Origin of the sequence: Photorhabdus khanii NC19, from assembly GCF_000517265.1 — a bacterium.
GTDB lineage: Bacteria > Pseudomonadota > Gammaproteobacteria > Enterobacterales > Enterobacteriaceae > Photorhabdus > Photorhabdus khanii.
Genome location: NZ_AYSJ01000002.1, coordinates 117,507 through 175,177 on the forward strand (window position 1 = coordinate 117,507; position 57,671 = coordinate 175,177).

At 45.0% G+C, this 57,671-nt stretch carries 56 protein-coding genes, 1 tRNA gene, 6 pseudogenes and 1 riboswitch (1 of these 64 only partly in view); of the genes and pseudogenes, 44 read left to right on the forward strand and 19 right to left on the reverse strand.

The features are described 5' to 3' along the window. The 4 genes and pseudogenes from PTE_RS26100 to PTE_RS00570 form a co-directional block, all read left to right on the forward strand. Window positions 1-330 (forward strand): annotated as a pseudogene (locus tag PTE_RS26100) (hypothetical protein); the annotation flags it as partial. A 4-nt stretch (window positions 331-334) separates the two neighbouring features. Next, on the forward strand, window positions 335-640 hold the full coding sequence (locus tag PTE_RS26105; RefSeq protein ID WP_051477047.1) for an SAVED domain-containing protein: 306 nt from the start codon (window positions 335-337) through the stop codon (window positions 638-640). Between the two features lie 2 nt (window positions 641-642). Further along, on the forward strand, window positions 643-1,857 hold the full coding sequence (locus PTE_RS00560) for a nucleotidyltransferase domain-containing protein (RefSeq protein WP_051477049.1): 1,215 nt from the start codon (window positions 643-645) through the stop codon (window positions 1,855-1,857). 79 nt (window positions 1,858-1,936) lie between these two features. Then, window positions 1,937-2,971 (forward strand): IS4 family transposase, encoded by a 1,035-nt coding sequence (locus PTE_RS00570; RefSeq protein ID WP_131601381.1) that lies wholly within the window; start codon window positions 1,937-1,939, stop codon window positions 2,969-2,971. Between the two features lie 141 nt (window positions 2,972-3,112). Here the strand turns inward: PTE_RS00570 and PTE_RS00575 are convergent, their stop codons facing one another. Next, window positions 3,113-4,813, reverse strand: coding sequence for a terminase large subunit domain-containing protein (locus PTE_RS00575; protein ID WP_051477151.1), 1,701 nt, complete (start codon window positions 4,811-4,813; stop codon window positions 3,113-3,115). 158 nt (window positions 4,814-4,971) lie between these two features. On the opposite strand from PTE_RS00575, the gene PTE_RS00580 reads away from it, so the two are divergent. The 20 genes and pseudogenes from PTE_RS00580 (at window position 4,972) to dinQ (ending at window position 19,734) form a co-directional block, all read left to right on the forward strand. Beyond that, on the forward strand, window positions 4,972-5,802 hold the full coding sequence (locus PTE_RS00580; protein WP_036842223.1) for a GPO family capsid scaffolding protein: 831 nt from the start codon (window positions 4,972-4,974) through the stop codon (window positions 5,800-5,802). Between the two features lie 32 nt (window positions 5,803-5,834). After that, a complete protein-coding gene (locus PTE_RS00585; RefSeq protein ID WP_036842226.1) occupies window positions 5,835-6,866 on the forward strand; it encodes a phage major capsid protein, P2 family in 1,032 nt (343 codons plus the stop codon). Further along, entirely contained in the window at window positions 6,866-7,570 is a 705-nt protein-coding gene (gpM, locus tag PTE_RS00590) for a phage terminase small subunit (protein ID WP_081738126.1), read from the forward strand. Before PTE_RS00585 ends, gpM begins: the two co-directional genes overlap by 1 nt. Before the next feature lie 104 nt (window positions 7,571-7,674). Then, complete coding sequence (locus tag PTE_RS00595) at window positions 7,675-8,127, forward strand: head completion/stabilization protein (RefSeq protein WP_036842228.1); 453 nt, start codon at window positions 7,675-7,677, stop codon at window positions 8,125-8,127. Continuing rightward, window positions 8,124-8,621, forward strand: coding sequence for a phage tail protein (locus tag PTE_RS00600; RefSeq protein WP_036842230.1), 498 nt, complete (start codon window positions 8,124-8,126; stop codon window positions 8,619-8,621). The genes PTE_RS00595 and PTE_RS00600 overlap by 4 nt, the downstream gene beginning before the upstream one ends. Beyond that, a pseudogene (locus PTE_RS24755) lies at window positions 8,621-8,857 on the forward strand (phage virion morphogenesis protein); the annotation flags it as partial. The gene PTE_RS00600 and the pseudogene PTE_RS24755, both read left to right, overlap by 1 nt. 23 nt (window positions 8,858-8,880) lie before the next feature. After that, window positions 8,881-9,396 (forward strand): phage tail tape measure protein, encoded by a 516-nt coding sequence (locus PTE_RS24760; protein ID WP_157890162.1) that lies wholly within the window; start codon window positions 8,881-8,883, stop codon window positions 9,394-9,396. Then, entirely contained in the window at window positions 9,359-10,147 is a 789-nt protein-coding gene (locus PTE_RS24765; protein WP_071992914.1) for a phage tail tape measure protein, read from the forward strand. The genes PTE_RS24760 and PTE_RS24765 overlap by 38 nt, the downstream gene beginning before the upstream one ends. Continuing rightward, window positions 10,116-10,667 carry a hypothetical protein gene (locus PTE_RS24770; RefSeq protein ID WP_071992915.1) on the forward strand — a complete coding sequence of 184 codons (552 nt, stop codon included), beginning with the start codon at window positions 10,116-10,118 and terminating at the stop codon, window positions 10,665-10,667. Before PTE_RS24765 ends, PTE_RS24770 begins: the two co-directional genes overlap by 32 nt. Continuing rightward, entirely contained in the window at window positions 10,660-10,995 is a 336-nt protein-coding gene (locus tag PTE_RS00610; RefSeq protein ID WP_036842233.1) for a DUF2590 family protein, read from the forward strand. The genes PTE_RS24770 and PTE_RS00610 overlap by 8 nt, the downstream gene beginning before the upstream one ends. Then, window positions 10,985-12,028, forward strand: coding sequence for a baseplate J/gp47 family protein (locus tag PTE_RS00615; RefSeq protein WP_036843429.1), 1,044 nt, complete (start codon window positions 10,985-10,987; stop codon window positions 12,026-12,028). The genes PTE_RS00610 and PTE_RS00615 overlap by 11 nt, the downstream gene beginning before the upstream one ends. 79 nt (window positions 12,029-12,107) lie before the next feature. After that, a pseudogene (locus PTE_RS00620) lies at window positions 12,108-13,414 on the forward strand (IS4 family transposase). A gap of 24 nt (window positions 13,415-13,438) precedes the next feature. Continuing rightward, window positions 13,439-13,591: pseudogene (locus PTE_RS27095) on the forward strand (baseplate J/gp47 family protein); the annotation flags it as partial. Next, complete coding sequence (locus PTE_RS00625; protein ID WP_036842236.1) at window positions 13,584-14,240, forward strand: phage tail protein; 657 nt, start codon at window positions 13,584-13,586, stop codon at window positions 14,238-14,240. The pseudogene PTE_RS27095 and the gene PTE_RS00625, both read left to right, overlap by 8 nt. Before the next feature lie 9 nt (window positions 14,241-14,249). Next, window positions 14,250-15,695, forward strand: coding sequence for a phage tail-collar fiber domain-containing protein (locus PTE_RS26905; protein WP_051477051.1), 1,446 nt, complete (start codon window positions 14,250-14,252; stop codon window positions 15,693-15,695). Then, window positions 15,695-16,315, forward strand: coding sequence for a tail fiber assembly protein (locus PTE_RS00635; protein WP_036842237.1), 621 nt, complete (start codon window positions 15,695-15,697; stop codon window positions 16,313-16,315). The genes PTE_RS26905 and PTE_RS00635 overlap by 1 nt, the downstream gene beginning before the upstream one ends. Window positions 16,316-16,332: 17 nt before the next feature. After that, window positions 16,333-17,043 carry a hypothetical protein gene (locus PTE_RS00640; RefSeq protein WP_036843431.1) on the forward strand — a complete coding sequence of 237 codons (711 nt, stop codon included), beginning with the start codon at window positions 16,333-16,335 and terminating at the stop codon, window positions 17,041-17,043. Beyond that, window positions 17,015-17,551, forward strand: coding sequence for a baseplate complex protein (locus tag PTE_RS00645; RefSeq protein WP_036842238.1), 537 nt, complete (start codon window positions 17,015-17,017; stop codon window positions 17,549-17,551). The genes PTE_RS00640 and PTE_RS00645 overlap by 29 nt, the downstream gene beginning before the upstream one ends. After that, window positions 17,551-19,200: pseudogene (locus PTE_RS00650) on the forward strand (hypothetical protein). The gene PTE_RS00645 and the pseudogene PTE_RS00650 overlap by 1 nt, the downstream one beginning before the upstream one ends. Before the next feature lie 462 nt (window positions 19,201-19,662). Further along, complete coding sequence (gene dinQ, locus PTE_RS27100; RefSeq protein WP_376744740.1) at window positions 19,663-19,734, forward strand: damage-inducible type I toxin DinQ; 72 nt, start codon at window positions 19,663-19,665, stop codon at window positions 19,732-19,734. A gap of 483 nt (window positions 19,735-20,217) precedes the next feature. On the opposite strand, the gene PTE_RS00660 is transcribed toward dinQ, so the two are convergent. The 5 genes from PTE_RS00660 to rpsU form a co-directional block, all read right to left on the reverse strand. Continuing rightward, window positions 20,218-20,487 (reverse strand): helix-turn-helix domain-containing protein, encoded by a 270-nt coding sequence (locus PTE_RS00660; protein ID WP_036842245.1) that lies wholly within the window; start codon window positions 20,485-20,487, stop codon window positions 20,218-20,220. A gap of 691 nt (window positions 20,488-21,178) precedes the next feature. Next, window positions 21,179-21,255: transfer RNA gene (locus PTE_RS00665), tRNA-Ile, on the reverse strand. A 325-nt stretch (window positions 21,256-21,580) separates the two neighbouring features. Next, window positions 21,581-23,431 (reverse strand): RNA polymerase sigma factor RpoD, encoded by a 1,851-nt coding sequence (gene rpoD, locus PTE_RS00670; RefSeq protein WP_036842247.1) that lies wholly within the window; start codon window positions 23,429-23,431, stop codon window positions 21,581-21,583. 170 nt (window positions 23,432-23,601) lie between these two features. Further along, on the reverse strand, window positions 23,602-25,347 hold the full coding sequence (gene dnaG, locus PTE_RS00675; RefSeq protein ID WP_036842248.1) for a DNA primase: 1,746 nt from the start codon (window positions 25,345-25,347) through the stop codon (window positions 23,602-23,604). A 121-nt stretch (window positions 25,348-25,468) separates the two neighbouring features. Continuing rightward, window positions 25,469-25,684 (reverse strand): 30S ribosomal protein S21, encoded by a 216-nt coding sequence (rpsU, locus tag PTE_RS00680; protein WP_001144069.1) that lies wholly within the window; start codon window positions 25,682-25,684, stop codon window positions 25,469-25,471. Between the two features lie 306 nt (window positions 25,685-25,990). Between rpsU and tsaD the strand changes: the two genes are divergently transcribed. Continuing rightward, window positions 25,991-27,004 (forward strand): tRNA (adenosine(37)-N6)-threonylcarbamoyltransferase complex transferase subunit TsaD, encoded by a 1,014-nt coding sequence (gene tsaD, locus PTE_RS00685; protein ID WP_036842249.1) that lies wholly within the window; start codon window positions 25,991-25,993, stop codon window positions 27,002-27,004. A 72-nt stretch (window positions 27,005-27,076) separates the two neighbouring features. On the opposite strand, the gene plsY is transcribed toward tsaD, so the two are convergent. Next, on the reverse strand, window positions 27,077-27,733 hold the full coding sequence (gene plsY / locus PTE_RS00690) for a glycerol-3-phosphate 1-O-acyltransferase PlsY (RefSeq protein WP_036842251.1): 657 nt from the start codon (window positions 27,731-27,733) through the stop codon (window positions 27,077-27,079). A 106-nt stretch (window positions 27,734-27,839) separates the two neighbouring features. On the opposite strand from plsY, the gene folB reads away from it, so the two are divergent. Further along, window positions 27,840-28,190 (forward strand): bifunctional dihydroneopterin aldolase/7,8-dihydroneopterin epimerase, encoded by a 351-nt coding sequence (gene folB, locus PTE_RS00695; protein ID WP_036842252.1) that lies wholly within the window; start codon window positions 27,840-27,842, stop codon window positions 28,188-28,190. Window positions 28,191-28,368: 178 nt separating this feature from the next. After that, window positions 28,369-29,187 (forward strand): undecaprenyl-diphosphate phosphatase, encoded by an 819-nt coding sequence (bacA, locus tag PTE_RS00700; protein ID WP_036843432.1) that lies wholly within the window; start codon window positions 28,369-28,371, stop codon window positions 29,185-29,187. A 93-nt stretch (window positions 29,188-29,280) separates the two neighbouring features. On the opposite strand, the gene PTE_RS00705 is transcribed toward bacA, so the two are convergent. Next, complete coding sequence (locus tag PTE_RS00705; RefSeq protein ID WP_036842255.1) at window positions 29,281-30,507, reverse strand: multifunctional CCA addition/repair protein; 1,227 nt, start codon at window positions 30,505-30,507, stop codon at window positions 29,281-29,283. Window positions 30,508-30,521: 14 nt separating this feature from the next. Then, a complete protein-coding gene (locus PTE_RS00710; RefSeq protein ID WP_036842256.1) occupies window positions 30,522-31,142 on the reverse strand; it encodes a TIGR04211 family SH3 domain-containing protein in 621 nt (206 codons plus the stop codon). Window positions 31,143-31,408: 266 nt separating this feature from the next. Between PTE_RS00710 and PTE_RS00715 the strand changes: the two genes are divergently transcribed. The 4 genes from PTE_RS00715 to PTE_RS25520 all read left to right on the forward strand — a co-directional run bounded on the left by PTE_RS00715 (window position 31,409) and on the right by PTE_RS25520 (window position 37,133). Continuing rightward, complete coding sequence (locus tag PTE_RS00715; RefSeq protein ID WP_036842257.1) at window positions 31,409-32,359, forward strand: CYTH domain-containing protein; 951 nt, start codon at window positions 31,409-31,411, stop codon at window positions 32,357-32,359. A 16-nt stretch (window positions 32,360-32,375) separates the two neighbouring features. Continuing rightward, complete coding sequence (gene glnE, locus PTE_RS00720) at window positions 32,376-35,219, forward strand: bifunctional [glutamate--ammonia ligase]-adenylyl-L-tyrosine phosphorylase/[glutamate--ammonia-ligase] adenylyltransferase (protein WP_036842258.1); 2,844 nt, start codon at window positions 32,376-32,378, stop codon at window positions 35,217-35,219. An 84-nt stretch (window positions 35,220-35,303) separates the two neighbouring features. Further along, on the forward strand, window positions 35,304-36,728 hold the full coding sequence (hldE, locus tag PTE_RS00725; RefSeq protein ID WP_036842259.1) for a bifunctional D-glycero-beta-D-manno-heptose-7-phosphate kinase/D-glycero-beta-D-manno-heptose 1-phosphate adenylyltransferase HldE: 1,425 nt from the start codon (window positions 35,304-35,306) through the stop codon (window positions 36,726-36,728). 264 nt (window positions 36,729-36,992) lie between these two features. Beyond that, window positions 36,993-37,133 (forward strand): hypothetical protein, encoded by a 141-nt coding sequence (locus PTE_RS25520; RefSeq protein WP_157890161.1) that lies wholly within the window; start codon window positions 36,993-36,995, stop codon window positions 37,131-37,133. Between the two features lie 998 nt (window positions 37,134-38,131). Here the strand turns inward: PTE_RS25520 and PTE_RS00730 are convergent. From PTE_RS00730 to ubiK, 5 genes and pseudogenes are all read right to left on the reverse strand, one after another. Continuing rightward, window positions 38,132-38,403, reverse strand: a pseudogene (locus PTE_RS00730) (PAAR domain-containing protein). Window positions 38,404-38,406: 3 nt separating this feature from the next. After that, the gene (locus PTE_RS00735) at window positions 38,407-39,375 is read right to left on the reverse strand and encodes a DUF3396 domain-containing protein (protein WP_036842264.1); all 969 of its coding nucleotides are present in this window, start codon (window positions 39,373-39,375) and stop codon (window positions 38,407-38,409) included. Beyond that, window positions 39,260-39,628 (reverse strand): hypothetical protein, encoded by a 369-nt coding sequence (locus PTE_RS26115; protein ID WP_241826121.1) that lies wholly within the window; start codon window positions 39,626-39,628, stop codon window positions 39,260-39,262. Before PTE_RS26115 ends, PTE_RS00735 begins: the two co-directional genes overlap by 116 nt. 2 nt (window positions 39,629-39,630) lie before the next feature. Beyond that, complete coding sequence (locus PTE_RS00745) at window positions 39,631-39,816, reverse strand: hypothetical protein (protein WP_036842267.1); 186 nt, start codon at window positions 39,814-39,816, stop codon at window positions 39,631-39,633. Between the two features lie 483 nt (window positions 39,817-40,299). Then, window positions 40,300-40,587 carry a ubiquinone biosynthesis accessory factor UbiK gene (ubiK, locus tag PTE_RS00750; protein WP_036842269.1) on the reverse strand — a complete coding sequence of 96 codons (288 nt, stop codon included), beginning with the start codon at window positions 40,585-40,587 and terminating at the stop codon, window positions 40,300-40,302. A gap of 135 nt (window positions 40,588-40,722) precedes the next feature. After that, window positions 40,723-40,900: riboswitch (FMN riboswitch) on the forward strand. Between the two features lie 153 nt (window positions 40,901-41,053). Between ubiK and ribB the strand changes: the two genes are divergently transcribed. The 3 genes from ribB (at window position 41,054) to PTE_RS00770 (ending at window position 43,154) form a co-directional block, all read left to right on the forward strand. Further along, the gene (gene ribB, locus PTE_RS00760; protein ID WP_036842270.1) at window positions 41,054-41,707 is read left to right on the forward strand and encodes a 3,4-dihydroxy-2-butanone-4-phosphate synthase; all 654 of its coding nucleotides are present in this window, start codon (window positions 41,054-41,056) and stop codon (window positions 41,705-41,707) included. Between the two features lie 194 nt (window positions 41,708-41,901). Next, the gene (gene ygiD, locus PTE_RS00765) at window positions 41,902-42,687 is read left to right on the forward strand and encodes a 4,5-DOPA-extradiol-dioxygenase (protein ID WP_036842272.1); all 786 of its coding nucleotides are present in this window, start codon (window positions 41,902-41,904) and stop codon (window positions 42,685-42,687) included. Window positions 42,688-42,920: 233 nt separating this feature from the next. Further along, a complete protein-coding gene (locus PTE_RS00770; protein ID WP_131601384.1) occupies window positions 42,921-43,154 on the forward strand; it encodes a hypothetical protein in 234 nt (77 codons plus the stop codon). Window positions 43,155-43,260: 106 nt separating this feature from the next. Here the strand turns inward: PTE_RS00770 and PTE_RS00775 are convergent, their stop codons facing one another. Then, the gene (locus PTE_RS00775) at window positions 43,261-43,506 is read right to left on the reverse strand and encodes a CopG family ribbon-helix-helix protein (RefSeq protein ID WP_036842277.1); all 246 of its coding nucleotides are present in this window, start codon (window positions 43,504-43,506) and stop codon (window positions 43,261-43,263) included. A 319-nt stretch (window positions 43,507-43,825) separates the two neighbouring features. On the opposite strand from PTE_RS00775, the gene PTE_RS00780 reads away from it, so the two are divergent. From PTE_RS00780 to PTE_RS22575, 3 genes are all read left to right on the forward strand, one after another. Next, the gene (locus PTE_RS00780) at window positions 43,826-44,491 is read left to right on the forward strand and encodes a hypothetical protein (RefSeq protein ID WP_036842281.1); all 666 of its coding nucleotides are present in this window, start codon (window positions 43,826-43,828) and stop codon (window positions 44,489-44,491) included. Between the two features lie 65 nt (window positions 44,492-44,556). Continuing rightward, window positions 44,557-44,904 carry a hypothetical protein gene (locus PTE_RS00785; protein WP_051477055.1) on the forward strand — a complete coding sequence of 116 codons (348 nt, stop codon included), beginning with the start codon at window positions 44,557-44,559 and terminating at the stop codon, window positions 44,902-44,904. Window positions 44,905-45,051: 147 nt separating this feature from the next. Continuing rightward, window positions 45,052-45,486 carry a hypothetical protein gene (locus PTE_RS22575; RefSeq protein WP_131601387.1) on the forward strand — a complete coding sequence of 145 codons (435 nt, stop codon included), beginning with the start codon at window positions 45,052-45,054 and terminating at the stop codon, window positions 45,484-45,486. A gap of 134 nt (window positions 45,487-45,620) precedes the next feature. Here the strand turns inward: PTE_RS22575 and PTE_RS00795 are convergent, their stop codons facing one another. The 3 genes from PTE_RS00795 to PTE_RS00805 all read right to left on the reverse strand — a co-directional run bounded on the left by PTE_RS00795 (window position 45,621) and on the right by PTE_RS00805 (window position 48,094). After that, entirely contained in the window at window positions 45,621-46,100 is a 480-nt protein-coding gene (locus PTE_RS00795) for an Hcp family type VI secretion system effector (RefSeq protein ID WP_021324148.1), read from the reverse strand. A gap of 113 nt (window positions 46,101-46,213) precedes the next feature. Further along, window positions 46,214-47,374 carry a glutathionylspermidine synthase family protein gene (locus tag PTE_RS00800; protein ID WP_036842284.1) on the reverse strand — a complete coding sequence of 387 codons (1,161 nt, stop codon included), beginning with the start codon at window positions 47,372-47,374 and terminating at the stop codon, window positions 46,214-46,216. Between the two features lie 6 nt (window positions 47,375-47,380). Further along, window positions 47,381-48,094: a DUF1190 family protein gene (locus tag PTE_RS00805; RefSeq protein WP_036842287.1), complete on the reverse strand. Its 714-nt coding sequence runs from the start codon at window positions 48,092-48,094 to the stop codon at window positions 47,381-47,383. A gap of 431 nt (window positions 48,095-48,525) precedes the next feature. Between PTE_RS00805 and PTE_RS00810 the strand changes: the two genes are divergently transcribed. Then, window positions 48,526-48,927 carry a DUF2628 domain-containing protein gene (locus PTE_RS00810; protein ID WP_036842289.1) on the forward strand — a complete coding sequence of 134 codons (402 nt, stop codon included), beginning with the start codon at window positions 48,526-48,528 and terminating at the stop codon, window positions 48,925-48,927. A 121-nt stretch (window positions 48,928-49,048) separates the two neighbouring features. Here the strand turns inward: PTE_RS00810 and tolC are convergent, their stop codons facing one another. Beyond that, entirely contained in the window at window positions 49,049-50,440 is a 1,392-nt protein-coding gene (tolC, locus tag PTE_RS00815; protein WP_036842290.1) for an outer membrane channel protein TolC, read from the reverse strand. 217 nt (window positions 50,441-50,657) lie between these two features. Between tolC and nudF the strand changes: the two genes are divergently transcribed. The 6 genes from nudF to PTE_RS00845 form a co-directional block, all read left to right on the forward strand. Further along, window positions 50,658-51,299, forward strand: a complete 642-nt coding sequence (gene nudF / locus PTE_RS00820) for an ADP-ribose diphosphatase (protein ID WP_036842291.1) — start codon at window positions 50,658-50,660, stop codon at window positions 51,297-51,299. 99 nt (window positions 51,300-51,398) lie between these two features. Beyond that, window positions 51,399-52,238, forward strand: a complete 840-nt coding sequence (gene cpdA, locus PTE_RS00825; protein ID WP_036842292.1) for a 3',5'-cyclic-AMP phosphodiesterase — start codon at window positions 51,399-51,401, stop codon at window positions 52,236-52,238. Between the two features lie 131 nt (window positions 52,239-52,369). Continuing rightward, entirely contained in the window at window positions 52,370-52,978 is a 609-nt protein-coding gene (yqiA, locus tag PTE_RS00830; RefSeq protein ID WP_036842294.1) for an esterase YqiA, read from the forward strand. A gap of 72 nt (window positions 52,979-53,050) precedes the next feature. After that, a complete protein-coding gene (gene parE / locus PTE_RS00835; protein ID WP_036842295.1) occupies window positions 53,051-54,946 on the forward strand; it encodes a DNA topoisomerase IV subunit B in 1,896 nt (631 codons plus the stop codon). A 43-nt stretch (window positions 54,947-54,989) separates the two neighbouring features. Further along, window positions 54,990-57,251: a DNA topoisomerase IV subunit A gene (parC, locus tag PTE_RS00840; RefSeq protein ID WP_036842296.1), complete on the forward strand. Its 2,262-nt coding sequence runs from the start codon at window positions 54,990-54,992 to the stop codon at window positions 57,249-57,251. A 55-nt stretch (window positions 57,252-57,306) separates the two neighbouring features. After that, window positions 57,307-57,671 carry the start of a 1-acylglycerol-3-phosphate O-acyltransferase gene (locus PTE_RS00845; RefSeq protein WP_036842298.1) on the forward strand. The gene runs 379 nt beyond the window's last position, so the window shows 365 of its 744 coding nt (coding positions 1-365); it begins with the start codon at window positions 57,307-57,309; the stop codon falls past the right edge of the window.

The following is a 57,671-nucleotide window of genomic DNA, read 5'->3' on the forward strand; positions in this document are numbered from 1 at the left end:
GGCCCCAGGGGCTGGGATTTGTACTATTGGCAGAATGTGAAAGATAACATTCACTATAAACTAGCTGGTGAGTTGGCACGCCGTGGCGGGATGTATGGAGATTTACCGGCATTAGCGGTTATTGGCGTCGCTGATAGTCATGCATTAATGTTACTCGGGCAAGCCATGGCAATCGAACGAAACGTTTTCTTTATCCAAGCAGCCGTTCGCAGGGTCTACGCTGCCCGGATAAATCTGCTGACCCTCCTGATTTCATGTTTTCTTCGGCTCCTGAAGGGAAAGGCCCATTGGCTCTTTTATTTATATTTCTGCCAAGATCCCGCTGAGTGATGTTATGACCGCTTTACCTGATGCCCGCATTGCTGAGTTCACAATCCCTGAACCGGGGTATGCGATAGTCAGCAGTCGTGAGGTGATCCATGCCTTTCGGGATGAGCTACAGAAACGCTTAAGCCAGCTTGAAGCAAGCACTGATGAAGCAATCTATGTTTTTGCAGCTCTTCCAGCAGCTTTAGCCATCGAGTTCGGTGCTTTGTTAACAACACAGCATCAACATTCGTATGTCATATTCGACCGTGAAAACATCAGTCAGAACCAGTTCAGGCCAATGCTGACTATTGGTCATTCTCAGGAGCTATAGTGATGAACAATGAACAAACGAAACGTAGCAGCTGGGAGTATTTTCTCCTTCGCGCAGCAAGAAAAATCTCACTATCAGAACCTCAGTACGAGAAGATCAATGATCGTTATGACCAATTGCAGAGCATCCTTTCTGCATCTGACGATCCTCTTCTTGCTGAAGCGCATATTTTTCCTCAGGGATCTATGCGGCTAAAAACAACCATAAATCCGGTACCCGATGCTCCAGCTGACCTAGGGACTATCGATGCGGATGCTATTGTCTGGTTGCCACATGCAAAAGGCGTGGATGCAGGAAGAGTATTAAACGCGATCGAAAAGCGTTTTAAAGAGGGAAGTCGGGTGCAGGGAGATATCCAACAACTTCGTCGCGGTGTAAGAATCGTTTACGCCGATCAAAACCCCGGTTTTCATATTGATGTCACTCCTGCACGTGCCTGCTTCTGGAATGAACAGGATAATGGGCTTGGCATGCTTGAAGTTCCCGATCGTGAGCTCGGATGGAAGGCAAGTAGCCCCATTCCTTATTCCGGCTGGCTCCATCATGCTTCCAGCCTGGAAGTTATGCTCGAAAGTTATGTTGCTCTTAACAAAAGTTTTGCGACAGCGGATTCTGCCACCCAGGATCCTTTGCCCGAGTATGAAGATTATCAGAAGGAGGATCCGCTGCGTGCCAGTATTAAACTGCTGAAACGCCATCGTGATGAATGGGCTATCCGGACGAAAAATGAAAAGAATCACCCAATATCTGCAGTAATCACAACGCTGGCAACTCACGCCTATCTGGACGTGGTGAAACAATCTCAGCAGCGGCCTTTTACGCCTCTGGGGGCTATCATTGAGATTGTCCGCATAATGCCGACGTTTATTCGATCCAACGGTCACGAATACCTAGTTTGTAATCCGCAAGATAGTGGTGAGAATTTTGCTGAGAAGTGGAATCGTCCGGGGGAGGGCCAATCTTATCGTCGGGCTTTCTATGACTGGCATGAAAACGCCTGTCAAGCCGTGAATCTTGGGCTCCAGAATTATTCTTCCACGGACTCCTTTGCCCTTGCAGTTAAGGAAAGTTTTGGCATCGGGCGTGCATTTGTTGATGAGATTAATTCGCAGGTCCCAGCCAGTTGGACCATGCCGGGTCGAGCTGCGGGGGTAACCCGGAATGCCAATGGCATTCGGTTAAGGAAACAACGATGTGATAAAATAAGATTTAAATGAGCAAGGGGGAATGGATCATGGATTTATATCAACGCCTAAACAAAACCTTTTTTAATTCATGTTCGACGATTGATAAATCGTGGCAAAAAATAAAAAGAACAATAGATACAAAATTGATTGTCTTATTCCTCATGAAAATTATTTCAGGAAAAATAATCATGGATATGCTTATATCATCAATGAAATATGGGATGACTGCGTTCATGAAAATATACCTCTACCTCAGTGCAGTCCTATTTCAGCCTCATCAATGTGCGAAGCCAGAATGAAATTACCTGATGATGCCATCAAAACCATTAATAAAGATATTGTGGTTGTCTGGGAGAAAAACACTCTCCCGACAACATGGAAAGGACACCGAATTTTTGCCATTGATGGATCAAAGCTCAATGTCCCCAGAAAATTTATCAATAATGGCTATCGTGTCACACAACGTACGTCCAGACATTATCCCTATGCCATGATGAGCTGTCTCTATGATGTTATGAATGGTTTGATATATGACATTGATCTTGTTGAACATAATAATGAAAGAGCTTGTGCATTGAAGCATTTTTCAAGATTAAAAAATAATGATGTCATTATTTTTGATAGAGGGTATTTTAGTTATTACATGTTACATCAAATCACAAATAATGACTTAAATGCGGTTTTTAGAATTCAAGAAGGCAATAGAAATAAAATTATCAAAAAATTTTCCGAAAGCGCCGAAAGTGATCTGATATTTGAATATACCCCCTCCGAAGCTGTTAAGTCAGATCTCAGAAAAAGAGGGTTGCTTTCAGATTTTCCATCAATTAAGTTACGTTTAATTAAATTCACCAATAAAAACAAACAAATTATTTTCGCCACGACTCTCCTTGAAGAGGATAATTATGAATCAGAAAGTATTTATGAACTATATCACGAGCGGTGGAGTATCGAAGAGTTATATAAAATTTCAAAATCAATTCTTTGCATTGAAGATTTTCACTCACATAACGAGTATGGTGTCAGGCAAGAAATCCACGCACATGTGTTATTATTGAATCTGGCAAGAATATCAGAAGGCGATCTTGATAAGGATATAACTCTCGCTCAAAACACTAACGGTAAAAAAAAACGTGAAGTATAACTTTAAAAATTGTTTATTTTGGGTTGTAGAAAACCTCACTCTTCTAATCTTTGGGGTAAAGAAAACACATCTAAAATCATACTGTTACTCATTACACATGCGAATTGGCAGAATGACTCAACGGTTAAGACCAGGAAGGCACTATCCAAGAAAATCTATGCAGCCCCGAACTCGCTGGAACTGTTTTGGCGCACAGGCATAGAAGCTTAACCGAATGCCATTGGTGTGCCGAATAGCCAGAAATGAGGCCAGAATTTCTTTTTGTTCCACATCCCATTCGATACGCTCCTCACTGACCACATCAATCATTTTCATGACCAGTTGGTTTTTGCTTTGCGGATTGTAGTGGATAGCGTGGGTTTGTCGGGGGGCGAAGTTTTGCACCATCTCATAAACACCATGACCAATCCCCGTGGTATCAATGCCGATGTGGGTGAATCTGTAGCGCTTGAAGAGATCTTCGATCAGTTTCGCCTGATGTTTCCAGTTCATGCCTTGCCAGTAGAACGTTGCCAATACCCGAAAAACTTCGGGCGCCATCATGGGCGGGGCAACAATGACAAAGGTTGAGGTATCGCCAGAACGGGCCGGGTCGAAGCCGCCCCAGACTTCGCGATCCCCGAAGGGACGTAGTGCGTTGGGATCATGGTCTTCCCAGAGATGGATATTAGCGCCGCATTTTTCCAGTTGGTGATATTTGAAAACAGAGGCGCCACTATCAACAAACACACACATATACAACATGTTAAAGGTGTCTGGGTTATAGCGGTTCCGCAGTTTTTCAATGGATGCCAGGTTGAATCCGCCCTTAATGGCATCTTCCAGCGTGATGACGTAGCGCCATTGACCATCCGGGCAATCACGACCCCCGTCACGCAGTTCATTAAAAGAGGGAAATTCAATGTTCTTACGTTTGGGATCATTGCCGCGCCATTCGTCACCCATCCAAAATGGATAGGCGGGATGGGTTTTGGCGCTGGGGGTTGAAAAATAGGTGGTACGCCATTTGTCATGGGTTGCCATTGCGGAGGCAACTTCATTGAGGCGTTTAAAATCAGGCACCCAAAAATATTCGTCACAATACAAATGACCGGAATAGGATTGTGCCGTGTTTTTATTGGTTGATAAAAAACGCAGTTCGGCGCCGTTGCTAAGTCGAATAGGGTTGCCTGTCAGCGTTACACCGAAGAAGTGTTCAGCGATATTGACGATATACGAGCGAAAAACTTCTGCTTGTGGTTTTGAGGCGGATAAGAATATTTGAGGATCGCCGGTTAACACGGCATTTTCGAATGCTTCAAAGGCGAAATACCAGGTCGCGCCAATTTGCCGACTCTTGAGGATATTTCTAATCTGTTTTGCCAGATTATTGCGCAAATGTTTTTGATAGCCGAAAAGCGTCTCATCGACAAATTTCTGGAAATCTTCTTTAGTCAGTGTCGAAATATCATTTTTACGATAGCGTTTCTTTTTCTTGGGTTCACCATCACTGGATGGGATATAATCACCGCCTGATTTTTCTTGCACCTTAATTTCGGCCAGCTTTTCTTTATGCTTATTTTCCTGTGTCATCAGTTTTATATGATGGGCAATTAATCGGTCGAGTTCGTCTAATTCCAGTGTGGTTTTATTATTGCGTTCACTGAGCACGGCAATCCGGCGGTTAATGGCTTCGATAACACTTTCATAGCTGAGCATATCCGCCCAATGCCATTTTTCCGCCCAATAATAAATGATCCGCCGATTCGGCAGATTTAATTCATGGGCAATTTCTGCCGGAGTATATCGCCGCAGGTATAAAGAACGGGCGACACTTATGAGTTCATCAGAGTATTTAGCCATAGTAATCATATTATGCAGGGCTAAATTTATCCTGACGCTAATTCAATTTCGACCTGAATCGGTTATGGCGTTATATCCGAATTCATCAGAATTAAACTATTCGTAACATTTTATTGAATCCGCAATACTGTATTTGATTCAAATGGAAGGAATTAAATATGTCTCAGTTAATGACTAACTGGATATGTATTGCCATGGAAGGCGATACGGTTGATGGCCGAGTGATGGAACCTCAATGGATTTTAGATGCGGCCGAACTCTATAACCCAGCGTTGTACACCGCTCGCATTTGGCCGGAACATGAACGTGGGTTCGGGGCAATGGGTGAAGTGTTAGCCGTTAAAGCCGGGCGAGATGACGACGGGGTTTTACGCTTATATGCGCAACTGCGACCCAATCATCATTTGTTACAGGCCAATCGAGAGGGACAATTACTGTTTACCTCTGTTGAACTTACACCTGATGGTGATTTTCGCGGAACCGGCAAAACCTATCTGGAAGGACTGGCCGTGACTGACTCACCCGCCAGTGTGGGCACAACGCGTCTGCAATTTAAAAAAAGGAACCAACATCGTCGATTCGGTGCGTATAAGCCACTGGTTATTGATGAGGTTAAACACATTAAGGATAACGACATGGCAAGGTCCAAAAAAGGATGGAAAAGCTTTTTTAACATTGAAGAACCAGAAGAAACTAAGTCAGAACCATCAAGCGATGATGCGTTGCAGGCGTTGGCCCAGGCTGTAGCCGATTTGGAAGCGCGAATTACCGCGCTTGAGGGTAAGCAGGAGTCCACCGAGCAAGCAGTCGCTGACGTTCAGGAAGATGTCGAGACAATGAAAGCGGTTGTCGATACCAAAGAATTTGCGCGTTTACGTGACAGTTTGCCCGATATTCTAAAAAAGTTTAACAAATTGGACGGTATTGCTACCCGCTTACCATCGCGTAACCCAAAAGGCGACAAAAACGAGCCTTTTAAATTTCTGTAATTCCATGATGGAAAAAGGCAAAGGGAAGAGCTATGCAACTGAATCATCGGGCACGGACATTTTTGCAGAAATATACGGCGGGGTTAGCCCAAGCCTATGGGGTTGAAGACACATCACGTTACTTTGCGCTGACTGACCCAAAAGAAACCGTCTTGCGCAGTGCGTTGTTGGAATCCGTGGAATTTCTCAGCATGATCACCTGTGCGGATGTGGATCACCTTTCCGGCCAGGTAGTGTCAGTCGGCAATCCTGGGTTATTCACAGGGCGTAAAAAAGATGGCCGCTTTATGCGTAAAACGGGTGTTGACGGTAATAAATACCACTTGGTTGAAACTGATTCCGGTGCCGCCTTGCCTTGGGATTTGTTATCTGTCTGGGCGAACTCTGGTTCAGAAAGTGAATTTTTCCAACGTATGCAGGAATTCACTCATGAATCCTTTGCACTGGACATGATCCGTATTGGTTTTAACGGCCAGCGAGTGGCGGAGACCACTGACCCGGAAGCCAATCCTAATGGTGAAGATGTGAACATGGGTTGGCATCAAATCGCTAAAGAATGGAATAACGGCAAGCAGGTGATTACGACACCGGTGAAACTGGATGAGCACGGTGATTTTACCTCACTGGATGCGATGGCGTCAGACCTGATTAACGCCTGTATTCTGCAACAATTCAGGCATGATCCGCGCTTGATGGTACTGGTCGGTGCTGACTTAGTGGCAGCGGAACAATATCGACTGTATCAGGCGGCAGATAAACCGACTGAAAAAATCGCGGCGCAAATGTTGGGGAGTTCCATCGCTGGCCGTCCGGCCATGATCCCGCCATTTATGCCGGGTAAACGTATGTCAGTCACCCTACTGTCTAACCTACAAATTCTGACACAGCGCAATACTCGCCAACGTAAGGCGGAATTTGTGGATGACCGTAAACAGTTTGAAAATAAATACCTGCGCAATGAAGGTTATGCGCTTGAAACCCCGGAATTGTATGCCGCCTATGATGAAGGTGCCGTCACTATCGGTACTGTGGCTGAACTTGCTGAAAAACTGGATACAGAATAATGCTGTCGCCTGCTCAACGACACCGGGCTGCGGTTGAACTTCGCCAGAAACTGGCGCGGCAACAAGCGGTTGCCATTGCAGAGGGGGCGAGTATGTACCTGCAAGCCCTCGCCATTGAGCAGGATATTAAGCGGTTACGCCAGCTGGCGTTAACGGAGGAACGGGTGGAGATGAAAAAGCGGGAATTGTTGCCTAATTATCTGCCCACGGCGGAACGCTACTTAGCCGAGGGGGAAATTTACCGTAACCCGATTTTTGCTTACTGCGTGATCTGGTTATTTGATATTGGGGATTTTGCCAAAGGATTGGATTGGGCGGATATCGCTATTGAGCAAGGACAGCTCACCCCCGACAATTTTCGCAGTGGCTTTCCGGCCTTTGTTGCTGACACTGTTTTACTCTGGGCACAGGTGGAAGCCGACTCCGGGAATAGTGTTGAACCCTATTTTTCAAGGACATTTCAGAATGTCACTGGCAAATGGAAAGTACACGAAAAAATTAAGGCCAAATACTACAAATTTGCTGCCTTGAACCTGCTAAAAGGGGATAACGCTGACATTAAGGCGAGTTCGGTTGATAGGTTGGATGTGCTGGAGCAGGCGGATATCTGGTTATCAAAAGCTCATCAGTGTAACCCTAAATCAGGAGTAAAAACCTATCGGCAGCGGATTGCCGCCCGTTTACGGGCATTAACAACCAAATAAAAAAAGACTACCGCAAGCCGGAGCGGGCGCGGTGGAGGTATAGCAGCAATGTTTATGGCCGTGGAAACCGGACTGCCCGCTTTTTTATGGATGAGAGAGGCGAGATGTTTAATGGCAACACCGTAGATTATCGGAATGAGCCGTTGACCAATGACGGATTTTGGCCGGATTTGAACTTACGGGAATTTCAGGTGAACCGCAATATTCCGGCTGACTTAGATAATGACCTGTTAGCCAATGCACTGCTGGCAAGTGCCGCTGAAATCAATCTTGACTTACAGCGTCTGAAAGTCCGATTGCAGACAAAAGGCTATCAGAAAGCCGCAGATGTGCCAGGCATTGCTATCAATGGCGTTAATATGTTAGTTGGTCAGTATAAAAAGGCTGTTTATGCCAGGGCAAAAGCGGATCTGTTGGGGGAATACACTTCTATTGTTAGTCGTGCCCCTAATCCGCCACAGGAAAGTCCTGAACTACGTCCCCGTTTATTAGCGGAAGCGGCTTTTGTTATCCGTAATATGAAGGGATACCGGCGCACAACGGTACGCATGATATGAGCAAATTACATCATTTAACGGCATTTTTGCGGGAAAACCTGCCAGAACGTTTCTGTAAGACGGAATTTACCAGTGAAATAGATGAAATCCGCTTTATTCCTGCGCAACGGGATTTAGGTCTGGGGCAATACCAGATGTTTATCCTGCAGTATGAGGCAGTGATTGCCTGGGGGCGTTTCCCGTACCGAGAGTTTGATCCGCGATATGTCCCATTGTTAATAGAGGTGTGGCTGACTGGGCAGGGCAATGATTTAGGGGATTCCAATCTGGAGCATGAACGGCCAGCGATGACCGTTGACGTGGATGAGGAAACCGCTGTGGTTGTGGTGTCGTTGTCACTGTCAGAGCCTGTTGTCATGCGTGAAGATAAAAACGGCATCGTCCCCTTTGAGGGTAAGCGCTGGAGGCTGGCTGATACTGAAATCTGGTTTGCTGAAAATGGGGTTGTGCATTGTGTGAATGAGTCAGACGCACCCGTTGGACAAATCCAATAATGATGAATGGGCAGTTAAACCGAAATCAGCTTAAGGCACTGCAAAACGCACTGAGTGACCTTGAGCTACCCCCGAAAAAGCGCCAACGTCTGTTATGGCGGATGGCGAAATACGGGGTGATTCAGGCGGCAAGACACCATGTGCGTCATCAGCAATCCCCGGATGGCGGGCGATGGGCTGACAGAAAAAGTCCGTGGCGCAAGAAGATGCTCAGGAATATACCGAAGTTGCTGCATAGATTGAATTTGTGCAATCAACGGTGGAAATCAGTAAGAAGATTAGCGAACTGTCACAAAATGACTTACCGCAGCTGACCCATATCGCCAATATCACCGCCGCCGCCCTGAAATCCAGCGCGGCAGATACTACTAAATATATGGGGCAGATGTTTTCGAATTTTTCCAGCCATGCTAAAGCCGTAGGGAATATTCAGTTTGCTGAGGAACTGGCGGGAAAAGCTATCATCATGTCGAAAACATTTGGCACCAGTATGGAGGAAATTGCGGATTTGATGGAGGGGGTCCGCGCAGCAGGAACGCATTTCGGGGTAGGTATTGATGAACAATTGGCGGTATTGGGGGAATTGCACCGTTCATTGGGTACAGAGTCCAGTAGTGTTTATGAATCGTTTTTGACCGATGCCGCTGAGGGCGCGAAAAAACTTAGCATCAGTTTTGTTAATGCGTCTGGTCATATGCTAACCCTGCCGGAAATGTTGGAAAAGCTACAGGCCAAATATGGCAAAAGTATTGAGGGCAACCTTAAGGCACAATAAGGAAATTGAGGAGGCATTTGGCGATTCTGCCATTGTCGTAAAACAATTGTATGGCAATGTGGATATACTGCGTAAGAATATTTCGGCATTAGGGGCCAATGATGGCCTGAAACGTGCTCGCGAAATGGCCGAGCGGATGGCGAACCCGTGGGAACGGTTACACGCCATTTGGCAGAATATCCGCATCGCCGTAGGTTCAACATTGCTCCCGGTTATCTCTTCACTGGTCAATAGGCTTGCCAATGCCGGTCAATTACTGGTGCGCTGGCTGAAATTGTTTCCGAATATCGCCCGTTGGGTCGGTTATATCACCATCGGTATTCTGAGTTTTGCCGCTGCGGGGGCTGTCGCCAATATCGTCATGGGCGTATCTAAATTTATTTGGATTGGCCTTAAGGGGATTTGGGTAGCCTGTACTTTGAGTCTGAAATTGGGCGCGGCGGCAGTATGGCTCTATAACGCTGCCATTATTGCATGGAGTACTACATTACGTGTGTTACACGGGGTATTGTTGGCTGTCAGGATTGCGGCAATGTCGGCGGGTGTCTCTTTCACCTTTATGAGCTGGCCGATACTGCTGATTATTGCCGTTATCGCTTTGCTCGCTTACGGCATTTATAAGCTGATCCAGCATTGGGACGAAATTAAAGCCACCATGATGAACACCACGGCATTTAAGATGGTGGCGGCTTATGTGAAATGGGTCGGCGGGATATTTAGTGCGGTCTGGGATCGCGGATGGCTGGAATAATCTGTGTAACGGGTTTAGCCGTTTTTCACTGGCGGATACTTTTTCCGGCATTGTGGATAGCATCGGCAATATTTTCGGCGGTTTATGGGATTGGCTGATGAAATCCTTTTCCGACAGCTACCATTGGATTGTCGATAAATTAAATGATATTCCCGGTATTAATATTGAAACCCAGGCCATTGAAAAAACCGTCGCTGAACCAATGGGAAAAGCGACGATTCCCAATATGGGCCTGGGGGAAAATCCCCCCAAATTGATGACCCAATCCAAGGGTATTTTTCAGGGGCAACCTAAAGCCATGATCCAGCCTGTGCAAGCGATTGAACCGCCAGAAAACGAGCGTGTATTAACGGGCGGGAAAAAGCAGGGTATCGGTAAGAATGGCCTGATAAAAGGGATAACAACCCATTCACAGACCATCAATGATAACAGTCGCCGAATTGAAAATGTGACGTTGAATATTTCCAACGGGATGACACCGGAGCAATTAACGGAATGGGAACAAGTGGCACATGGATGAGCCGAAATACATTGATTTATTCATTAGTGAGCGCAATTTCACACTTAATTCAGGGAATGAACCGCATTTCTGTCATAACCGTGTTTCTATCTGTCAGGATTGTGTACACGCTATTATTGAAAGTGGTCTGGCAACTGAACTTATCGCCGAACGCAGCCCAACATTACGGGCAGACATTCACACACAGATAGGAATACTGGTCGAAGACGATGAACGGATTATTCCGGGAACGGTCATCATTAATGAAGAATCACGGATTAAGTTATGGATAACCGCCGAAACTTATGATTTTGGCCGTATTAACGTGAGTGTGAGCAGTGGAAACTAAACCGACGATTGATTACGAAAAGGTGTTACATGATGGTGGGATGCCGACCACCGAGGCCGAAATCAGCGCCGCCTTTGCTAAAGTTGTGGATGAGGCGGGGCTTGTCACCAACACGTCGAAAATGTCTCCGTTTTGGCGGCTGATTAACACCCTAGTGACGCGCCCAGTGTTATGGCTGAAAGCGGCATTAATTAATGTCACCCTGAAAAATATGTATTTGGCGACCGCATCCGGCACATGGCTGGATATGTTTGCGTGGGGCGTCAACCTGAAACGTAAACCCGCATCCGCTGCGCAGGGTGTGCTCCGCTTCTATAAAACCGCAGGGGCATCGATGGTGACCGTGCCCGCCGGAACGGTGATCCAGACTGAACGTATTAATGGCGAAATCTATCGCGTCAGCACCACGGAAAGCGTAGTGATGGCCGACAATGTGTTCAGTGCCTTATTGCCTGTTAGAGCAGAAGCCGCAGGCGGTGCTTTCAACTTTGCCCCCGGTTATTTTCGTATCCTGCCTGTGGCAGTGTCCGGCATTGAGCGAGTACAGAATGAAGAGGGTTGGCTATTGACGCCTGGTTCAGATGCCGAATCAGATGATGATTTGCGCGACCGCTGCCGTAACCAATATAACTGGGTAGGCAACTATCATACTGATGCGGTTTACCGTGGCATGATTGCCGCTGTGGCAGGTTTGAGCATTGACCGCATTTTTTTCCTGCATGATGCGCCTCGTGGCGCCGGAACGGCAAACGCCTATTTGTTGCTGGATTCTGGGGTCATCAGCCAGCCCTTTATTGAGGCGGTGAACGATTACATCACCCATCAGGGGCATCATGGGCATGGGGATGATATGCAGTGTCTGCCGATGCCCGAAACGCATTATGAATTATCTGTCACGCTGTTTGTGGCAAATCTGGCAAACTACAGCCAGGAACAGGTAACAACATTAAAAACGGATGTTGAGAACCTGATCCGCTGCTCTTTTCGGGAAAATAGGGAATATCACGTGAAAAAAACTTGGCCGTACTCTTAATGCCGATCAGTTAAGGATCAGTTGACCGATCCAGTGGTTATGTAAGAATCCGTAACTTATAACGATTACGGATTTTTTTATGCTACTCAGCCAAGCTCTTGAGACTATCCATAACTATACACCGGAAGAATTTTCTGCTCTTTCCGACCTTCTTTCACCTGAGATTATTGACGAATGCCTAGTCGATACTGGCGTTGCAACTGTTCGTAAACGCAGGCTTCCGATGGAAATGATGGTCTGGGCGATTACTGGAATGGCCTTGTTTCGCTCTCTGTCCATGAATCAGATTGTCTCTCATCTGGATATACTTCTTCCCGGCAAGCGTCCTTTTGTTGTTCCCAGTGCCGTGGTTCAGGCTCGTCAGCGGCTCGGCGCTGATGTCATAAAACAAGTTTTTGAAAAAACAAGCCGACTCTGGTTTGAAAAAACACCCCTATCTCACTGGAATGGACTCACATTGATGGCATTGGACGGAACACTTTGGCGTACACCAGATACACCAGAAAATGATGCTGCTTTTGGTCGGACAGCGAATGCACATTCATCTTCTGAATGGCCGCAGCTTCGGATGGTCTGCCAAATGGAGGTGACAAGCCATTTACTGGCTGGTGCTGCCTTCGGCAGTGTATCTGCTATCAGCGAGGTTGACCTTGCAGCTCGTCTGGCCAATCAAACATCTGAGCATACGCTAACTATTATGGATAAAGGATTTTATGCGCTTGGACTTCTGCATCACTGGCAGTCATCGGGTACAGAAAAACACGGGATGTTACCACTGAGAAAAGGCGCGCAATACAAGGTGGTACGTAAACTAGGTAAAAACGATGAACTCGTTGAACTGACATTATCACCTCAAGCGAGAAAAAAATGGGCAAATGCCCCAGCCACGCTGACAGCGAGACTACTGTGTAAGACAATCAAAAATAAAATAGTTTATATACTAACATCAATGACAGATCCGCAGAAATACCCGAAAGCTGACATTGCAGAGCTGTATGGATATCGTTGGGAAATTGAACACGGGTTCAGGGAAATGAAGCAACATAGGCTGAAAAACGAGCTGACTCTGAGAAGTAAAAAACCGGAGCTTATCGAGCAGGAGTTGTGGGGTGTTGTACTGGCGTACAATTTGCTGCGTTTTATGATGACTCAGATGGCGTATAGCCAGAAAGGAACAGAACCTTACCAAATAGGGTTTAAGCAGGCTTGCCTCTATCTTACAGGTCAGTTGAGCCTATTACCCCGAGTCTCTCCTGGAAAAATACCTCAGTTTATGTCTCAGTTGCTTGATATGTCTAAAAGCTTTGTGCTGCCAGTAAGAAGGGAAAGGCATTACCCACGGGCAGTGAAAAAAAGCCGCAACGATATCCGTTACGGCATTCATAATTATCTTAACTGACAAGCATTAGGCCGTACTCTCGATTTTCTTTTTCGAACTTAGGGCGTGAAATTCACCGTGAATTTACCGAAATTGAATCTTTGTCATTTTCATTGGATGACATTCTCAGTGATTTGAGTGTGCCCAGACTGCAATCACTGATAATTGAGGTGAAGCATGTCTGAATTCAGGGAACGACTCAAGCGGCTGGCGCTGCCCTCATGGATGGATAAGGGAGAACCCGCCAAACTGCTTTGGGCCGCGCGTGAGTTCTGGTTAATGATTTACCGCTGGTTGACATGGCCGTTAGCACAATTGGACGCGGAAACTTGTTCGGCGGAATTACTGCCGATGTTGGCCTATCAGCGGGACATCCAGCGTTTTAATGGTGAACCGCTGACATTATTTCGTAAGCGTGTGAAATACGCGTTTATTAACGCCAGAGAGGCGGGCAGTGTCGCGGGATTTATCGCCATCTTTGAACGTTTAGGGGTCGGCCATGTTGAAGTACTGGAACGTCAGCCAGGGATAGATTGGGATGTGATTATTTTGCGGATCAGTGACGGCCAAATAGCCGAGCATCCTGATTTGCTGATGAACATTATTCGTCAGTACGGCCGTACCTGCCGACGCTACCGTTTTGAAGTGATTACAAAAAATCAACTGCTTATGCGTGTGGGCAGTTTGGGCGCGGAATATTGCTGTTATTACGCGGCCATGTCCTCGCAGCCCCTGCTATTAAAAGTGGGTTATATGTCGGGGGAGTCCGTTTTTGATTGCGCCAGTTTAAAGGCGATTACCGCACCGAATATGACCTACGGTGCATCATTATAAGGAAATAATATGGCATCAGTGATTACCGTAGACTTTGAAAAATGGAAAGCGCAGCAGGCTGCGGCGGGAAAGCCCGTGGTTTTGGATGAATTTGTTTTTGCTTATGTGCCGGATTTAGATCCCGCTCTTGCCATTAATCGCGATGAGAAATTACCTGCCGAAAGTCATATTGTGCATCGTCAGGCTGTGAACAAAACAGGGTTAGCGAGCGAAAACGCGGTAGCCTACACCTACAGTGTCACATTGGGAACGGAAGCCGGTCATTTTGATTTTAACTGGATTAGCCTGATAAATAAGGCTTCTGGCATTATTGGCATGATTACCCACGCCTCAACTCAGAAAAAAATTAAGACCGCGAACGGATTACAGGGAAATGTACTCACCCGTTCTTTCTTGCTGGAGTTTGACGGGGCAGCTAAAGAGACCGCTATCACGACCACGGCGGAAACCTGGCAGATTGATTTTACCGCCCGTTTATCTGGCATCGATGAAATGCAGCGCCTGATTAATGCTGACAGTTACGGTGAGGCGGCTTTTTTCGGTGATGGGTTTTCCGTGGTTCGCAGTGGTGATCAATACACGGTAAAAAAAGGGCTGGCTTATGTTGGCGGGTTGCGGGGTGAATTGGTGTTTGACCAAACGCTTAACCACCTGCGTGATACCCGTGTTTATGCGGATTTTAGCTATCAAGGCAATTTGGTCAGCCAGTGGAAAACCGTCGAACGGGCAAGGAATGCTGTACCCAATGACAGGAAAATTAACGGGAAATCGCTATTGTCTGATATCAATTTGATGGCGGGTGATGTTGGAGCCTATCACCAGACTACCTATATGACTGCGCTACCGGACAGGCATTATTCGGGGCCGTTTTCTTGTGGTCGGGAAAATGGATGGGCCAAAGGGGTGAGTATTGGAGTAGGGGGTGACACGGGGCAAATTTGGATTGATGCCGATGCACAGTTGCACACCCGATTTCTCAACGCTAACGGTACCGTAGAGCAAAAGATGACGATGGGTATTCCTATTGGCGCCACTATCGAATGGCATTCGGCTGCGCCGATACCCGCCGGATATGAACCCAATGAGGGACGCTCATTCCGTGCGGCAGATTACCCTGAGCTGGCCAAAATTTTTCCCGATCTGAAATTACCTGATGACAGAGGCTTATTTAAGCGTGGTCTGGATAGAGGACGCGGTTTAGATTCCGGTCGTTCGTTAGGGAGTGTTCAGGGGGACGCGATCAGAAATATCACGGGATCATTAGGTAATCCCACTATTGAGAGCGGGAGCAACGCGTCTGGTGCATTCAGCTACCGGTATAAGGCAGGCGGTCGCGCAGCCGGTGCCGGTGGTGGGGTGATTTCATGGACATTTGACGCGTCGAGAGTGGTCCCGACAGCAAATGAAAACCGACCTGTCAACAAATCAGTGATTTATATTACGAGGGTAAAGTAATGGTTAAATACAGTGCAGATATTCAAATGGCCCGGTTTGATGATGATGGGTTAGCCATTGTTAGCGGATGGGTGGCGGTTTATCGTTGTCATCCTGAAACACGAGAATATATTGGGGCCGATATGGATCTGGTGCCACGAGGTTTTTCTGTTGCCGCTAATGCGTATTTGGATGCGCCCGCATTACCTGACACTCATGATATTGCGATTTGTCGTAGTGTAGATGAAAAATCCTGGCGACATGTGCCTGACTATCGGGGTAAAACGGCGTATGCAACCGATACAGGCCGGCCGATCAATATTACCGCCATCGGCGTGTTGCCAGATAATCTCACCCTGCAATCACCCCAAACTCCCTTTGATAAGTGGGAGAATAAGCAATGGGTAACAGATAAATCAGCCCTAAAAGCTCATCAAATTGAACAGGCTGAGCAGCAAAAAATCTCGCTACAGCAGCAGGCCGATGCGGCAATTAAGCCTTTACAGGATGCCATTGATCTGGATATCGCCACTGATACCGAAAAATCAGTACTCGTAGAATGGAAAAAATATCGTGTGCGGGTGAACCGGGTAGATCTTTCAACTGCCCCCGGTATCAACTGGCCTGAGCAACCCGCGTGATGAACTGGCAACGGAAAATGATGCGCATCTCCCCGAATATGGCGGGGATGCATTGCTCGATGCTATCCGTCCATCCGTTCGTATACGGCATCGGACATAAAACGGACAGCGGTCGCTATCTGAGTCCGGCAAACGCCATCAATTATCTGGCAAATAAAATCAGGGGCGCTGGAAACATAAGCGCCGTTGTACTCATGATCTGCGCGAAAACGCATAATGAATTTATACAACATTTAACCCAATTTTCAGCGGTGTTGCCGTTGCCGGTATTTTCTCAGGTCACCCGTATGGCAAAGACAGCGGAATGTCTGGCGATCACCAAAATGCAATTGCCTGGGAGATCGGGGGGCGGTTTGCCTCTGCCTCAACCGTTTTCAACATCGACCAGCCGCCTGGCCGTGAATGCGCAATTGGTTGAGCAGGCGAAGGCACAGGCCAGTGTGAGCAATAGTATTGCGGGATTGAAATCGCAATTAACACACTTCACCACGGCAAGACAGAACGCCTTACAACAAGTCACTGCCGCCCTGAATGGCGTCAGAGACAAATCGTCGGGTGTCTGGGTATTCTCAGAGAAAGGGAATGGTGCATTTCTGGCCGAAAAATTGCGTCAGGATATCCCTGAACAGGACGCCGTTTACACGCTGTCGACACTATTTACCGGGGACGATATTAGCGCATTAGAAAGGATGCTACACAATGAGCCAAATTATCACACTCGCCCTTGATGGCGAGGCCATACCATTAAAAAGTCTGACCGTAACCCCATCGGTGGTATTTCAGGACACAGACCAAAGCGGCCAGTCATCCAGTACCGCCGTAGCGGAGCAAGGCATTAAGCCCAAGGAGTTACGTGTTACGGGGATCATTCCGTTTACTGAGCAAAAAACGCTGTCACGCCTGTTTGCACTGGCGGAGGCCAAAGATAAGGGAAATCTGAAACGTTATCGTGTCGCTAACCTGACCGCAGGTGCTATCAATTTTCGTATCGGGACATTCACCCATACCCTTGATGCCAGCAAAATCGACGGTAAACAGGCATGGCAGGTCACATTTACTTTGCGTGAACATTTATCTGTTGCCGAGAACCGGGACGCCCGCACTGCTGATAATATTCAGGCCAAAAAGCAAACAGGTCAGGGCGCAGCCGCAGCAAAAGAAGCGCCGGAAAAATTAAGCTGGTTTGAAAGAAAAGTATTGAAACCGATTAATGACAAAATAGGACCCGGCAAATAATGACACCGATTAACCGGCTCTATCTTTCTGGCGATGAAATTCATCTGGTTGACGCTAATATTATGCTGGAACTGTCATCCTGTGGCCGGGGTTTTATCACGGCGGAAACGACAATCGATTACACTGGAAAATTGGTGCGGCTGGATGTGGGTTACACGGATTTGGTGTTGCGCTGGTTCACGGGCTATGTGGAACGCTCACAGCCAGCCCAAAACGGTTACCAGCGTTTGTTCGTGCGAGAGCTGGTCGGCGTGTTTGACCGATTATGGCCGTGTTCATTTCAGCATCCAACCCTGAGCCAGATTGTGGGCTGGTTGCAGGAACACAGCGGACTGACCTTCATATTGCCGGATGCCCCTTATACGGAGACACCCATCCCGCATTTTACCCATTATGGTACCGGCTATCAGTTGCTGGCTAATCTTGGGCAGGTTTTTTCGATTGAGGATTATCTCTGGTATCAATTGCCGGATGGTTCGGTTTATGTCGGCAGTGGGGTGCATTCGATGTTTGCGGGGAAACATGTGGAAATCCCCAATGAGTTTAGCCAGCGCCAGTCCGCAGGCAATGCGATGACTATTCCCATGATCCCATCATTGCGCCCAGGTGTGGTAGTCAATCAGCACCGGCTGAACAAAGTTAATCTGAACAATGAAAACATGGTGATTACATGGGAAGCCATCAACGAATTGATCGGTCAGTCTCAGACCAGAACGCCCATGCAGCGCCAGATTGATGCCGTCTACCCCGAATTGTCGGCAGGGTTGCACTTACCCAAATTTGCCCGCATTGAGGCACACACCGAAAGCACGGTTAGCGGTGATATTTCCGACCCATTCCGGCCACGCTATGCGGTTGATGTTCAATTGCTAGATAATGATGGTCAGGATGCCGCTGTCCCTGTTTACCACGCTGTCCCGCTGCCTTTGCCGATGGCGGGCAGTGAATCCGGTCTGTTTCAATATCCGCCAGTCGGAACGGTGGTTGAAATTGCTTTTGAGGCAGGCAGGCCGGATAAGCCCTTTATCCGGCAGACATTAAGCTAGGGCAATACCTTGCCCGATATCAAGCCAGGCGAGCAATTGCAGCAGCAGCGGGCGGAAGTCTCGCAGAGAGTGACGCAGGAGGGGAGTTGGATTCGTCAGACTGACCAGATCATTAATGAATCGTCCATGCACCGTGAAGTCAGGGCAGACACGGAAACACGTAACGTAGTCGCACCGGAAACCACGATACAGGCTACGGATAAAACCACGGTTTTGGGCACGTCTACGCTATTGGCGGGCGCTGTCCAGCAAATCTCAGACGGTGACTATAGTGTGGCGACATCATCAAATTTCGTTGCCAGTGTGGGGAAAGAGGCCAATGTTGAAGTTGGGCAAAAGCTGATAGAGAAAATTGGCCTGCTTAAGCAGAGCATCGCCGGAGCCAGGCAAGAAATCATCGCGCCCGTGGTTTGGGTGGGCAGCCAGCAAATCAATGTCATGACCTTGATGTTAGAGACGTTGGATGTGGTTAAAGCACTGGCGGAACAGATTGCCGCCCATACTCACCACAACACAGGCACGCCGGAGAACGCCAGCGCGATAAGGAACACGGCTTATAAATCGGATGGGCTGAAACAGAAATATTCGCCTGTGATTGGTTGAATATCATCCCATTTATATGAGCTTTTTTACGCTATGACATAGGTTGATAACACCTTTTTTAAGGTGTAGACTGATTGTGTTAGCAGGAGAATGTCGCGCTAGAACCGAGGCTACCAATCTCGTATAGCACAAAGACAAACCGCCCTATCCAAGGGTAAAATTAAAAAACCAACCTCACCAGTTGGTTTTTTATTTTTATCTACTCATCATTTTAATTGATTGAATCATTTGAAAATAAACCTATAATCAATGGCTGTTAGTTTGGGGTAGCGTTCTGACCTGTGTATCTCTGACGCAAGTTTTCGCAAGTCCTGGCTGAGTACAGGTGGTGCTGATTCAGTGCCTCGGTCAGAGCGCGATATTCTCCTGCTAACACAAGATGAGGGCCAGTCGGACAGGCAGCGTAAAGGCAATGGCTGGTTAAGTCGTGCTCCTAACTGGAGCAAACGGGTGAAAGCATTTATTGACATTGCTATCATCGTTCTCAAAGCGTTAATCGCGCTTTTAGAGCTGATCCGTGCATTTCTGAAATAGGTAACGGAAACGTAGCTAAGGCCATCGGGGTAACCTCCCGGTGGCCTTTAACATTTACCGCTTTTGCTCAAGCAAGCCACTCTTGTTTAAGTGGCCCAATATATTGATCTAACAGCTTAAATTTGGTAGTCCCGACTGGACTTGAACCCGTGTTCAAGCGGTTATTGCTCTGGTAGTATGGGAGGATAGCCAACAGATTAGTGTAGTTTACCGCGAGTCATACACATAATAACATTGGGACGCCTTTTTAAATGCGGTATCAATCAACGCTACGGGTTCGTGTTCTGATGGTCTGAAACACATTATTGATTAATTATCTCGCCCGCAAAATATGCGGGCTGTTTTACATCTTCATAGAGCTATGAATACAATTCTGATATTAAAAGAATGGGCAATAAGTGTAATAAAAAACTGATAATTCAGCGTGTTATATTAGCTTAGTGATTTAAAAGTTGTCGTTACTTTTTCGGATATAGAAATAACTTATGTAATATCAGAATTGTTTGGTAAATCATTTCGGACGGTTTGTTTGATAGGCTGCTTATTTTCGTCAAAATACCGACTGGGCCATATTTCAGCAGGTGTGACACCAATTTCCTGAGCAATTAACAATTCCCCTTTAGGCCAGGGGCGCGTTAAAGCATTTGCTAATGTTGAAGAGCTTAAGCCGTGCTCTCTGGATAATGATGCCAGCGTTTTATTCTTCTTACGTATCGCTGCGATAATATCGGCGGTATGCCAGTCTTTTTTCATATTCCTGCTTACCTCTTTGGTGGTGGCGATTCAAACAGGGTTCGCAGTACCGGAGAACATCCAATCCGGCGAGGCATAGCCTCCCCTGCCTGAACCGCCATAGAAAGAGCGATAACAGGCACACTGGTAAGAAAACAACCTTACCAGTGGGATGTTCGTTCAAGGCTGCGACCCCCTGACCATCGGATTTTGCCGATGGCAGTGCTACTTTAACTGATTGTATTATCTGACTCAAGAATCAAATAAATACCTTAGTGACGGTTTGCCTCGCTGCGCTTATGACGAAATAAATGAACTTATGGCGAAAACGGCACTACACCGCACCCGCCTGCACGTTTTGGATCAAAAGAGGATCACAGAGAAAATCATAACTAATTGATAATAAAGTAAAAATAATATTTTGCGTGAGAAGTAAGATTACGAAGACAGGTTAAGGACAATTTCAGAACACAGAAACGGTGCGGTTTTGTGGTCATTGATAAACTGAAATCGATTGAATCAGTAAACATATATTTCACTGACCGAAAAAACTTTTTCATTTGGTTCGATGGGGGAGGAAAACAATCGATAAAAGAAGTGAGACACGGGATGCTAAAAAATCTCGTGCGACACTTTTGCGACACTTTACTATAGACATAAAAAAACCACTCTTGCTTGAGTGGTCTATCTATCTGATTTCACAGCTAAAATCTGGTGGCCCCTACTGGACTTGAACCAGTGACCAAGCGATTATGAGTCGCCTGCTCTAACCAACTGAGCTAAGGGGCCGTTGGATGGGAAGGATTATACGTACAGTTTTGCTCGCGGTCTAGCTTTGTAAATTCGTATGATCACTTTATATACAGAATTGGGTTTTTATTAAGTAGTGGAAGGGGATAGCGGTATATATTGGTTGTTTTTATGGCTTATTTATCGTTTTTATAAATCATTGAATTAATTTTTAATAAGATCTTTGGCGTTATCGGGTCATATTATTATCCCGATGATCAATATATTTTTATATGTGATTATATTAATCATCTTCCCTTTATAAAAAAACAAAAGCGTCCGCCGAAGCAGACGCTTTTCAGTTAGCATGATTTAAAATCACCGATTATTCATCTAGGAAGCTACGCAGTACCTCAGAACGGCTTGGGTGACGTAGTTTACGCAGTGCTTTCGCTTCGATCTGGCGGATACGTTCACGGGTGACATCGAACTGTTTACCGACTTCTTCCAATGTATGGTCAGTATTCATATCGATACCGAAACGCATGCGCAGCACTTTTGCCTCACGGGCAGTCAGGCCAGCCAGAACATCGTGGGTTGCTGAACGCAGGCTTTCTGAAGTTGCAGAATCCAGCGGCAGCTCCAGCGTTGTATCTTCAATAAAATCACCTAAATGTGAATCTTCATCATCACCAATCGGGGTTTCCATTGAGATAGGTTCTTTGGCGATTTTCAGTACCTTACGGATCTTATCTTCCGGCATTAACATCCGTTCCGCCAGTTCTTCCGGTGTTGGTTCACGTCCCATTTCCTGCAACATCTGGCGGGAAATACGATTGAGTTTGTTGATTGTCTCAATCATATGAACGGGAATACGAATGGTACGAGCCTGGTCGGCGATTGAACGTGTAATTGCCTGACGTATCCACCATGTAGCGTAAGTTGAGAACTTGTAACCACGACGATATTCAAATTTATCAACCGCTTTCATCAGACCGATATTACCTTCTTGGATCAGATCTAAGAATTGCAGACCACGGTTGGTATATTTTTTGGCGATTGAGATAACCAAACGTAAGTTGGCTTCAACCATCTCTTTTTTCGCACGGCGAGCTTTTGCTTCACCGATGGACATCCGACGGTTGATATCTTTCACCTGTTCAATGGTTAAACCGGTTTCTCCTTCAATCTGACGAAGTCTGTTCAGACTACGTTGTACTTCCTCTTCAACTTCAAGTAATTTTTCAGACCACGGTTTGTTCATTGCTTTTGCAGCGGTGAACCAAATGTCACTGGTTTCATTACCGGAGAACAGAGTGATGAAGTTCTTCTTCGGCATTTTGCACTGCTCAACACACATTTTCATGATTTGGCGTTCTTGAAGGCGAACGCGATCCATCATAGAACGCATGTTGTTGACCAGATAATCAAACTGTTTTGGCACCAGACGGAACTGTTTGAAAACTTCTGAGAGCATTAAGATTTCAGCAGCCGTATTTGGATGGTTACGGCCATTTTTCTTAATTTCCTGACGAGTGATCTCATACTGCTCTTGCAGTTCCTGGAATTTCTGGCGAGCTAATTCCGGATCGATGCTGTTGTCATCATCACCATCGCTATCGTCATCACTGCCTTCATCTTCTTCGTCTTCATCATCATCAAGTTCTTCCTGTGGGAGCTCAGAACCAACGTGAGTGGCGGTAGGCGCGAGGTCTTCTTCTGCGTTCGGGTCAACAAAACCGGTAATAAGATCTGACAGGCGGGCTTCACCTGCTTCGACGCGATCATATTGTTCCAGTAAATAGGTGATTGCCTCAGGGTATTCAGCAACAGAGCACTGTACCTGATTGATGCCATCTTCAATGCGTTTAGCAATGTCAATTTCACCTTCCCGGGTCAATAACTCAACGGTACCCATTTCACGCATGTACATGCGTACCGGGTCGGTGGTACGACCGATTTCAGATTCAACGCTAGACAGGACTTGCGCAGCAGCTTCCACAGCGTCTTCATCTGTGTCGTTAGTGGTTTCTGCTAGCATCAGATCATCGGCATCAGGTGCTTCTTCCATTACCTGAATGCCCATGTCATTGATCATCTGGATGATATCTTCGATCTGATCGGAATCGACGATATCTTCCGGCAGATGGTCATTGACCTCAGCATAGGTCAGATAGCCTTGCTCCTTACCACGGGTGACAAGTAGCTTTAGCTGTGACTGCGGGTTTTGCTCCATAAGACGGTATCCACACTTCAGAGTATTTGGGTTGGTGTCGGTCGGCGAAACTAATCTGCCAACAATAACTTTTAGGGGCGTTTTCGTTGTATTGCCACTGCCCACTTATAGCGGCAAAATGTAGGGTTGTTTCCCTACCTAATGCGGCACTTAAGCCGTGAATTCAGTATTTACTTTCTGGCACGGGATTCATTAATTAAGCGAACTTCTTCGCGCTCTTCCGGTGTCAGGCCTTCGGTTCTTGCTCTGGCGATAAGAATATCTAAACGTTCTTCCAACGCTGAATCAACGAGATGATCCAACGCGTCACGAAATGTATTTTCTGCTATTTCTTCTATTTGTATATCGTTCCATGCAGCTAATTTTTCAAGTTGTTTACTAAATTTGTTGTCACGATATTGCTCTAGCAACTGTCCCGTTGTCAGCCCTGGCTGAGTAAGACAAACCTCTACAAGCTCCATAAACAATGGCAAACCTGCAATTTTGGCCTGCATAATTCCCTGTAGCGGGGGAACTAAAGCGGCTAAGTGTGGGTTTTGTATCAACAGTCCTATAAGTATACGCATAGTTGTCGGTTTTAGCTGTGGCATCTGATAATTATTCCCACTTTCCAGACGCTGCGGTAATAAACGTTCCAACTGTACTGCATCGGGAATACCTAACATATTGCCAAGTTCTTGCCTCATATAGAGACGCAGAGTTTCTCCCGGGATCTGGTTAATCAATGGTACAGAAAGTGAACTGAGTTTTGTTTTCCCTTCAGGATTACTCAAGTCAACTTGTGGTAGTAACGATTCGAACAGAAATTCAGACAACGTGTGAGATTGTTCCATTCTTTGTTCAAATGCTTCACGGCCTTCTTTACGAACTAGTGAATCAGGATCTTCGCCGTCAGGCAAAAACATAAAACGTAACTGCCTACCATCATTAAGATAAGGCAGCGCTGTTTCCAAAGCTCGCCATGCTGCGTCACGTCCTGCTCTGTCGCCATCGTAACAACAGATAATGCTGTCAGTAGCGCGGAAAAGTAACTGAATATGCTCCGATGTCGTCGAAGTACCTAACGAGGCAACGGCATAATCAATACCAAACTGCGCCAGAGCCACCACGTCCATATAACCTTCAACCACTAATAACCGTGAACGGTCATTGTGATTTTGTTGCGCTTCATAGAGGCCGTATAGCTGGCGGCCTTTATGGAAAATTTCAGTTTCTGGTGAGTTGAGGTATTTTGGGATCGCATCTCCCAGAACCCGTCCACCAAATGCAATCACGCGCCCCCTGCGGTCACGGATTGGAAACATGACTCGTTCACGGAAACGGTCATAAGTACGGCCATTATCATTTGACACCAGCATACCGGCGTCATTTAACTGTTGACGATCTTCCGTGCTACGGCCAAACCGTTTCAAAGCGTTATCCCAGCCAGCGGGAGCGAAGCCAATCGAGAAACGGTGGATAATCTCTTCACTAAGTCCACGTTGAACCAGGTATTGCCGGGCTTGCTGTGCAGCGGGGCTATTTAGTGAATTCTGATAGAAGCTGTTGAGCTTATCCATCAATTGATAAAGATTTTGTCTTTGGTGGCGTTCTATCTGACTGCTGCCGGAACCTGTTTCATAAGGGACTTCCAGCCCGTGCATAGCAGCCAATTCTTCAATAGATTCGACAAACTCCAGTCTATCGTAATTCATCAGAAAATCGATAGCGTTGCCGTGAGCGCCACAACCAAAGCAATGATAAAATTGCTTATCGCTATTAACAGTAAACGAAGGTGTCTTTTCATTATGAAACGGACAGCACGCGTGGTGATTTTTACCCTGTTTTTTAAGTGGCACACGAACATCGATCAGGTCGATAATATCGGTACGAGCTAATAAATCATTGATAAATGCGCGCGGAATTCGTCCAGCCATAAGCCCTTTTTACGCCTGTTGATGAACGACAATAAGCCGCGCTCCCTTTCGGAAAGCACGGCCCTTATCTGCAACTACTGTTGTCTGCAAATTCAATCACTATGCGGGTCAACCGCAAGGATTAGTACAGACGAGTGCGGCGTGCGTTTTCACGAGCCAGCTTTTTAGCGTGACGTTTTACAGCAGAAGCTTTAGCGCGTTTACGTTCAGTCGTTGGTTTTTCATAGAATTCACGACGGCGAACTTCTGCTAATACACCTGCTTTTTCGCAGGAACGCTTAAAGCGACGCAGTGCTACGTCGAATGGCTCGTTTTCACGTACTTTAATTACCGGCATGTGCCTCTCACCTCAATAGAAATCGGTCTTGCTGGCGTGGGATGCCAGCCATCTTAAAATGGTGCGGAATTTTACTTCAATGAACACGGCTTTGTAAAGCGCCGCAGCAAATTGAAACAACAACATTACCATGGTGACTTACAGCGAAATTTGCCAGTCAGTTCCGTAATATTGAAGATAACCACACAGGGATTTTACGTAGGGCGCTGATTATAGACTAAACAGTAAAAATAGTCAGCATGTAAACCGCGCAAATTATCTTATTAATGATAAACTGGCTCTCTCCTGTGGAATATAGGTAGTGTAATGCGAGTTTTAGGTATAGAAACGTCTTGCGATGAAACCGGAATCGCAATTTATGACGATCAAGCCGGTTTATTAGCAAATCAATTATACAGTCAGATTAAATTGCATGCTGATTACGGCGGTGTTGTGCCTGAACTGGCTTCACGTGACCATATCCGCAAAACCGTTCCCTTGATTCAGGCTGCTTTGAAAGAGGCAGGATTAACTCGTAAAGATATTGATGCAGTGGCTTATACTGCGGGTCCTGGTCTGGTTGGCGCATTGTTGGTAGGGGCGACTATTGGCCGTTCTCTGGCATTTGCCTGGGATGTTCCGGCGATTCCTGTCCATCATATGGAAGGGCATTTACTGGCTCCGATGCTGGAAGATAATAGCCCTGAATTCCCGTTTGTGGCTTTGCTGGTGTCCGGTGGTCATACTCAGCTTATTAGCGTAACCGGTATCGGTGAATATGAGCTGCTTGGTGAATCGATAGATGATGCCGCGGGTGAAGCATTTGATAAAACCGCTAAATTACTGGGTCTGGATTATCCGGGAGGTCCGTTACTCTCCAAGATGGCTCAGAAAGGGGAAGCCGGACGTTTTGTGTTTCCTCGTCCGATGACAGATCGCCCAGGGCTGGATTTCAGTTTTTCAGGACTAAAAACTTTTGCGTCTAATACGATTCGCAGCAACAGTGATGATGAGCAAACCAGAGCGGATATTGCCCGTGCTTTTGAAGATGCGGTTGTTGATACATTAGCGATTAAATGTAAAAGGGCGCTTGAGCAGACCGGGTTCAAGCGGCTGGTAATGGCAGGTGGCGTCAGCGCCAACCTCACGTTGCGTACCAGGATGAAAGAGGTCATGGCAAAATTGGGCGGCGAAGTATTTTATGCGCGTCCTGAATTCTGTACAGATAACGGCGCTATGATTGCGCTTGCCGGTATGATCCGCCTGAAAGGCGGAGTAAGTGACTCTCTTGGCGTGGCAGTTAAAGCCCGCTGGGCACTGTCTGAATTACCTGCATTATAAATCTTTTATATAGTGAAAATAGAAAACCAGTCACTCAATCAGCAGTAGCTGGTTTTTTATTTGGCAACGTTGTTAATCTTCTTTTCCTTGCTCTTTCTCTGCCTGAATTTTTTCTTCCTCAGTCATCTCTTTTTTTCTTTTGAGTTTGTTCCAGATACGACTTTCCTGGCCGCGCCACAGGCGCTGGATATTATCATGGTGACGGAGCAGTACCAGACAGCAGAGCATGGCAACCGGAAAAGTAAATTCAGGTTTAAACCACCAGACATAAAAAGGTGCTATCAAAGCGCTGACAATTGCACCTAGAGAGGAATAACCACTCAGTAGTACCGTCAACAGCCAGGTACCTGTCATCAAACCCATCAGATCCCAGCCAATTGCGGCAATCGCACCAAAAGCCGTTGCTACTCCTTTACCGCCTTTAAAATGGAAAAAGATCGGATAAATATGGCCGAGACAAGCAGCTATTGCCGTAATTCCCAGATAGAAAGGGGGAACATTAAGCTGATAAGCCAGCCAGACTGGGACCATACCTTTCAGAACATCACAAATCAGTACCACTGCCGCAGTACTGCGGCCACCAATCCGTAATACATTTGTCGCTCCTGGGTTACCTGAGCCATGCTGGCGGGGATCCGGCAGCCCAGCCAGCCGACAGATAAGTATTGCGCTGGAGATTGAACCGCAAAGATACGCGAAGATAATCATACCAAGCGCGATAGCACTCATAATGTCTCTCCAATAATAATGGTCGTTTTCTTAGCCTAGTCATGGATAATACGCATATTTAGTCGGAAGTGGTATCCGACAAGTTGAAAAACAGGAAAGCGACGTGATGGATATCGTATTTATTGAGGAATTAACGGTCATTACCACCATTGGTGTTTACGACTGGGAACAGACCATTAAACAGAAGTTAGTGTTCGATATCGAAATGGGATGGGATAATAAACGCGCATCTTCCAGCGATAATGTCGAACATTGCCTGGATTACGCTAAAGTTAGCGAAGCGGTTATCAACCACGTAGAAAGTCAGAGTTTTGCTCTGGTTGAAAGAGTGGCGGAAGAGGTGGCCAATCTGTTATTAAACCGTTTTAATTCGCCGTGGGTACGGATAAAAGTCAGTAAGCCGGGGGCGGTGGCACAGGCTCGTCAGGTCGGTGTTGTTATTGAGAGAAAAAAATAATCCGATCAGCAGTGAATTCAGTTGTCATATTATTGTCATTATTCTTGCATAGGCTGGCATGCGTCATTGCCAGGCGTGATAATTATGTCAATTGATTAATGGCAATGGAAAAATGGTAGCTGGATTCATCTGTGCTACCTGTTTTGGAGATTTGTTTAATGGAGTGCGATCTCGCTATATGACTGACCTTTCTACCTTGTTTCATGCATTTATTCTTGGTGTTGTTGAAGGGCTGACTGAGTTTCTTCCTGTTTCCTCAACGGGTCATATGATCATCGTGGGTCATTTGCTGGGATTTACCGGCGATAAAGCGGAAACATTTGAAGTTATTATCCAGCTTGGATCGATTCTTGCCGTGGTAGTGGTATTTTGGCGTCGTTTGTTTGGGTTAATTGGTATTCACTTTGGTGAAGCTCCTCACGAAGGTAAAACCAACGGCAAGCTGAAACTGAGCCACATTCTTTTGGCGATGTTACCTGCGGTAACGCTTGGATTGCTGTTCCACGATACTATTAAATCGCTGTTTAACCCACAGAGCGTTATGTACGCCTTAATTATTGGCGGTGTGTTACTGATTATCGCAGAAATTCTGAAACCTAAGACACCGAAAGCAGAAGGGCTGGATGATATTACTTATCGCCAGGCTTTTATGATTGGTTGCTTCCAGTGTTTGGCATTGTGGCCGGGATTCTCCCGTTCAGGCGCGACAATTTCGGGTGGAATGCTGATGGGGGTTAACCGTTATACCGCATCAGAGTTCTCGTTTATTCTGGCTGTACCGATGATGATGGGGGCGAGCGGGCTGGATTTATATAAGAGCCTGCATTTTTTGACTGCTTCTGATATCCCAATGTTTGCTGTTGGTTTTATTACTGCATTTATTGTCGCATTGATTGCAATTAAAACCTTCCTGGCATTGATTAAGCGTATGTCTTTCATCCCATTTGCTATCTACCGCTTTATTGTCGCCGCCGCTGTTTACTGGGTATTTATGTAGTGAATGATTCCCCTGATATCGATTTAATTCGGATATCATCCAACGTTTGATATCAGGGGATGCACAGAATATTTGATCTTTCAGACAACAGTATTAATTTTGTTGTTGCTTCCATTCAGCCAATGCTTGCTGACGCTGGCGTCGTAACTCATCACCAATATCCGCACCACGTAAGCCGTTGTCTACAATACTTTTCACCTGGACCTGGCTGGCAACCTTAAATGCCTGTTGCAGATAATGACCTTGTGGATAGGGGGTATTTTCAAAACCGGTACGACCCCGTGCATCTGCTTCGCTGGTGATAATTAACTGATCTATTCGCTGAGGTTTACGCCATGCATCAATGGAATCAAACAATTTAAGCAATGTTTTTGGCCGCAATTGATCGATGGTATGCACTAAGTCATGATATTGAGCGACCAGTTTTGCCAAATCACGGGCGGAATGAGGAACACGCAGACGTTGGCATAATTGATCGACTAATTTAGCGCCTGCGGGGCCATGTCCATAATGATGAGGCCACTGTTCTGGCGGTGTCAGTCCTTTGCCAAGATCATGGCATAAGGCAGCAAAACGGCTATCTATTTCGTCTGTCAGATCAGCGACAACTTTCAGTACCATCAATGTGTGAATACCGGTATCAATCTCAGGATGCCACTTCTCCGGTGCGGGAACGCCAAACAGATTATCAATTTCAGGAAACAATACCGCCAATGCACCACAATCACGCAAAACCTGAAAAAAAACTTGTGGTGAATGGGTGGAAAGGGCTTTTTCTGTCTCTTTCCAGACACGCTCCGGTGTGAGTGCTGATAACTCTCCGTTAGTTGCCATTTTTGACATTAACGTTAATGTTTCTGGTGCGATGGTAAATCCCAAATGGGCGAAACGGGCGGCAAAACGGGCTACCCGTAATACCCTCAGTGGATCTTCAGAGAAAGCATCGGAAACATGGCGCAAGATACGATTATTTAAGTCATCAACCCCACGGCAAGGATCGACAAGTTCGCCTTCGAATGTTTGAGCAATCGCGTTAATGGTCAGATCACGGCGCAGCAAATCATCTTCCAGTGTGACATCCGGCGCGGCGTAGCAGGTAAAACCCGTATATCCTGGGCCGGATTTTCTCTCAGTGCGTGCCAGCGCGTACTCTTCATGGTTTTTGGGATGCAGGAACACCGGGAAATCTCTGCCAACTTGCTGATATCCCTGAGACAATAGCTCTTCCGGTGTCCCGCCAACAACAACCCAATCCCGTTCTTTCACAGGAAAGTTTAGCAGGCGGTCGCGTACTGCACCGCCAACCAGATAGATTTTCACCTGAATATTCCTTATCAACTCATCCAACGGTCATTACGCTTACGACGCGGAACCATATGTGGTAGTAACAGCCCTAAAATTAAACCCGCACCTGCAACACCACCGCCGTACATAAACCATTGCAGAATGATATTGCGTTGTTTGTCATCAAGTTGCAGATTCGCAGCATCAAGTTTTTTCTCTGCCACAATCAGTTTATTTTTCAAATGCTCATTTTCTTTTTTCAGCCCTGCAATAATGTCACTGCTGTTTGAAACGTTTTGTTGCATGTCGGCAGTGCGCTGATTCCAGCTATTGTCTATATTGGCTAGCTTATCTGTCAGTATTTTGATTTCCTGCTCCATCTCTGGGAGGCGTGTGCGCAAGCTCGGTTTATCACTGAGCTGGTTAATGGGTAGCCAGACAATACGGTCTTTATCATCCTTCACCTGAGCGTAATTACTGTCCCGGTTGATGCTTATCAATGTGACTTCATCACCGGCATTCAGTGTGCCGGCGATACGATATTTGTTACCCGGTCCAGCGTGCGTATAGGTAGATAACTCATCAGATACATAGCGCTTTTCTTCCGCGTGGGTAGTAAGCGAAAAGCTTAGGCTCAATAGCGTCGTAAGAAGTAAAGGTAATTTTCGCATTGTGATTTCAACTATTCTTTATCTATGGTGAGTTTAGAATTTGATAGTAAAGAGTTAAGTTTGCTAGAGCAAACAGTAAACCAAAATAGGAACTATCTTAACGGGTCGAATACGGGGCTTACTGGTTGTTTGTTTAACAGCACGTTTTTTGCCAATTACTATCATAACTTTCAGAACAGAGAAAATTTTAATTTTTTCACTTAATCATAGAAAAAAGTAAAAGCGGGGTAAGATAATGACCAAAGATTGCCATCAATGGTGCAAATATGAGTGTAGAAATTGAATTAAAACTTATCGCCAGACCGCAGGCTATTCCTGGAATCTGTCAGCAATTATTGTTATTTCCTCATCACTACTTTGCTCCTCAGAAACTGACCAATATCTATTTTGAAACAGCGGATAACCAACTGCGCGGTCTTGATATGGGGCTGCGTATCCGTGGTTTTGATGATCAATATGAGATGACAATCAAAACAGCGGGGGAAGTGATCGGCGGGTTGCATCAACGGCCGGAATATAATGTGCTATTGTTAAAGCCGGAACTGGCGTTGACGTTGTTTCCACCTCATATCTGGCCTGAAAACTGTGATGTGGAAGCGTTGCAATCCCGTTTAAATGCGTTATTCAGCACTGACTTTATGCGGGAGAAGTGGGTGGTTACTTACGGGCAAAGTGAGATTGAAGTTGTGCTCGATCAGGGAGAAATCATCGCGGCAGGCCGCAAAGAACCCATTTGTGAGTTTGAATTGGAGCTGAAACAAGGAACTGTAGCGGATGTATTAGTGTTGGCCGTTGAGTTGGCAAAATCAGACGGCTTGCGACAGGGAAATAAAAGTAAAGCTGCTCGTGGCTATCAGTTAGCCCAAGGAAAACCAAAAACAGTTTTGCCTCAAGTACCGGTAGAAATTGATATGCAGCAGTCATTACCTTCTGTACTTTCGTCAATATTGGCTCATTGGCAAGAGCAGGAAGAGCGCTGGCTGATTGGCTTGTCAGAAAATCGGGATGGCTTGCAGCAAGTATTGACTTTAGTTCAGCGGGCGCTTGAATATTGCAATGAGCCGGCAAGCAGGCCGGAACAGTTGGATGGTCAATTAGCGGCGATCAACCAGAAATTATCAGCAGCGGAAACAACGGCTGAAACGCTGTGTTACAGCTCAGGCTATTTGCAATGTAAGCTGGCGCTGACTATATGGTTGATCCATCTCTCCGCTTGAATAACAGGAATTCTCTATGTTGCCACTTTCAACCCCGCTTTTGGCTCAGTTACCGAGTGTGACTAAGCATTTTCAGGAGCTGGCTTTGTGTGTTGAAGCTTTTGCTCCTCATGAGCAGGCTGTGTTATCACTGAGTGATTTTGTTGCTGAAAACCTTAAAATTCACCCTGAATGGTTAACTGAAATCCGCCAGAATCCACCGCAAGCGCGGGAGTGGCATCAATACGCTGAATGGTTGCAACAGGTACTTTCATCCGCAGAGGATGAAAATACCCTGATGCGGGTTTTGCGTCAGTTCCGTAACAAAATTCTCGTCAGAATTGCCTGGTCACAGGTGCTGCACACCAGTACGACTCAGGAGACATTGCAACAGCTCAGTATGTTGGCTGAAACGCTGATTATTGCCGCTCGCGACGGGTTGTATCAGCGTTGTTGTCGTGATTGGGGAACCCCTTGCAATGAGCAGGGCGAACCACAACCTCTGTTAATTCTGGGCATGGGGAAACTGGGTGGTGGCGAGCTGAATTTCTCTTCCGATATTGATCTGATTTTTGCCTATCCTGAAAACGGTATTACCCGCGGTGGCCGCCGTGAAATGGACAACGCTCAGTTTTTTACCCGTCTGGGGCAGCGTCTTATCAAAGTCCTCGATCAGCAAACGGTAGATGGTTTTGTTTATCGGGTTGATATGCGTTTGCGTCCATTTGGTGACAGTGGTCCACTGGTATTCAGTTTTGCCGCATTGGAGGATTATTATCAGGAACAGGGGCGTGATTGGGAGCGTTATGCGATGGTTAAAGCGCGAATTATGGGCGCGGGTAGTGAATCGTATTGCGAAGAATTACGCCGGATGTTAAGGCCGTTTACCTTCCGCCGTTATATTGATTTCAGTGTGATTCAGTCCCTGAGAAACATGAAAGGGATGATTGAACGTGAAGTTCGTCGCCGTGGTTTGAAAGACAATATCAAACTGGGTGCGGGTGGTATCCGTGAAATTGAATTTATCACTCAAGTATTCCAGCTTATTCGGGGTGGCCGTGAATGGTGTCTGCAATCTCCGGCTCTGTTACCCACGCTTCAAGTAATAGAAAAACTGGAACTTTTGCCGTCATCACAGGTAGAACAACTCGCTGACAGTTACCTCTTTTTACGGCGGCTGGAAAATCTTTTACAGTCAATTAACGATCAGCAAACTCAGACGTTGCCAGAAGATGAACTGAGCCGTTCACGGTTGACGTGGGGAATGGGATTTGAAAGCTGGGATGAGTTGATGATTGCATTGAACAGCAGGATGGGCGCTGTTCGGATTATTTTCACGCAATTAATTGGTGATGACAGTGATAATAATGAAGAAGAAGCTGGTCATGTGCCATTTAAGAGCTTATGGCTGGAAAATCTCGAAAAAGAAGAGTTAATCATACTGGCTCCGCATCTGGATGAATTGGTTGCACAGCAGATATTACACGTCATTGCTCTATTCCGTCAGGATGTGGGAAAAAGAACCATTGGCCCTCGTGGACGTGATGTACTCGATCATCTGATGCCACGTTTGTTGGTAAAAATCTGTTTGCGACAAGATGCCAATACAGTGTTGGAGCGAGTTATTCCATTGTTGTTGAGTATTGTCAGCCGCACAACTTATCTGGAACTGATGTTGGAATCAGAAGCCGTACTGACACACGTTATCCGACTGTGTGCGGCTTCACCGATGATTGCTACTCAGCTTGCCCGTCACCCCTTGTTGCTGGATGAGCTGCTTGATCCCCAATTTCTGTATAAGCCGCTGCCTCTGAATGCCTATAAAGATGAACTGCGGCAATATTTGTTGCGAATACCGGAAGATGATGAAGAGCAGCAATTAGAGGCTCTTCGCCAGTTTAAACAGGCGCAATTACTGAGAATTGCGGCGGAGGATATCACCGGCGTGTTGCCGGTGATGAAAGTGAGTGATCATCTCACTTATTTGGCAGAGGCAATTATTGAGGCGGTGGTTCAACAGGCGTGGGGACAAATGGCAAAACGTTATGGTGTTCCATCACATCTGGATCAGCGGCAAGGGTTGGGATTTGCTGTGATTGGTTATGGCAAACTAGGGGGATGGGAACTGGGTTACGGTTCTGATCTTGATTTGGTTTTCTTGTTGGATTGCCCAATGGATGTCATGACCGAGGGTGATCGATCGATTGATGCCCGGCAATTTTATTTGCGTCTTGCCCAACGCATTATGCATCTGTTCAGTGCCCGAACTTCCTCTGGTGTGTTGTATGACGTCGATGTCCGCCTGCGACCTTCGGGCGAATCAGGAATGTTAGTCAGTACCATCGGAGCATTTGCTGATTATCAGCAGAATGAAGCGTGGACTTGGGAACATCAGGCATTAGTACGCGCCCGGATGGTATTTGGTGATGAAAATTTGCATCAGGATTTTGAACGGATACGCCATCAGACATTATGCACAGGACGAGAACCGGCTTTATTACGTCAGCAAGTTCGGGAAATGCGGGAGAAGATGCATAAACATTTAGGAAGCTGCCATTCAGATCAATTTGATATTAAAGCTGATCCGGGCGGGATCACGGATATTGAATTTATTGCTCAGTATCTGGTATTGCGTTACGCCCCTGAAAATGAACGCTTGACGCGCTGGTCGGATAATGTGCGGATTTTTGAGTTAATGGCAACTTATGGAATTATGGATAAAGCTGAAGCCGCCACATTAACGCAGGCTTATATTTCCATGCGTGATGAATTGCATCATCTGGTGTTACAGGAGTTTTCCAGCCGGGTATCAGCCAATTGTTTCAGTAAGCAGCAGGAACAGATAGGTCATAGCTGGCAACAATGGTTGGGTGAACAATAACGGGTTATAGCGGTTTGGTGCATGGATTTTACTGGCTTATGGTAATATTTGGCACCTGTTGATATCTGATATTTGGAGCAAAGGATGAAAGTGACACTCCCGGATTTTCACCGTGCAGAAGTTTTAGTTGTCGGAGATGTGATGTTAGACCGCTATTGGTATGGACCAACCAGCCGGATTTCACCGGAAGCCCCGGTACCTGTCGTCAAAGTCAATACCATTGAAGAACGTCCGGGAGGGGCGGCTAACGTTGCTATGAATATTGCTGCCCTTGGGGCGAATTCACATTTGGTTGGTTTGACGGGGATTGATGATGCGGCGCGTGCGTTGGATGAAAAACTGAGTAGTTTTAAAGTGCGCTGTAATTTTGTTGCTGTGCCGACTCATCCGACAATTACCAAACTGCGGATACTTTCCCGTAACCAGCAGTTAATCCGCCTGGATTTTGAAGAAGGTTTCGATAACGTTGATGCGCAACCGATACTTGAGCGCATTGAACAAGCGTTACCTCATATCGGCGCATTGGTTCTGTCTGACTATGCTAAAGGCGCGTTGAGTCAGGTTCAAAAGATGATCAAACTGGCAAATGATGCCAACGTACCGGTGTTAATCGATCCGAAAGGGAGTGATTTTGAACGCTATCGTGGCGCAACTTTGCTAACGCCGAATTTGTCTGAATTTGAAGCGGTGGTAGGCCACTGCAAAGATAACGACGAACTGATTGATAAGGGCACTAAACTGGTTAAGGACTTGGATCTTCAGGCATTACTGATTACCCGTTCTGAACAGGGGATGAGTTTATTGAGTGTTGATCAGCCGCCACTGCATTTGCCAACACTGGCTCAGGAAGTGTTTGATGTGACTGGTGCTGGCGATACGGTGATTGGTGTGCTGGCAACGGCGATGGCGGCTGGAAAGCCACTGAATGAAGCCTGTTTCCTGGCGAATGCTGCCGCGGGTGTTGTGGTTGGCAAATTGGGGACTTCAACGGTTTCGCCGGTTGAACTGGAGAATGCTGTTCGTGGCCGTGCTGAAACCGGTTTTGGTGTTATGAGTGAATTTCAGCTTAAGCAGGCAGTGGCTCATGCTCGCCAGCGTGGCGAAAAGATTGTGATGACTAATGGCTGTTTCGACATTCTACATGCGGGTCATGTCTCTTATTTGGAACATGCTCGTAAACTGGGTGATCGGTTGATTGTCGCCGTTAACAGTGATGCATCAACTAAGCGGCTGAAAGGTGAAACCCGTCCTGTCAATCCACTGGAACAACGAATGATAGTGCTATCGGCGCTGGGGGCTGTGGATTGGGTTGTTCCGTTTGAAGAAGATACGCCACGCCGTTTGATTACGGATGTTCTGCCGGATGTATTGGTGAAAGGTGGAGACTATAAGCTTGAAGAGATTGCTGGCAGTGAAGAAGTTTGGGCTGCGGGTGGTGAAGTCAAAGTGCTGAACTTTGAAAACGGTATTTCAACAACCAATATCATTAACGCGATTAAAAAGCAGTGAATAATGTTTTATAAAACGGAGTTTGCTGGGAAATAAGGTACTGGCAGGAGTATGCCGATTGGAGTGAAGAATTAGCGACACTCCAGCGGCATGGTTTTGTACAGGGCGGGATTTTACTTTGTTTTTTAATTCATTTAGCAGCCATTTTATACTCCACTTATTTTACATTTACCTAATTTGCCATAATCATTTAAAAGCGCGAATATAAAAGCATTAATATCAAAGGCGGATTTAACTCAATGAAACTTTTCAGCAGGAGCGTTAATGGCATTTAATCGAAAATCATTAACCATTAAAAGCGAGTTGAAAAGAAATCCGCATGGAGAAGAATATTACCCGAATAAACGGGGATTAAAACGCTTTCTCGCCGGTTATTTTATGAAGAAAACTGAAAAAATAATGTAATAAAAAAGGGATAAAATGGTTAATCCGGCAGGATTTAAACCCTGAAAATGGGGCGGATTATCCGAGAAAAAGCAAGGGTATTTTTATCTCATCAGGTTATTTACTGGTTGATTTATGGAGAAAAAATAAAAAGGATTAACCGATGAAAACCACTCAGGATTGCCAGTAAATCTTAATCGTAAACGATATGACGGTGATGAAAAAAGGGAAAACACAATATCCGATGATGATTAAACTTCATAAAAATCAGGTATTAAAAGTGGTAAAAACAACGGTGAAAACGTTATGCCGATTAAAACCATAAATTAAAACAATAGCATTTAATAACAGTTTAAACACTGCCTATCATAAAACTCAGGGCAGGATTCCATTTTCCATAATTATTTAAAAGCGCGAATACAAAAGCATTAAGGCTTTAATATTAAAATCGGATTTAACTCAATGAAACTTTTCAGCAGGAGAGTTAATTGAGTTTAATCGAAAATCATTGACCATTAAAAATGAGTTTAAAATAAATCCGCATGGAGAAGAGTATTACCCGAATAAACGGGGATTAAAACGCTTTCTCGCCAGTTATTTTATGAAGAAAACTGCAAAAATAACGTAATAAAAAAGGGATAAAACGGTTAATCTGGCAGGATTTAAGCCCTGAAAATGAGGTGGATTATCCGAGAAAAAACAAGGGATGTTTTTATCTCATCAGGCTATTTACTTATTGATTTATGAAGACAAAATAAAGGGTGGTGACTTATTAAAACAGCGGGTAAAACAGCGTCAGTAAAGATAAAAAGTGGATATGATTAGCATTTGTTAAACGTAAAACACGATCGCTAATGATGATTAAACTTAATAAAAAGCAGGTGTTAAAAGCGGTAAAAACAACGGTGAAAACGTTATACCGATTAAAAACCATAAATTAAAACAATAGCTTTTAATCACAGTTTGAAACCTGCTCTGGTTTTATGGGTATTTCAATTAAGGGCCTTGGAATGTGATATTTATGACCGCACCTTTAATCGGCAGGCACCGGTCGAACAACCACAATTAACCCGGTGTCCCTCCAGTGCAACAGGTATTCCCTGTATATTGAACAAATTGGAGCCTTCCGCAATAGCCCCGGTTTGTTTACAGGCGGGACAAAATACCGGATCGCCTTTACGGGCAACCGCCAGTTGTTGGTTGACTAAGCCGGAACCATTTAAAACATCGCCTCCGGTTGTGGTGGTATCACCTTTAAGGATAATTTTTTTCCTTCTACTATACTTCGCATTATTTACTCCGTTGTATTTTCCGCTTCGCGTATTAAATGCCAAATCGTTGTGCCTGACTCCGCACCCTGAACATCAAAAGTCATCGCGCCCTGAGCAAAGAAATATTGCTTGCCAGGAATGCTGTCGGTTCGCCAGAATCCGCTGACTAGCGCAGGATTGCCGCCTCTCAGTGGGGTCACATGCAAAGGTCCACGGTCATAGCGGGCATACCAGGCCAGTGTGGACGCTGTAGTAAAATGACCGGCACCATAAAAATGCAGAGAATGCCCTTCACGGGGACTCACCCGTATCGGGCGTATCAGCTGGTTAATGGCAAAATAACTCTCCGGGACACTGCCCGGCAGCGGGGTCAGATCCGGATATTTCCCTGCGCGTATCATCAGACCATCGCGGTAAGAGCTAATGACCACATCGGTGTAGCGGGCCAGCATTGCGCGTATCCAATGTTCCCCACCCAATTTCCCTACAAAGCGTTTGGACAGCAGAGTGATCCAATTAATGCCACGGATGGAATGTTCATACTGTAATTTGGCTGTATGCACTGCCGAGTTCACTTGCAGGGAGGGGTAGCGTTGCGCTAACTGGTACTCCAGGGGAAAATAGTCATAGTAATCTTTGGGTAAGATCAAACAGTAACCACAGTCTCCACTGTCGGGTTCGAGCTGTTCACACAGAAAGTCCAGCCATGCCATAAATCGGGTCATGCCCTCTTCCACTTTGGCAATATTTTCCGGTGAATATTTTTTTAACCCTTTCAGCTCATGACGGTGAAAACGCAGGTGAGTACCAAACTCCTCCCGAAAGCGGCGGTAACAGGCCAGAATGCACTGTTTTTTCTCCTGCGTGTAACCCTGTTTAAAAAACAGGGTAATTGAGAGACCCAGGCGGGAAACGGTCAGTCCATCGCCATTGATAAAAAGAAAAGAGGTCAGTTGTGATCTCAACCGGGCAAAGTAATCTACAGTTTTCATCATTTTCTCCGTGAATTATCAGGCGGTAGCCAATTTCACACTCGCCAATATTAATCAACCCGCTCATAATGATTTGATTAAGAAAACGGATGGCACCCTGCTTAGTGATAATCATTGCCGGCAGACGCAGGGCATATTCAGCTTTTTCCGCCAGATAACAGGGGTCTTCATCGGCGGGAAAGATCCCGATTTCCATCGTACAGTTAATTGAGGTGACGGCCGGGCACATCTTGCCGCTGTTGGATATTGCCATACTTATTTCTCCTTAAACTCCATAACACTGAAAGGTTGTTTGGGATAGTGAGCCAATCCGACAGGTAAAGACTGATCCATCCATATTTGAACCCTTGCATAATTCTGAAACGGGGTAATGACGACAGCGGCCATTAAGTGAGTAATCACGTTTTGTTTTTTTAATCGCGCAGCAAAACGCTTCTTCATATTACCGAGCCGGTGTTTCAACCTGATGGCGCTGAATACAAAGACAGTGCCAGCCTGTTCCGTAGTAAAAAATGCAAGCGGAAAACCCAGTCACTTAATACGTGGCATTTGAGAGAACAATAAACAACTTCCCGTTGAGTCGAGAGGAAATGAATAACAGAGCATTTCGCCCTCTGAACTTTATGACCATAAGATCACGATATTTATCATATGATTATGACAAAAATGTGATACATATCACATAAAATAGCCAATTAATCGCTCTCAATGCATGGAATTAATAAAAGTCGCCGTAAATTTTCGCCTAATTCGGGAGAAATCTAAAACCCCAGAAGTGTCAAGACATCAATCAGGTGTATTTTGGCTGACAATATATGCTTTGCGTGTTTCTATTTGAATTTGGTGACCGTTTTAACGATCACCTTTAATTGAATGGCAATGAGATAAAATGGTGTCGAAGTTAATTAGCAATTAACTTGCCCATTACTCTTCTTTTATTGAGTTATTACCATATGGCGTATTCTTATCTTCAAGCTTCGCCTCTAATTCATTTAAACGCTGCTCCATCGCCGTTAATTTTTCACGGGTACGTAGCAGAACCTGAGTTTGAATATCAAATTCTTCGCGGTTAACTAAATCAAGTTTGCCAAGCTGGGATTGCAAAATCATCCGTAATTTCTTCTCTATATCGTCACCAAACTCTTTAACTCCCTTTGGTAAGGAATCCTGGATTTGGCGGGCAATTTGTTCAATTTTTTTGGGATCGAGCATGATGAATCCTTTTTATGACATAAATAATCTCCGATAGTGTAATACCAGATGGTAAAACCACAAACCATTGTGAGCCAGGTTTCACATCTGATTTTGTTGATTGCCCCCGGTAAATATTAGCGTTATAGTTTGCTGGCTTATCTCAGGGCGGGGTGAAAGTCCCCACCGGCGGTAAACATCAGGTCATCTTACGGGTGACTAGGTGAAGCCCGCGAGCGCTCCGTTTGTAGTTATCTTTATGATAAATCGGAGGTCAGCAGATCCAGTGTAATTCTGGAGCCGACGGTTATAGTCCGGATGGGAGAGAATAACGGCATCTGTCGGGCTTTTTGCCCGTCTGTTGTTCCGGCTATGGTATGCGAACATTATATTAATAATATTAATGTTACGATGTGGTGTCATAGTGAGAACTCCTCAAGACTGCCCTGATTCTGGTAATCCATAAATTTTAATGAGGTTTTTTACCATGAATCAGACGCTACTTTCTGAATACGGCACATCATCAGAACGTGTTGAACGCGCTATCGACGCTTTACGGGATGGCGGTGGTGTGATGGTGCTGGATAATGAAGATCGTGAAAATGAAGGTGATATTATCTTTGCGGCTGAAACGATGACCGTAGAGCAAATGGCACTGACTATCCGTCATGGCAGCGGTATTGTCTGCTTGTGCCTGACAGAGAACCGCCGCCAGCAATTGCAATTGCCAATGATGGTGGAAAATAATTCCAGTCCGTTCCAGACTGCTTTTACTGTAACCATTGAGGCTGCTCAGGGTGTGACAACCGGTGTTTCTGCGGCTGACCGTATCACAACCATTCGTGCAGCGATTGCGGATCATGCGAAGCCAAGTGATTTGAACCGTCCGGGCCATGTTTTTCCACTGCGCGCACAGCTTGGTGGTGTCCTGGCCCGTCAGGGACATACTGAAGCGACAATTGATTTGGTCAGTTTGGCAGGTTTCAAGCCAGCAGGTGTGTTGTGTGAATTGACCAATGATGACGGTTCAATGGCGCGTACTCCTGAAGTGGTCCAATTTGCGAAATTGCATAATATGCCGGTGGTAACCATTGAAGATTTGGTGGCTTATCGTCAGGCAGTAGATCAGAAAGCCAGTTGAAACGTAATCATCTGATAATCGGCTGAAATATCGGTTATAACGCACATATATTTACCTAAACCACAGTTCGCACAAGCTGTGGTTTTCAGTTTTTTTGAATAAATCCATCACCATTGGTACACTGTTTTGCCTGTCTGAAAGGCGTAATCTCTCTGCAAGTATTAAAATTATCTATATTTGGTATGGGAGGTCGTATGAATATTTCCAGAATGCCAGCTCTGTTTGTTGGTCATGGCAGCCCAATGAATGTACTGGAAGAAAATCGTTATACCAACGCCTGGCGTGAGCTTGGCGAAAGGTTGCCTGTCCCCAGAGCGATTCTGGTGATTTCTGCTCATTGGTACACTAATGGCACTGTTGTAACTGCCATGACTCAGCCGAAGACTATCCATGATTTTCGTGGCTTTCCACAGGAATTGCATGAAACTCAGTATCCGGCAAAGGGATTACCTGAGCTGGCCGCTTTAGTGCAAGAAATACTGGAACCTGTGGAGGTTTATGCCGATCACCATCAATGGGGATTAGATCACGGGACTTGGGGCATTCTGATTAAGATGTATCCTCAGGCCAATATTCCTGTGGTGCAGTTGAGTATAGATGACGCTAAGCCAGCGACGTATCACTATGAATTAGGGAAAAAGCTGGCTACTTTGCGAGATGAAGGTGTGTTGATCCTGGGAAGTGGTAATGTGGTACACAACCTTCGTGCCATGAAGCGGCAGGAACCTAATGCTGAACCGTACCCTTGGGCAGAAACATTTAACCATTATGTGCGTGATAACCTTGCCAGCAATGAGCAGCCTTATCCTTTGGTTCATGCATTGGACAGAGAAGATGGTCAGTTATCCAATCCCTCTCCTGAACACTTTTTGCCATTGCTGTATGTCATGGGAACGTGGGATAGAAAAGAGGTGGTTTCTATTCCTGTCGATGGCATTGTGTCCGGGTCACTGAGTATGTTGTCTGTACGGGTTGGTTAAATAGTCAATTTTTGTGCTGTATTGATTGAAGTTTTTTACCCTTTTGTTAGGATCCCCGGTGGCGAGATCATCGCCACCTTGTCCGCGGAAAGGGCTGCGCCCATGATCATTGAAACGGTATGCCGTATGGCTTTCCCTTTTCTGTCTGACTGGCAGAACAGCCTCGTACAAATAAGCAATTGTTTCAGCAACCCACTGAGCATAATGAACCTCTGCCGTGGCTGGGCGATATTATGCTTGATGTCATTATTGATAATCTGTGCCTTGCACCAGAACCGGCAATATATTTTGACTCTGCGTCTTCAACATTGATGCTGACGCAGTTTGGCCGGGAATTACTGGCTAATAAGCGGGATTGGATAGAGAGTTTTCCTCTGGATCGCTGGTTGGGAGGTGTGCTTATTATGGGAGGTCAAGCTTGTTGGCGCTGGCATCAACAACGGAGAAACCTGATATTCTCGGATTGATATAAGACTGATATATCAGCCATAAATTAATGGATGTAGGCTTTGTTGAGGTAGATACGTTCCAAATCATCTTGAGCTTTAAGTGTCCAATAAACTTCCATGCTTATCATGTTTTCAGCTTGGATGTGAAATTAATAACATCTGAATGGCTAACAATACGGCCTGTATCGACATCCGTAAGGCCAGACAAAATCATTTGGTGGCGACGTTCACGTTCCTCAATCATTGAGGTAAGAGCCTCTTTAATGATCCACGATTTTGAGCGGTCTAACTCTTTGGCTAAATCGTTTATGGCTGTAGCTAGTTTGATAGGTATCTGCGCGGTAATCGTCTGTTTTGCTGATATGGACATAAGAACTCCCAATAATCGTCATTGACCACTATGGCATCAATAATAGTCAGATTCTTTGTTTTTTAAGGCATGATAGGTGACAGATGAGACAGGGCTTTTCCTGCCCATTGTGTGAAAATGCATTGATGTTTCCACCACTAAAAATTTCATTGGTTCAATTATCTCTATGTTATATAAAGGAATCGGTTTCGTGAGCAGATTAATAGAATGCGCTCGAGAAAAGCTGTAAAGTGGATATATTGATTTTTAGCTTCAAAAAATATGAGCAATTGTAGCTATAATTTTAATATTACTAAACATTATATAGGTGGATCAGCTAATGACTATTAGAAAAGATATAAAAGATGACAAATTAATTTATACGGAGGATTTGGGATGGATAGATCTTGGTCATGCTAGTGGTCATGATTCCAAAATATTATGGGAACAGTTGATTACTGAGAAAAGTAGTTCTCCTTTTATGAAAGGGTACTTTCTGGTTAATTATGCTCAAGGTATGAGTAAATACATTTTTAAATCATCAATTCATGCTCAATGGATGGTAAAAAAAGGGTTGCCTATTGAAGTGAAAAAATCCATTGCATTTTCAATGATGTATTGTGTATCGTTAGAGTTCGAAGAGTTACAGTCAAATTTTGTTTTTTCAAATATTACTGACAGTGGGTTTAGTTGTGAAGATTTAATTTCAAATTTATTGGGTTTTTATAAATCAGTGCAACCAAGGGATTATATGTCTTTAATAAAACCCAAATCTAAAGAGTATGCATATAAAATATGGGATTATTACGGTCCTGTAGGTAAGTATAAGAATAAAGAGTTAAGACCTTGGGTTTTTCCTGATCCGGAGAGGTACCCTAACAATGCTTTTCCGTATAAGAAGAATTTGCCATATTATTTAAATACAATTAAACCTTTTTCTTCTTATGAGAAAAATATTGTTATAAGTCATGTAAAGCCAATAGCTTCTTATGAGGTTAAGTTGTGAGAACATTATTTTTTTTCGTATTTTTTTTCTTCGTTCTTATCTTTTGGGGGTGGTGGTTTTTATCAATGCCTAATGTATTTTATAGTGAGAAAGATTTTTTTAAATATAATTTATTAACTTATAATGAGATAAGGAACTCTCCCCGTGTATCAGAAAATTATGTTTTCGAATACTCGCCGAATGATGAAACATCACCACAAAGAAGCACCATTTATTTCTGTGATTTAAAAGATATAAACTCCAGTTATAATGAACTGGTTCATTATATAAATGAAAATGGTTTTTTTATATCAAGAAATAATTCGTTGTTATATAAAGATAGCTCAAAAGATGATGTATATTTTATCTTGGATAAAGTGATTTTTAATAAAAAGGAATGTTTAGAATTGATCTTTTCAAAAGAGATTAAATAATTTTAATTATTTCTTTTGTTTTATAAGTTATAATTTTAACGAGCGATTTTATTTTATACATGGTGTTTTATGATGCATATAATATAGTGGTTTTATTAAGGTTTTTTATAATTAATTATGGATATAAAATTTTTATGGGTCGAAATTATGAATAAGTTAACAGTGGTAATAACGGTGATAATATTTACTTTTATTAGTGTTTATTTATGGTTATTTATGATGCCTAATGTTATTTATAAAGAAAATGACTTCTTAAAATATCATCTGCTTACGCATAAAAAAATAAAAGAAGTTCCGCGTATTTCTCAAAATTATTTCTTCGAATATTATCCGAATGATGAATTATCACCTATATATAGCTCTGTTTATTTTTGTGATTTGAAACGTATGGCGAATAACTATAATGAAATCGTTAATTATATAAAATCAACTGGTTATACAGTAAATAATGATAACATATGGTATATAAAAGGCGCTGAAACTATATATGACGATGCTTTTATGCTGTCAAAATCGCCTGTAGTTGGAAGTGAAAAGAAAGAGAATTGCTTAGGATTGACCTTTTCTGAAAGTGTTAAATGACTTTAATAAGCACTGGTTATTAACGGATATTATTAAGGAATTAATGTTTTTAATCAAGAATGTTTGGTATTGGCCTTTTCAAAAGAAATAAAATGATTTAAATTATTTGGGGATTACTCCCCAAAATATTAATTTCAACTAACCCTTTCATCCCATATGCTATATCCTGATGTACCTGCGATATGGTGTTTCCAAGTTATATTTCCATAGGCAATGGATATAATTTCATAGGGTTGTGCATCATTATGGGTAAGTGAATTGGGATAATGGGTAGATATATTGGTTATCGATGCATGCATGATTTCAATTGAATAATATTTTTCTTGAGAACCATTATTTGATGTTCTGTAAAAATCTAATCTGCAATTTATTGATTCGTTTTCTGATATTGCTATGCCTAATAGCGGTGAGGATTTGTCTATTGGCTTAGTGATTGAAATAGGTGAGTGATTAACATTTTGTTCCCTGCTGATATCATGATCAAATGAATAAACATAAATTTCATTTTCATGACCAGTTTGATATTTATTGCCGATAGAATCATAGGTAGAACAACCGCTGGATATCAGCCCTTGCTTTTTACCTGTGATGGTTAAATATATTGTGTTCGCCATATTATTTATCCTTTTTTTATAAGCTTGTAAGGGTACAATGTTTTTTCATCGGATTTTCAAGGGAGGAATTTGCGGTATTTTACGATCTTCCTCATTCCTCCCTTGTCTGGATATTAATCCAAAATAATGTGCGGATAGAAGCGGGATAAATCCTGGGTTATGAGTTCACGGTCTTCACGCAAACCAATACCACAAGGTTGATCATTGACCAGCCAGCTACCAATCAGCGTATAACTGTCACCGAATTTTGGCAGTGTATGGAATTGCTGAACGATCATGCCTTCTTTACCGTAAGGACCATCAGCACTGGCAATTTCCTTACCATTCTCAATGATACGGATATTCGCCCCTTCCCGTGAGAACAGCGGCTTAATAACATAGCTGTCCATTGCTGGATGGTTATCATCAGCAAAATAAGCGGGTAACAGGTTTGGATGATTCGGAAACATCTTCCATAACATTGGCAGTAATGCTTTGTTAGAGATAATGCTCTTCCAGGCAGGTTCTAACCAGCGAACGCCGGCATCTTCCAGTTTGGTGGCGAAAATCTCACGAAACATCATCTCCCAAGGATAGAGTTTGAACAGATTGCTGATCACCTGGTCTTGCAGATCAGTAAACTGGCCTTTCTCACCCAGACCGATCTCTTCGATAAACAAGAATTCAGTCGGGATACCGGCTTCCAGCGCGCAATCCTGTAAGTACTGAATGGTACCGCGATCTTCTTGCGTATCTTGACAGCAGGCCATGTGCAGTAAGCCAAAACCATGTTCATCACGCAACTGAGCAAAGCGTTCAATCAACTGCTCTTGCATGCTGTTGAATTGATCGGCATGTGCTGGCAACAAACCGGTATTCATCTGATCTTCCAACCAGATCCATTGGAAAAAAGCAGATTCATACAGTGAAGTTGGCGTATCGGCATTATTTTCCAACAATTTTGCCGGGCTTTTACCATCGTAAGCCAAATCCAACCGGGAATAGAGTGACGGTTGGCTGGTAATCCAGGAACTGCGGACAAAATCCCAGCAATGTTTTGGGATCTGGAATTTAGTCAACAGCTCTTCACTGTCGATGACTTTTTCTACCACTTGCAAACACATCTGATGCAACTCGGCAGTGGTATTCTCGATTTCTTCAATTTGAGCAAGAGAAAACTGGTAATAAGCATCTTCACACCAGTATGGCTCGCCATGCATGGTGTGAAAATTAAAACCATATTCTGTCGCTTTCTCGCGCCAGTCCGGGCGCTCAGTAATAGCAATGCGTTTCATCCGTGATTAGCCCCCCATTGAACGTGAAGTGGAGCCAGAAGAGGAACTGCGTTGCATGGTTGACTGTTTTGCAACAGAGTCACCGAAACCGCCACGGGTGACAGTTGTTGTCGTGGCGGGTTTTGGCGCCATAGCGGTTTTAGGAACCGTCATGGAACGGCCACCAGCAGTAGCAGGGCCATAGCTTTTGCCTGTCGCATCAACAAATTTACCGTTTGCCGGGCTGGTGGCAGATTTGGAGCTAAACAGCGGTTGTGATGGTGCTGCGCCGCCGCCCATCAGACGCCCCATCATAAAACCTGCCATCAGAGGCATCCAGAAGCTGCCACTTTGCTGCGGTTGGGCTTGTGCATTGCTATTCGCAGCTGTGCTGGAGCCATCCGATGCACTGCTGCCAAGGCCCGCCTGTGCCGGAGCCTGAGTACATTGTGCTTCACCAAACTCAGCGATGCAGTCTTCTTTGGTCGCATATTTAGGCGCTGTTTTTTCCGCTTCTTTCAACGCGTTGTTGTAAGTCAGATTACATTGTTCACTTTGTGATGGGTTTGCCTGAGAACAATCATCTGCGTTCATGTAAAGAGAGACGGTTTCATCACTCTGTTCACAGGCAGATAACATGAAAACCGCACTGACAGCGATTGCCACAGGCGCAAGGCGATAACTGCGCCAGGCTTTACGGAATGTGTCGTGATTAATATTTTTGGTCCGCTTTATTGTCATAGTCGTATACCCAGATTTTAAGTGTCTGTGATGCTTTAATGAAATAGCTCTAAGGATAGGGGAAAGATGAGCAAAATTAAAGCATAAACCTTCGAATTGATAGCCTAATTTTTTGTCTGACAAAGCGGTTGCTGGATATTGATTGTCTGGTATTCCGTTAAATCTGGTTTTAATGTGGTGAAATAGATATGTGAATTTTAAAAAACAGTGCTGTAATTGACATTTTGTGGTATTAATCCTGCCCGTATAAGTTCTAGTAAATTAAGGATAATTAAACGGGTAACGTTATGAAGTAAATAAATCTACTAATTATATTATCTGCTGTTATAGCGTCAGCAAATAATCTCGGTAATATAATCTTAAATTAGTCACTAATTGTTATTATATTATTGTTGTTGTATTTTCTATTTTAATTAAGGAGCTTAAGTAGTATGGATAAAAGTCAATATTCAAAAAAATGGCAAGCGCGTTTTACATTCTTTGAACAACATGGTGCTCCTAAGGCATCTGAGTATAGCGCTGCTATAAAAGCGGAATCTTTTGGACGCCGTATCTTGTTGAACATGAATTTTATCGCCTTCTTTTTTGGTTTTATTTACTTCTTTGTTTTAGGTTTATGGCGTAAAAATCTGGCTTTATTCGGTATCGCTGTTGTAGTGGGTATACTATTAGGGATTATTGAAAGTATTCTGAATATTGAGATCTCTCCAGTTGTTAGCATGAGTATTAACTGTGCTTTCGCGGCAATATGGGGAATAACCGCTAACTATGCTTATTATCTAAAAGAAAAGGTGAATAGTCAGAGTTGGAACCCATTTGAAGGATTTTTCTGATTTATATATTTTCTGCACTAAGGTAAATATCAGATTTTCTTACAGAGTAGATTGTTGTTGGCAGGCAATAAAACAGCCCGCTTTATGGCGGGCCGTTAATTAGTGAAGGTGAAGGGCTGAATTAATTACGGCCAGATGTTACTGGTGCGTCTGTTTCCCGAACAATACTGCTGGCTGATGTTGAGATCTGTTTATCCAGCGTATTATTCAGAGCTGCTAAATCGTTCTCATTAAGCGTGCCAAGTGCGTGCTGAATGTTCAGTTGATTAATCAGATAATCATAGCGAGCGTTGGACAGTTTTTGTTTGGCATCGTACAACGTTGTCGTCGCATTTAGCACATCAACAATGGTACGTGTACCGACCTGATAACCGGCTTCCATTGCATCCAGTGAGCTTTGCGCGGAAACAACAACCTGCTTGTAGGCGTTGATACTGCTGATGGAGGCAGATATGTTGTTAAAAGAGGAACGGACAACCTGTACAACATTGCGATAGGTGCTTTCCAACTGTTCGCTGGCGCTGACAAAACCATATTGTGCCTGTTCAACGCGGGAACTGGTTGCCCCGCCGCTGTAAATTGGCATACTGAGTGTCAGACCAACACTGTTTTCGCCATTATAGGCATTGCCGGGTTTTCTGCCTGGCTCATAGCCGGAGCCATGAAACTGACTGTTTGAAACGCCGGTAGAGGCGCTTAGATCAATTTTTGGCATATGGCCGGTTTGTTCTGCTTTGATTTGCTCACGAGCCAGATCCTGACCTAAACGTGCAGATAACAGGCTTAAATTACGTTTCTCCGCCTCTTTCACCAGAATATCCACTGCTTCTGGTTTATGCGTTTTGAAACGGTCAATATTCAGCGAAGATAACTGAGGGTAATAAGTACCGGTTACCTGACGCAGAGCCTCTAATGCATTATCCAGATCATTGCGGCCGACTACTTCCTGAGCGAGCACGCTGTCGTAGTTAGCTCGGGCGTTCTGAACATCGGTAATGGCGACCAGACCGACATTAAAACGCTGAGTGATTTGATCCAACTGGCGGTAAACAGCTGCTTTCTGCGCTTCAATGTAAGAGAGTGAATCAATAGCGCGCAGTACTTTGAAATAAGCCGTTGCACTATCCAAAATCAGTTTTTGTTCACTGCTCTGGTAGGTAACGTCAGCAATACCCGCCGTTTTTTCTTGTAAGTTCAACTGGCGCCATTTAGACATATCAAAAATGGTTTGAGTCAGCTTAAGCGTCGCGCTTAAGGCATTGTTTTCTGTGTCACGTGTATCGCGGTAACCACTGTTGTAGGTATATCCCGTATTTAATCCCAACTGAGGTAATAATGGACTACGGGATTCATTAATTTTTTCAAAAGCCGCATTACGCTTAGCCATTGATTTACGTAGTTCAGGATTACTTTCTTTTGCTTGCTTATAAACCTGCAAAAGATCTTCAGCCTGACTGACAGAGCTAAATCCCGCTAGGCTCATAGCGATAAAAAGGGAGAGCAGTTTCTTCATTTGCATTCCTTGTTGTGCAGCTATTTTGCTTGTTGCCTTGATGAAAAATGAAATATCACTGATTCTAGCAGAGTATGCTATCAGTCGAAGGTAGCCGTTTGTGCCATATTGCCTTAATTTAGCTTAACTTTACACCACCAAAAGGTGAATTTTTTAACTCTGCTTGATTAATATCATTTAGTGGCTAGCAAATAAGGAAGTATATCAGGAGAATTTTATGAATAAAAAGCTGTCAATGCCAGTCATGCTGAATAAACAAGATGTGGAAATTATCGCGAAAAAGAGTTTGTACAAAGGATTCTTCAAATTGACAAATTACCACTTCCGTCATCGTCTGTTTGCTGGTGGTTGGAGCGAAGAGGTCAGTCGCGAAGTTTTTGAACGGGGACATGCGGGGGCTCTGTTGCCTTATGATCCACGCCGCGATGAAGTTGTGTTGATCGAACAGATACGAATTCCGGCGATAGAAACTAAAGCAACGCCGTGGTTGCTGGAAATTATTGCCGGTATGATTGAAGAGAGTGAAGATGTAGAGCGTGTGGTGCGCCGTGAAGCGATGGAAGAGGCGGGAATTGAAGTTAAACGTTGTAAACCGGTGTTAAGTTACCTCTCCAGCCCTGGAGGAACAACTGAACGTATTTCTGTGATGGTGGGGGAAGTTGATGCCACTAAAGCTGCCGGTATTCATGGATTGTCGGGTGAACATGAAGATATTCGGGTGCATGTGGTCAGCCGTGAGCAGGCTTATCAATGGATGGAAGAGGGAATTATTGATAATGCCGCTTCAGTGATTGCGATACAATGGTTAGCATTGCACCATGAAAAGTTAAAAAAAGCGTGGAATTCAGATAATTCCTGATTTTTAACCGAGAAAAGGGAAGTGTGTGCCAGTCAGCAGATCTCTTGCGTTAAAACGGGTTATGATGCTCGCCAATGATTTATAGGACAAGGAAACCATTTGGAAAGCCAGTTTAAACTGCCTGTGGTAGAAGGAACCACAGCCAAAATATTGCAAATAACAGATACGCATCTTTTTGCCGGCAAAGAAGAGACTTTGTTGGGTATTAATACTTATCGCAGTTACCACGCGGTGCTGGATGCCATCCTCAAACAAAATGCTGATATTGATTTAATCGTTGCGACAGGTGATTTGGCACAGGATCAGTCGCTGGAAGCCTATCGGCATTTTGCCGATGGTATTGCCCGTTTGTCGGCACCTTGTGTCTGGTTGCCCGGTAATCATGATTACCAGCCTGCTATGGTGGATGCTCTGGCGGCCGCGGGTGTTTCTCCGTCGAAACAGATTTTGGTCGGTGAGCATTGGCAACTCCTGATGCTTGATAGTCAGGTAGCAGGTGTTCCGCACGGAGAGCTGTCGGAATATCAGCTTGAATGGATGAAAAAGTGCCTGGATATATATCCTGAGCGTTACACGGTGATCTTGCTTCATCATCATCCATTACCATCGGGTTGCATCTGGCTGGATCAGCATAGCTTGCGTAATTCACATATCTTGGCTGAGTACCTGCAAGGTTATTTTCGGGTTAAGGCGATGCTTTGCGGGCATATCCATCAGGAGGTGGATATGGACTGGAATGGCATTCGTATGATGGCGACACCATCAACAAGCGTGCAATTCAAGCCACACTGCACTAATTTTACGCTTGATACGGTTGCGCCGGGATGGCGTTATCTCGCATTATCTATTTCTGACCGTGGCGAATTTGGTTTGACAACTCAGGTCCATAGACTGGAGAGCAATGAATTCTGCCCTGATTTAGATTCGGATGGATACTAGGTTGTGTTTGTCTCCTTGTGCCGCTGTGTTACTCTCTGCTTATTGGGCCTGCCAAGCCTCACCATTTGTGGCTTATCGCATAGGAACATAGCGGCCAGTGGTATTTACGCACAATTGAGGGACACAGCCTGATGCCAACATTACTCTATCTGCATGGTTTTAACAGTTCCCCGCAATCTGCAAAAGCGAATGCCCTGAAAAAGTGGCTGCATCAGCATCATCCTGACATTGACATGTTGGTGCCTCAGTTACCGCCGTATCCTGAAGAAGCGGCTGAACTGCTGGAAAATCTGGTGGTGGAACGTGCCGGGGATAATTTGGGGATTGTTGGCTCTTCTCTCGGCGGTTATCTGGCGATATGGCTTTCACAATGTTTCAGTTTACCCGCAGTTGTTGTCAATCCGGCTGTTCGCCCGTTTGAGTTACTGCGGGATTATCTTGGGGAAAATATTAACCCCTATACCAATCAACGGTATACTTTTGAACAGCGCCATATCCATGATCTCAAAATCATGCATATTGAACCGCTAGAGTCACCGGATCTTATCTGGTTATTGCAGCAAACTGGGGACGAGGTGCTGGATTATCGTCAGGCCGTTGCCTATCTTGTATTATGTAAGCAAACTATTGAATCTGGTGGTAGTCACACTTTTATCGGGTTTGAGCACTATTTCCCACAAATCATCAACTTTCTTGGGTTTTCCAGTGATGGCGAGAAAAAACTTGCCAAAAATGTTTGAACGACTGGTATTATCAACAGTATACAAAACTGATTAGCCCTTTAATCAAGAAGCAACCGACAGAATTACAACATGACTCAATCTAGTTACAACGCAGATGCCATTGAAGTTCTCAGTGGTCTGGAGCCGGTTCGCCGTCGTCCGGGAATGTACACTGATACAACTCGTCCGAACCATTTGGCACAAGAAGTGATCGATAACAGCGTGGATGAAGCTTTGGCGGGTCACGCTAAACATATTGAAGTGATCCTTCATAGCGATCAGTCACTGGAGATCATTGATGATGGCCGTGGTATGCCGGTTGATATTCATCAGGAAGAAGGGGTTTCAGCGGTTGAATTGATCCTGAGCCGCTTACATGCCGGTGGTAAATTTTCTAATAAAAACTATCAGTTTTCCGGGGGCCTTCACGGTGTGGGGATCTCGGTGGTTAACGCTTTGTCTAAGCGGATTGAAGTTACCGTCCGCCGTGATAGCCAGGTTTATCAAATCGCTTTTGAGAATGGCGATAAAGTGCAGGAGCTGGTGGTGATCGGCAGTTGTGGTAAACGCAATACCGGTACCAGTGTTCACTTCTGGCCTGATGAAAGTTTCTTTGACAGCCCACGTTTCTCAGTTTCCCGTCTGACGCATTTACTGAAAGCGAAAGCGGTTTTGTGTCCGGGGGTGGAAATTGTTTTTAAAGATAAAATCAACGATACCGAGCAAAAATGGTGTTATGCCGATGGTCTGACCGACTATCTGATGGCGGCGGTTAATGGCTTGATAACATTGCCGCAAGCCGCTTTTGTCGGTACTTTCAGCGGTGAAACCGAAGCGGTTGACTGGGCGCTGCTCTGGTTGCCTGAAGGGGGGGATCTCCTGACTGAGAGTTATGTGAACCTGATCCCGACGATGCAGGGCGGTACCCATGTAAACGGGCTGCGTCAAGGGTTACTGGATGCCATGCGTGAATTTTGTGAATTCCGCAATATCCTGCCACGCGGTGTGAAGCTTTCTGCCGATGATATCTGGGATCGTTGTGCTTACGTTCTGTCTGTAAAAATGCAGGACCCGCAATTTGCCGGTCAGACGAAAGAACGTCTCTCTTCCCGTAAATCCGCTGCCTTTGTTTCTGGTGTCGTCAAAGATGCTTTCAGCTTGTGGTTGAACCAGAATGTTCAGGAAGCAGAGCAATTGGCTGAATTGGCGATCGCCAGCGCACAGCGCAGAATGCGCGCCGCGAAAAAGGTGGTGCGTAAAAAACTGACCAGTGGCCCTGCGTTACCGGGAAAATTAGCTGACTGCACATCACAGGATCTGAATCTCACCGAGTTATTTTTGGTGGAAGGGGATTCTGCGGGCGGTTCGGCGAAACAGGCCCGTGATCGTGAGTATCAGGCGATCATGCCGTTGAAAGGAAAAATTCTGAATACCTGGGAAGTCTCTTCGGATGAAGTGTTAGCGTCACAGGAAGTCCATGATATCTCAGTTGCTATTGGCATCGACCCGGATAGCAACGATCTCAGCCAGTTACGCTATGGTAAAGTCTGTATTCTGGCGGATGCCGACTCAGATGGCTTGCATATTGCGACGCTGTTGTGTGCATTGTTTGTCCGCCACTTCCCAACATTGGTTAAGAATGGCCATGTTTATATGGCAATGCCGCCTTTATATCGTATCGATTTGGGCAAAGAAGTGTATTACGCATTGGATGAAGAGGAAAAGATCGCGGTGCTGGATCGCCTAAGCCGCAAACGGGGTAAGCCTAACGTACAGCGCTTTAAAGGGTTGGGTGAGATGAACCCACTGCAACTGCGTGAAACGACGTTAGACCCGAACACCCGCCGTCTGGTGCAATTGACTATCAATGATGAAAACTACCAGGAAACCTTCTCTGTGATGGATATGCTTCTGGCGAAGAAGCGTTCAGAAGATCGCCGTAACTGGCTGCAAGATAAGGGTGATACTGTGGAAATTGAAGTGTAACGCCCACAGGGATAGTCAAAGAAGATTCTGAGGAAATTAACGAATGAGTGAGATAACTCACGATGGTGTGGAGCGTTTGCCGCTCCACTCGTTTACTGAAAACGCCTATTTGAACTACTCCATGTACGTCATCATGGACAGGGCGCTGCCTTTTATCGGTGATGGTTTGAAACCGGTTCAGCGCCGTATTGTTTATGCCATGTCAGAACTTGGGCTGAACAATACCGCTAAATTTAAGAAATCCGCCCGTACTGTAGGTGATGTATTGGGTAAATACCATCCACATGGTGATGGTGCCTGTTATGAAGCGATGGTGCTGATGGCGCAGCCATTCTCTTACCGTTATCCACTGGTGGATGGACAAGGGAACTGGGGCGCGCCGGATGATCCTAAATCTTTCGCCGCGATGCGTTATACCGAATCCCGTTTGTCCAAATATGCAGAGTTGCTGCTGACGGAATTAGGGCACGGCACTGTTGACTGGGTACCGAACTTTGACGGCACATTGCAGGAACCGAAAATGCTGCCGGCGCGTTTACCCAATATTCTCCTGAATGGTACCACCGGTATTGCGGTAGGGATGGCGACAGATATCCCGCCTCATAACGCGCGTGAAGTGGTTAATGCACTGATAACGCTGCTGGATAAGCCACAAAGCTCCCTTGATGAGCTGATGGTACATGTTAAAGGTCCTGATTATCCGACCGAAGCGGAGATCATCACGTCGCATGAAGATATCCGTAAAATTTATAAAAGTGGCCGCGGTTCGGTACGAATGCGTGCAGTTTGGTCAAAAGAAGATGGCAATGTGGTGATCACTGCGCTGCCACATCAGGTTTCTGGTGCCAAAGTACTGGAACAGATCGCCAACCAGATGCGGGCTAAAAAATTGCCGATGGTTGATGATTTACGTGATGAATCTGATCATGAAAATCCAACCCGTCTGGTGATTGTTCCCCGGACAAACCGGGTGGATGTGGAGCAGGTAATGAACCACCTGTTTGCGACAACCGATCTGGAAAAGAGTTATCGCGTCAACCTGAATATGATCGGATTGGATAACCGCCCGACCGTAAAAGGTTTGGTTGAGATCCTTTCCGAATGGCTGGTATTTCGCCGGGAAACGGTACGTAAGCGTTTGAACCATCGTCTGGAAAAAGTCCTTAAACGCCTGCATGTGCTGGAAGGTCTATTGATCGCGTTTCTCAATATTGATGAGGTCATCCACATTATTCGTAGTGAGGATGAGCCAAAACCGGTGTTAATGGAACGTTTTGGTTTAAGTGAGACTCAGACGGAAGCCATTCTGGAACTGAAATTACGTCACTTAGCTAAATTGGAAGAGGTGAAAATCCGTGGCGAACAGGATGAATTGGCAAAAGAGCGTGATAAGTTACAGGCAATTTTAGGTTCTGAGCGTAAGCTGAACACGTTATTAAAGAAAGAGATTATTGCTGATGCGGCGACTTATGGCGATGAACGTCGTTCTCCAATGAGAGAGCGTGATGAAGCCAAAGCCATGAGCGAGCACGACATCACACCTTGTGAGCCAGTGACCATCGTACTGTCAGAGATGGGTTGGGTGCGCAGTGCGAAAGGTCATGAGATCGATCCGGCCGGGCTGAATTACAAAGCGGGCGACAGTTTCCGTGGCGCGGCTCGTGGTAAGAGCAATCAGCCGGTGGTTTTTATTGATACAACGGGCCGTAGCTACTCGCTTGATCCGCGGGATATGCCTTCTGCCAGAGGTCAAGGGGAGCCACTGACGGGGAAATTGACCCTGCCCGCGGGTGCGACGGTAGAACATGTACTGATGGCACCTGATGAACAGAAATTTTTGATGGCATCTGATGCCGGTTACGGTTTTATCTGTACTTTTAGTGATCTGGTAGCCAAAAACCGGGCGGGTAAGGCACTGATTACATTGCCGGAAAAGGCTGGCGTCATGACGCCGCTGGAAATAAATAACGCGCAGGATGATATGCTGCTGGCAATCACCAGTGCAGGCCGGATGTTAATGTTTCCGGTTGCGGATTTACCTCAGCTTTCCAAAGGGAAAGGAAATAAGATCATCTCTGTTCAGTCAGCGTCAGAAAATGATCTATTGAGTTGGTTATTGATACTACCGCCACAATCGTCAATTACACTTTACTTTGGTAAACGTAAACTGACTCTGCGTCCTGAGGATTTACAGAAATTCCGTGCAGAGCGTGGGCGTAAAGGAACATCTCTACCTCGTGGGTTACAACGTATTGAGCGGGTTCAGGTTGATACACCTCTCTCTGCGATCGGTGTAACTAAATAGTGGAATTAAATGAAACTAACGGGCTTGAGTGAGGCCCGTTAAACAAGAGGCAGCTATGTTAGCTATTATTCGTGGCATTATTGTTATCCTGTTTTCGATTGTGGTGTGTGTACTCGGTGGTATTTACTGTTTATTCAGACCCCGTCATCCGGACCATGTCATGGTATTTGGTAATATGTTTGGTCGGTTGTCGAAAATATTTGGCATTAAAATAATTGAGCGTATTCCTGCTGACGCCAAAAATTATGGTCCGAGTATCTATATAGGCAACCATCAGAACAACTATGACATGATAACCATGTCCAATGCGGTTCAGCCGGGTACGGTGACGGTAGGTAAAAAAAGTCTGGTGCTGATCCCGTTTTTTGGTCAGCTTTATTGGCTGACAGGTAATATTCTGATTGATCGAAATAACCGTGC

Coding starts and splice junctions, on each gene's coding strand:
- PTE_RS26105 (WP_051477047.1), top strand. CDS start 335: ATGACCGCTTTACCTGATGCCCGCATTGCTGAGTTCACAATCCCTGAA.
- PTE_RS00560 (WP_051477049.1), top strand. CDS start 643: ATGAACAATGAACAAACGAAACGTAGCAGCTGGGAGTATTTTCTCCTT.
- PTE_RS00575 (WP_051477151.1), bottom strand. CDS start 4,813: ATGGCTAAATACTCTGATGAACTCATAAGTGTCGCCCGTTCTTTATAC.
- PTE_RS00580 (WP_036842223.1), top strand. CDS start 4,972: ATGTCTCAGTTAATGACTAACTGGATATGTATTGCCATGGAAGGCGAT.
- PTE_RS00585 (WP_036842226.1), top strand. CDS start 5,835: ATGCAACTGAATCATCGGGCACGGACATTTTTGCAGAAATATACGGCG.
- gpM (WP_081738126.1), top strand. CDS start 6,866: ATGCTGTCGCCTGCTCAACGACACCGGGCTGCGGTTGAACTTCGCCAG.
- PTE_RS00595 (WP_036842228.1), top strand. CDS start 7,675: ATGTTTAATGGCAACACCGTAGATTATCGGAATGAGCCGTTGACCAAT.
- PTE_RS00600 (WP_036842230.1), top strand. CDS start 8,124: ATGAGCAAATTACATCATTTAACGGCATTTTTGCGGGAAAACCTGCCA.
- PTE_RS24765 (WP_071992914.1), top strand. CDS start 9,359: ATGGCAAAAGTATTGAGGGCAACCTTAAGGCACAATAAGGAAATTGAG.
- PTE_RS00610 (WP_036842233.1), top strand. CDS start 10,660: ATGGATGAGCCGAAATACATTGATTTATTCATTAGTGAGCGCAATTTC.
- PTE_RS00625 (WP_036842236.1), top strand. CDS start 13,584: ATGTCTGAATTCAGGGAACGACTCAAGCGGCTGGCGCTGCCCTCATGG.
- PTE_RS26905 (WP_051477051.1), top strand. CDS start 14,250: ATGGCATCAGTGATTACCGTAGACTTTGAAAAATGGAAAGCGCAGCAG.
- PTE_RS00635 (WP_036842237.1), top strand. CDS start 15,695: ATGGTTAAATACAGTGCAGATATTCAAATGGCCCGGTTTGATGATGAT.
- PTE_RS00640 (WP_036843431.1), top strand. CDS start 16,333: ATGATGCGCATCTCCCCGAATATGGCGGGGATGCATTGCTCGATGCTA.
- PTE_RS00645 (WP_036842238.1), top strand. CDS start 17,015: ATGAGCCAAATTATCACACTCGCCCTTGATGGCGAGGCCATACCATTA.
- PTE_RS00660 (WP_036842245.1), bottom strand. CDS start 20,487: ATGAAAAAAGACTGGCATACCGCCGATATTATCGCAGCGATACGTAAG.
- rpoD (WP_036842247.1), bottom strand. CDS start 23,431: ATGGAGCAAAACCCGCAGTCACAGCTAAAGCTACTTGTCACCCGTGGT.
- dnaG (WP_036842248.1), bottom strand. CDS start 25,347: ATGGCTGGACGAATTCCGCGCGCATTTATCAATGATTTATTAGCTCGT.
- rpsU (WP_001144069.1), bottom strand. CDS start 25,684: ATGCCGGTAATTAAAGTACGTGAAAACGAGCCATTCGACGTAGCACTG.
- tsaD (WP_036842249.1), top strand. CDS start 25,991: ATGCGAGTTTTAGGTATAGAAACGTCTTGCGATGAAACCGGAATCGCA.
- plsY (WP_036842251.1), bottom strand. CDS start 27,733: ATGAGTGCTATCGCGCTTGGTATGATTATCTTCGCGTATCTTTGCGGT.
- folB (WP_036842252.1), top strand. CDS start 27,840: ATGGATATCGTATTTATTGAGGAATTAACGGTCATTACCACCATTGGT.
- bacA (WP_036843432.1), top strand. CDS start 28,369: ATGACTGACCTTTCTACCTTGTTTCATGCATTTATTCTTGGTGTTGTT.
- PTE_RS00710 (WP_036842256.1), bottom strand. CDS start 31,142: ATGCGAAAATTACCTTTACTTCTTACGACGCTATTGAGCCTAAGCTTT.
- PTE_RS00715 (WP_036842257.1), top strand. CDS start 31,409: ATGAGTGTAGAAATTGAATTAAAACTTATCGCCAGACCGCAGGCTATT.
- glnE (WP_036842258.1), top strand. CDS start 32,376: ATGTTGCCACTTTCAACCCCGCTTTTGGCTCAGTTACCGAGTGTGACT.
- hldE (WP_036842259.1), top strand. CDS start 35,304: ATGAAAGTGACACTCCCGGATTTTCACCGTGCAGAAGTTTTAGTTGTC.
- PTE_RS25520 (WP_157890161.1), top strand. CDS start 36,993: ATGGCATTTAATCGAAAATCATTAACCATTAAAAGCGAGTTGAAAAGA.
- PTE_RS00735 (WP_036842264.1), bottom strand. CDS start 39,375: ATGAAAACTGTAGATTACTTTGCCCGGTTGAGATCACAACTGACCTCT.
- PTE_RS26115 (WP_241826121.1), bottom strand. CDS start 39,628: ATGGCAATATCCAACAGCGGCAAGATGTGCCCGGCCGTCACCTCAATT.
- PTE_RS00745 (WP_036842267.1), bottom strand. CDS start 39,816: ATGAAGAAGCGTTTTGCTGCGCGATTAAAAAAACAAAACGTGATTACT.
- ubiK (WP_036842269.1), bottom strand. CDS start 40,587: ATGCTCGATCCCAAAAAAATTGAACAAATTGCCCGCCAAATCCAGGAT.
- ribB (WP_036842270.1), top strand. CDS start 41,054: ATGAATCAGACGCTACTTTCTGAATACGGCACATCATCAGAACGTGTT.
- ygiD (WP_036842272.1), top strand. CDS start 41,902: ATGAATATTTCCAGAATGCCAGCTCTGTTTGTTGGTCATGGCAGCCCA.
- PTE_RS00770 (WP_131601384.1), top strand. CDS start 42,921: ATGCTTGATGTCATTATTGATAATCTGTGCCTTGCACCAGAACCGGCA.
- PTE_RS00775 (WP_036842277.1), bottom strand. CDS start 43,506: ATGTCCATATCAGCAAAACAGACGATTACCGCGCAGATACCTATCAAA.
- PTE_RS00780 (WP_036842281.1), top strand. CDS start 43,826: ATGACTATTAGAAAAGATATAAAAGATGACAAATTAATTTATACGGAG.
- PTE_RS00785 (WP_051477055.1), top strand. CDS start 44,557: ATGCCTAATGTATTTTATAGTGAGAAAGATTTTTTTAAATATAATTTA.
- PTE_RS22575 (WP_131601387.1), top strand. CDS start 45,052: ATGAATAAGTTAACAGTGGTAATAACGGTGATAATATTTACTTTTATT.
- PTE_RS00795 (WP_021324148.1), bottom strand. CDS start 46,100: ATGGCGAACACAATATATTTAACCATCACAGGTAAAAAGCAAGGGCTG.
- PTE_RS00800 (WP_036842284.1), bottom strand. CDS start 47,374: ATGAAACGCATTGCTATTACTGAGCGCCCGGACTGGCGCGAGAAAGCG.
- PTE_RS00805 (WP_036842287.1), bottom strand. CDS start 48,094: ATGACAATAAAGCGGACCAAAAATATTAATCACGACACATTCCGTAAA.
- PTE_RS00810 (WP_036842289.1), top strand. CDS start 48,526: ATGGATAAAAGTCAATATTCAAAAAAATGGCAAGCGCGTTTTACATTC.
- tolC (WP_036842290.1), bottom strand. CDS start 50,440: ATGAAGAAACTGCTCTCCCTTTTTATCGCTATGAGCCTAGCGGGATTT.
- nudF (WP_036842291.1), top strand. CDS start 50,658: ATGAATAAAAAGCTGTCAATGCCAGTCATGCTGAATAAACAAGATGTG.
- yqiA (WP_036842294.1), top strand. CDS start 52,370: ATGCCAACATTACTCTATCTGCATGGTTTTAACAGTTCCCCGCAATCT.
- parE (WP_036842295.1), top strand. CDS start 53,051: ATGACTCAATCTAGTTACAACGCAGATGCCATTGAAGTTCTCAGTGGT.
- parC (WP_036842296.1), top strand. CDS start 54,990: ATGAGTGAGATAACTCACGATGGTGTGGAGCGTTTGCCGCTCCACTCG.